This is a genomic window from Stenotrophomonas sp. 1278 (genome assembly GCF_029892765.1).
Lineage (GTDB): Bacteria > Pseudomonadota > Gammaproteobacteria > Xanthomonadales > Xanthomonadaceae > Stenotrophomonas > Stenotrophomonas indicatrix.
Genome location: NZ_JARXWD010000014.1, coordinates 1 through 57,671, shown reverse-complemented (window position 1 = coordinate 57,671; position 57,671 = coordinate 1). Strand labels below are relative to the sequence as shown.

General features: G+C 66.3%; 44 protein-coding genes (1 of these 44 running past the window's edge). 17 read left to right on the top strand and 27 right to left on the bottom strand.

What is annotated here, in order from left to right:
* From M2299_RS13250 to map, 5 genes are all read left to right on the top strand, one after another.
* Positions 1-536 carry the 3' portion of a GNAT family N-acetyltransferase gene (locus tag M2299_RS13250; protein ID WP_280884505.1) on the top strand. The gene continues 529 nt to the left of window position 1, outside the view, so 536 of the gene's 1,065 nt are visible here — the last part of the coding sequence; the start codon falls outside the window, past its left edge; its stop codon occupies positions 534-536.
* Between the two features lie 3 nt (positions 537-539).
* Positions 540-1,424 (top strand): arginase family protein, encoded by an 885-nt coding sequence (locus tag M2299_RS13245; protein ID WP_280884504.1) that lies wholly within the window; start codon positions 540-542, stop codon positions 1,422-1,424.
* A 189-nt stretch (positions 1,425-1,613) separates the two neighbouring features.
* Complete coding sequence (locus M2299_RS13240; RefSeq protein WP_025873787.1) at positions 1,614-1,973, top strand: VOC family protein; 360 nt, start codon at positions 1,614-1,616, stop codon at positions 1,971-1,973.
* Positions 1,974-2,040: 67 nt separating this feature from the next.
* Positions 2,041-2,253, top strand: a complete 213-nt coding sequence (locus tag M2299_RS13235) for a ParD-like family protein (protein WP_025873788.1) — start codon at positions 2,041-2,043, stop codon at positions 2,251-2,253.
* A gap of 10 nt (positions 2,254-2,263) precedes the next feature.
* The gene (gene map / locus M2299_RS13230) at positions 2,264-3,046 is read left to right on the top strand and encodes a type I methionyl aminopeptidase (protein WP_280884503.1); all 783 of its coding nucleotides are present in this window, start codon (positions 2,264-2,266) and stop codon (positions 3,044-3,046) included.
* Here the strand turns inward: map and M2299_RS13225 are convergent.
* A complete protein-coding gene (locus M2299_RS13225) occupies positions 3,043-3,657 on the bottom strand; it encodes a LysE/ArgO family amino acid transporter (RefSeq protein ID WP_099842158.1) in 615 nt (204 codons plus the stop codon). The genes map and M2299_RS13225 overlap by 4 nt on opposite strands.
* A 104-nt stretch (positions 3,658-3,761) precedes the next feature.
* Here M2299_RS13225 and M2299_RS13220 point away from each other — a divergent pair, with 104 nt between their 5' ends.
* From M2299_RS13220 to M2299_RS13200, 5 genes are all read left to right on the top strand, one after another.
* Entirely contained in the window at positions 3,762-4,655 is an 894-nt protein-coding gene (locus tag M2299_RS13220; RefSeq protein WP_280884502.1) for a LysR family transcriptional regulator ArgP, read from the top strand.
* Positions 4,656-4,766: 111 nt separating this feature from the next.
* A complete protein-coding gene (locus tag M2299_RS13215; protein ID WP_180831414.1) occupies positions 4,767-6,143 on the top strand; it encodes a TolC family protein in 1,377 nt (458 codons plus the stop codon).
* The gene (locus tag M2299_RS13210) at positions 6,136-7,149 is read left to right on the top strand and encodes an efflux RND transporter periplasmic adaptor subunit (protein ID WP_025873793.1); all 1,014 of its coding nucleotides are present in this window, start codon (positions 6,136-6,138) and stop codon (positions 7,147-7,149) included. Before M2299_RS13215 ends, M2299_RS13210 begins: the two co-directional genes overlap by 8 nt.
* On the top strand, positions 7,134-8,321 hold the full coding sequence (locus tag M2299_RS13205) for an ABC transporter permease (RefSeq protein ID WP_280884501.1): 1,188 nt from the start codon (positions 7,134-7,136) through the stop codon (positions 8,319-8,321). The genes M2299_RS13210 and M2299_RS13205 overlap by 16 nt, the downstream gene beginning before the upstream one ends.
* Entirely contained in the window at positions 8,318-9,445 is a 1,128-nt protein-coding gene (locus M2299_RS13200) for an ABC transporter permease (protein ID WP_280884500.1), read from the top strand. The genes M2299_RS13205 and M2299_RS13200 overlap by 4 nt, the downstream gene beginning before the upstream one ends.
* 44 nt (positions 9,446-9,489) lie before the next feature.
* Here M2299_RS13200 and M2299_RS13195 read toward each other — a convergent pair whose 3' ends face one another.
* The 8 genes from M2299_RS13195 to M2299_RS13160 all read right to left on the bottom strand — a co-directional run bounded on the left by M2299_RS13195 (position 9,490) and on the right by M2299_RS13160 (position 30,631).
* Positions 9,490-10,776, bottom strand: coding sequence for a hypothetical protein (locus M2299_RS13195; RefSeq protein ID WP_181950733.1), 1,287 nt, complete (start codon positions 10,774-10,776; stop codon positions 9,490-9,492).
* Positions 10,777-10,995: 219 nt separating this feature from the next.
* Positions 10,996-11,364 carry a glycine zipper 2TM domain-containing protein gene (locus tag M2299_RS13190; protein WP_025873797.1) on the bottom strand — a complete coding sequence of 123 codons (369 nt, stop codon included), beginning with the start codon at positions 11,362-11,364 and terminating at the stop codon, positions 10,996-10,998.
* Positions 11,365-11,518: 154 nt separating this feature from the next.
* A complete protein-coding gene (locus tag M2299_RS13185) occupies positions 11,519-13,741 on the bottom strand; it encodes a methyl-accepting chemotaxis protein (RefSeq protein WP_280884499.1) in 2,223 nt (740 codons plus the stop codon).
* A 167-nt stretch (positions 13,742-13,908) separates the two neighbouring features.
* Positions 13,909-14,781 (bottom strand): DUF2628 domain-containing protein, encoded by an 873-nt coding sequence (locus M2299_RS13180; protein WP_280884498.1) that lies wholly within the window; start codon positions 14,779-14,781, stop codon positions 13,909-13,911.
* Between the two features lie 62 nt (positions 14,782-14,843).
* Positions 14,844-15,485 (bottom strand): hypothetical protein, encoded by a 642-nt coding sequence (locus tag M2299_RS13175; RefSeq protein WP_280884497.1) that lies wholly within the window; start codon positions 15,483-15,485, stop codon positions 14,844-14,846.
* Positions 15,486-15,926: 441 nt separating this feature from the next.
* The gene (locus M2299_RS13170) at positions 15,927-16,412 is read right to left on the bottom strand and encodes a hypothetical protein (RefSeq protein WP_099783295.1); all 486 of its coding nucleotides are present in this window, start codon (positions 16,410-16,412) and stop codon (positions 15,927-15,929) included.
* Positions 16,412-28,933 carry a hemagglutinin repeat-containing protein gene (locus tag M2299_RS13165; RefSeq protein WP_280884496.1) on the bottom strand — a complete coding sequence of 4,174 codons (12,522 nt, stop codon included), beginning with the start codon at positions 28,931-28,933 and terminating at the stop codon, positions 16,412-16,414. The genes M2299_RS13170 and M2299_RS13165 overlap by 1 nt, the downstream gene beginning before the upstream one ends.
* A 21-nt stretch (positions 28,934-28,954) precedes the next feature.
* The gene (locus M2299_RS13160) at positions 28,955-30,631 is read right to left on the bottom strand and encodes a ShlB/FhaC/HecB family hemolysin secretion/activation protein (RefSeq protein WP_280884523.1); all 1,677 of its coding nucleotides are present in this window, start codon (positions 30,629-30,631) and stop codon (positions 28,955-28,957) included.
* Between the two features lie 369 nt (positions 30,632-31,000).
* On the opposite strand from M2299_RS13160, the gene M2299_RS13155 reads away from it, so the two are divergent.
* Positions 31,001-31,393 carry a barstar family protein gene (locus tag M2299_RS13155; RefSeq protein WP_280884495.1) on the top strand — a complete coding sequence of 131 codons (393 nt, stop codon included), beginning with the start codon at positions 31,001-31,003 and terminating at the stop codon, positions 31,391-31,393.
* A 56-nt stretch (positions 31,394-31,449) separates the two neighbouring features.
* Here M2299_RS13155 and M2299_RS13150 read toward each other — a convergent pair whose 3' ends face one another.
* Entirely contained in the window at positions 31,450-31,908 is a 459-nt protein-coding gene (locus tag M2299_RS13150) for a hypothetical protein (RefSeq protein WP_280884494.1), read from the bottom strand.
* Between the two features lie 196 nt (positions 31,909-32,104).
* On the opposite strand from M2299_RS13150, the gene mutS reads away from it, so the two are divergent.
* The 3 genes from mutS to katG all read left to right on the top strand — a co-directional run bounded on the left by mutS (position 32,105) and on the right by katG (position 37,824).
* On the top strand, positions 32,105-34,696 hold the full coding sequence (gene mutS, locus M2299_RS13145) for a DNA mismatch repair protein MutS (protein WP_117309834.1): 2,592 nt from the start codon (positions 32,105-32,107) through the stop codon (positions 34,694-34,696).
* 119 nt (positions 34,697-34,815) lie between these two features.
* Positions 34,816-35,439: a DUF937 domain-containing protein gene (locus M2299_RS13140; RefSeq protein ID WP_280884492.1), complete on the top strand. Its 624-nt coding sequence runs from the start codon at positions 34,816-34,818 to the stop codon at positions 35,437-35,439.
* 144 nt (positions 35,440-35,583) lie between these two features.
* Positions 35,584-37,824, top strand: coding sequence for a catalase/peroxidase HPI (gene katG / locus M2299_RS13135; protein ID WP_099783277.1), 2,241 nt, complete (start codon positions 35,584-35,586; stop codon positions 37,822-37,824).
* A gap of 333 nt (positions 37,825-38,157) precedes the next feature.
* On the opposite strand, the gene M2299_RS13130 is transcribed toward katG, so the two are convergent.
* Both M2299_RS13130 and M2299_RS13125 read right to left on the bottom strand, forming a co-directional pair.
* A complete protein-coding gene (locus M2299_RS13130) occupies positions 38,158-38,565 on the bottom strand; it encodes an RNA-binding S4 domain-containing protein (RefSeq protein WP_025873812.1) in 408 nt (135 codons plus the stop codon).
* Between the two features lie 9 nt (positions 38,566-38,574).
* Positions 38,575-38,814, bottom strand: a complete 240-nt coding sequence (locus tag M2299_RS13125) for a hypothetical protein (protein ID WP_099842143.1) — start codon at positions 38,812-38,814, stop codon at positions 38,575-38,577.
* A gap of 62 nt (positions 38,815-38,876) precedes the next feature.
* Here M2299_RS13125 and M2299_RS13120 point away from each other — a divergent pair, with 62 nt between their 5' ends.
* On the top strand, positions 38,877-40,349 hold the full coding sequence (locus M2299_RS13120; RefSeq protein ID WP_280884491.1) for an MATE family efflux transporter: 1,473 nt from the start codon (positions 38,877-38,879) through the stop codon (positions 40,347-40,349).
* Between the two features lie 82 nt (positions 40,350-40,431).
* Here M2299_RS13120 and M2299_RS13115 read toward each other — a convergent pair whose 3' ends face one another.
* From M2299_RS13115 to ffh, 11 genes are all read right to left on the bottom strand, one after another.
* Entirely contained in the window at positions 40,432-40,839 is a 408-nt protein-coding gene (locus M2299_RS13115) for a DUF1801 domain-containing protein (RefSeq protein WP_032976004.1), read from the bottom strand.
* A 34-nt stretch (positions 40,840-40,873) separates the two neighbouring features.
* On the bottom strand, positions 40,874-41,308 hold the full coding sequence (locus M2299_RS13110; RefSeq protein ID WP_099783273.1) for a DUF1801 domain-containing protein: 435 nt from the start codon (positions 41,306-41,308) through the stop codon (positions 40,874-40,876).
* A gap of 76 nt (positions 41,309-41,384) precedes the next feature.
* Complete coding sequence (locus tag M2299_RS13105; RefSeq protein ID WP_032976001.1) at positions 41,385-41,759, bottom strand: DUF6404 family protein; 375 nt, start codon at positions 41,757-41,759, stop codon at positions 41,385-41,387.
* 81 nt (positions 41,760-41,840) lie between these two features.
* Positions 41,841-42,242, bottom strand: coding sequence for a 50S ribosomal protein L19 (gene rplS, locus M2299_RS13100; RefSeq protein ID WP_025873818.1), 402 nt, complete (start codon positions 42,240-42,242; stop codon positions 41,841-41,843).
* A gap of 151 nt (positions 42,243-42,393) precedes the next feature.
* The gene (gene trmD / locus M2299_RS13095) at positions 42,394-43,152 is read right to left on the bottom strand and encodes a tRNA (guanosine(37)-N1)-methyltransferase TrmD (protein WP_099783269.1); all 759 of its coding nucleotides are present in this window, start codon (positions 43,150-43,152) and stop codon (positions 42,394-42,396) included.
* Between the two features lie 8 nt (positions 43,153-43,160).
* Positions 43,161-43,673, bottom strand: a complete 513-nt coding sequence (gene rimM / locus M2299_RS13090) for a ribosome maturation factor RimM (protein ID WP_025873820.1) — start codon at positions 43,671-43,673, stop codon at positions 43,161-43,163.
* Positions 43,674-43,718: 45 nt separating this feature from the next.
* On the bottom strand, positions 43,719-43,979 hold the full coding sequence (gene rpsP, locus M2299_RS13085) for a 30S ribosomal protein S16 (RefSeq protein ID WP_025873821.1): 261 nt from the start codon (positions 43,977-43,979) through the stop codon (positions 43,719-43,721).
* A gap of 148 nt (positions 43,980-44,127) precedes the next feature.
* Positions 44,128-44,910, bottom strand: a complete 783-nt coding sequence (locus M2299_RS13080; RefSeq protein ID WP_280884490.1) for an aminotransferase class IV family protein — start codon at positions 44,908-44,910, stop codon at positions 44,128-44,130.
* Positions 44,907-45,983 carry a nitronate monooxygenase gene (locus M2299_RS13075; protein ID WP_099842140.1) on the bottom strand — a complete coding sequence of 359 codons (1,077 nt, stop codon included), beginning with the start codon at positions 45,981-45,983 and terminating at the stop codon, positions 44,907-44,909. Before M2299_RS13075 ends, M2299_RS13080 begins: the two co-directional genes overlap by 4 nt.
* Before the next feature lie 88 nt (positions 45,984-46,071).
* Entirely contained in the window at positions 46,072-46,506 is a 435-nt protein-coding gene (locus M2299_RS13070) for a hypothetical protein (protein ID WP_025873823.1), read from the bottom strand.
* 55 nt (positions 46,507-46,561) lie between these two features.
* Positions 46,562-47,938 carry a signal recognition particle protein gene (gene ffh, locus M2299_RS13065; RefSeq protein WP_100435978.1) on the bottom strand — a complete coding sequence of 459 codons (1,377 nt, stop codon included), beginning with the start codon at positions 47,936-47,938 and terminating at the stop codon, positions 46,562-46,564.
* 122 nt (positions 47,939-48,060) lie between these two features.
* Here ffh and ccsA point away from each other — a divergent pair, with 122 nt between their 5' ends.
* Positions 48,061-48,855 carry a cytochrome c biogenesis protein CcsA gene (gene ccsA, locus M2299_RS13060; RefSeq protein ID WP_099842139.1) on the top strand — a complete coding sequence of 265 codons (795 nt, stop codon included), beginning with the start codon at positions 48,061-48,063 and terminating at the stop codon, positions 48,853-48,855.
* Positions 48,856-48,924: 69 nt separating this feature from the next.
* On the opposite strand, the gene M2299_RS13055 is transcribed toward ccsA, so the two are convergent.
* The 4 genes from M2299_RS13055 to radA all read right to left on the bottom strand — a co-directional run bounded on the left by M2299_RS13055 (position 48,925) and on the right by radA (position 55,219).
* Complete coding sequence (locus tag M2299_RS13055) at positions 48,925-49,389, bottom strand: hypothetical protein (protein WP_059063500.1); 465 nt, start codon at positions 49,387-49,389, stop codon at positions 48,925-48,927.
* Between the two features lie 106 nt (positions 49,390-49,495).
* Positions 49,496-51,802: a tetratricopeptide repeat protein gene (locus M2299_RS13050; protein WP_280884489.1), complete on the bottom strand. Its 2,307-nt coding sequence runs from the start codon at positions 51,800-51,802 to the stop codon at positions 49,496-49,498.
* Positions 51,803-51,853: 51 nt separating this feature from the next.
* Positions 51,854-53,710: an ATP-binding protein gene (locus tag M2299_RS13045; protein WP_218788960.1), complete on the bottom strand. Its 1,857-nt coding sequence runs from the start codon at positions 53,708-53,710 to the stop codon at positions 51,854-51,856.
* A gap of 132 nt (positions 53,711-53,842) precedes the next feature.
* Positions 53,843-55,219 carry a DNA repair protein RadA gene (radA, locus tag M2299_RS13040; RefSeq protein ID WP_025873829.1) on the bottom strand — a complete coding sequence of 459 codons (1,377 nt, stop codon included), beginning with the start codon at positions 55,217-55,219 and terminating at the stop codon, positions 53,843-53,845.
* A 148-nt stretch (positions 55,220-55,367) separates the two neighbouring features.
* Between radA and M2299_RS13035 the strand changes: the two genes are divergently transcribed.
* Positions 55,368-57,425, top strand: a complete 2,058-nt coding sequence (locus tag M2299_RS13035; RefSeq protein WP_025873830.1) for a bifunctional diguanylate cyclase/phosphodiesterase — start codon at positions 55,368-55,370, stop codon at positions 57,423-57,425.
* Positions 57,426-57,671: the final 246 nt, after the last annotated feature.

The following is a 57,671-nucleotide window of genomic DNA, read 5'->3' as shown; positions in this document are numbered from 1 at the left end:
ACATCCGGCGCAAGCTGCGCTCACGCAGCAACCTGCAGATCGACTGCATCGCCACCGGTGACCCTGCCCTTGCCGAACCGCGGCTGCAGGCCGAACTGCATGCGCTGTACCTGCAGGTGTATGCACAGAGCACCGTGCATTTCGACCGGCTCGAGCTACCCTTCTTCCAGCACCTGCTGGCAGACACGCAGGGACAGGGGCGCTTGTTCCTTTACCGCCACAACGGCGAGCTGATCGGCTGGAACCTGTGCTACGTGCATGCCGGCAAGCTGGTGGACAAGTACATCGGCCTGTCCTACCCGCAGTCGCGCGACCACAACCTGTACTCGGTCAGCTGGATGCACAACCTGGAATACGCGTTGCAGCACGGCCTCAGCCACTACGTTGCCGGCTGTACCGATTCACGCATCAAGGCCGAACTGGGTGCCCGCTTCACCTCCACCGTACACGCGGTGCATGCGCGTTCGCCGCTGCTGCGCGCCGTCCTGCGCAGGCTGGCCCCTCACCTGCAGGCTGAGCCGGATGGAGGAGGCTGACCGATGCAACTGCGTCCGCCGCTGATCCTCGACCTCGATGGTGGCGTACTGCCATTGCCACAGGCACGCACGCTTGCGCTGCAGCACTGGCATGACCCGCTGCGCTTTGCCTGCCGCAACGCCACGCTGTCACGCTTCGCCACTGAAGTTCTTCGGCCGCTGCCGGCACAGCTCGGCACGGTCATGCTCGGCAGCGGCGACTTCCACCATCTCAGCCTGCCGCTGCTGCAGCACCTGCACACGCGTGCCCCGTTCCAGCTGGTGGTGCTGGACAACCATCCGGACAACATGCGCTTTCCCTTCGGCATGCACTGCGGTTCCTGGGTCAATGCTGCCGCCGCACTGCCACAGGTATCGCAGGTGCATGTGCTGGGCATCACCTCCGCCGATATCGGCCTGGGCCATGCGTGGGAGAACCACTGGCGGCCGCTGCTGGGGCGGCGGCTGACCTACTGGTGCATGGATGTGGATGTGGGCTGGGCCAGCCGCGTGGGCATGGCAGCTGCCTTCCGCCGCTTCGACCATCCCGAGGCCCTGGTCGCCGCGTTCGCCGCCGAACAGGCGCAGGCCCCTCAACCGACCTACCTGTCGATCGACAAGGACGTGTTCGCTGAAGATGTCGCGCGCAGCAACTGGGACCAGGGCCGCTTCCAGCTTGAACACGCGCTGATGGTGATCGAGGCCCTGCGCACCGGTGGACTGGTGGGCAGCGACATCACCGGCGAGGTGTCACTTGCCAACTACCAGAGCCGTTTCAAGCGCTGGTTGTCATCGCTGGATGGGCAGCCCGACGTCAGCGCCGATGATCTTCCGGCTTGGCAGCAGCAGCACCAGCAGGTGAACCGCGAACTGCTGGCGGCGATGGCCGCCGTTCCGACGGCCTGCTGACCCCGCCCTGTAGTGCCGGCCGCTGGCCGGTAGCTGTACCACGATGTGCCAACCAAGGTTGGCACCTGCCAGACCCAGGCAGAGTCGGTAGTGCCGGCCGCTGGCCGGCAACCTCATTGTTCCCGGGCTCACGAGGATGCCGGCCAGCGGCCGGCACTACACTGGACGTCTGCCCCCGGAGCCGCCGCCATGCCCCAGACCGTCATCCCGCAGCTGCGCATGCGCCATGCCGATACCAGCCTGCCCTTCTACGTGCAGGGCCTGGGCTTCATCGTCGACTGGGAGCACCGCTTCGAACCCGGCTTCCCGCTGTTCGCCCAGCTCACCCGCGAAGGCCAGACGATCTTCCTGACCGAACACACCGGCGACTGCGAGGTGGGCGGTGCGGTGTATTTCATCGTCACCGACGTCGATGGCCTGCACCGCGCGTTCAGCGCTGCGGGAGTACCCATCGAGCAGCCGCCACACGATACCGACTGGGGAAGCCGCGAGATGCTGATCGTCGACCCGGATGGCAACCGCCTGCGCTTCGCCACCGACGCTGGCTGAATGCCACGCGCTTGAACGGGAATATACGCTTCGTATACTCTTCATATATTCCCAATCGAGAACGCCCATGGGCATCGTCAACATCGATGACACCCTGCACGACCAGCTGCGCCGTGCCTGCACCGTCTCCAACCGCTCGATCAACGCCCAGGCCACGTTCTGGATCCGGGTCGGCATGCTGTGCGAGATGAACCCGACCCTGAGCTTCCAGGACGTCGTCGCCAGTGAACTGCGCGCCGCCGGTGTGCAGCCGCAGCTGCTTGCCCCCGGGCGGGCCTGAGCCAATGGCCATGATCAAGCGCCCCGACGAGATCGACCGCCTGGCCGAGTCCGGGCGCCTGCTGGCTCAGGTCTTCGCCATGCTCGACGCCCTGCCCCTGCAGGGCCGCAGCACGCTGGAGATCAACGACATCGTCGAGCGGATGATCGTCGACGAGCTGCAGGCGCGGCCCGCCAGCAAGGGGCAGTACGGGTTCCCGTACGTGCTCAATGCCTCGATCGACAACGTCGTCTGCCACGGCATGCCGTCGGCCGATGACGTGCTGCGCAATGGCCAGATCGTCAACCTCGACATCACGCTGGAGAAGAACGGCTACATTGCCGATTCCAGCACCACGTATGTTGTGGGTGATGCCGACTACGCCGCGCGCAAGCTGGTGCAGGTGACCTACCAGGCCATGTGGAAAGGCATCGCCGCCGTGCGGCCCGGCGCGCGCCTGGGCGATATCGGCCACGCCATCGCCCGCCACGCCCGCAGCCACGGCTACAGCGTGGTCAAGGAGTACTGCGGCCACGGTATCGGCCAGGAGATGCACGAGGAGCCGCAGATCCTGCATTACGGCCATGCCGGCACCGGCATGGAGCTGCAGGAAGGCATGGTGTTCACCATCGAGCCGATGCTCAACCAGGGCAAGCCGGCGATCCGCCAGCAGCCGGACGAATGGCCGGTGTACACCCGCGACGGCAAGCTGTCGGCGCAGTTCGAGCACACGGTGGCAGTAACCGGCAACGGCGTGCGCGTGCTGACCCTGCGCCCTGGTGAAACCCCGTTGTGCGCGGTGGATGCGGCCTAGAGCGGGCGCAGCAGCAACAGCAGCGCAAGGCACAGCATGAAGGCCGCCACGCCAGCATCCAGCAACCGCCATGCTGCCGCGTTGCGGAACACCGGCTGCAGCAACCGAGCGCCGAACCCCAGCCCGCAGAACCAGAGCACGCTGGCCACGCAGGCGCCCGCTGCGAACACCCAACGCAGGTCACCCGGGTAGCGCGTGGACAGGCTGCCCAGCAGCACCATCGTATCCAGGTACACGTGCGGGTTGAGCAGGGTGAACGCCAGGCAGGCCAGCAGCACCTGCCGCCGGCTGCCACCACTGGCATCGGCCGCGGCCAGCGCGCTGCCACCGCGCCACGCGCGCAGCCCGGCCTGCAGCCCATAGCACAGCAGGAAAGCGGCCCCGCCGAAGCGCAGCACCTGCAACAGCAACGGCCACTGCAGCACCAGCGCCCCCATGCCGCCCACCCCGGCCAGGATCAGCGCGATGTCCGCGCCCATGCAGGCCAGCACCACCATGCCCACGTAGCGGCGCTGCAGCCCCTGCCGCAGCACGAAGGCGTTCTGCGCGCCGATGGCGATGATCAGGCCGGCACCTGAAAACAGGCCGGCCAATGCCGCAGCAATCCACATCCGACGCTCTCCACCTTGAAAAGAGGCGCAGGGTGCGACCAACGGGCTCGTTAAGGCCAGCTGGTTTTTCTTTATCCTGTGCAGAAAAACTGAAGAGGCACCGCGTGGACCTGGTACATCCGCAGTTGAGCGCCTTCACCGCCGTGCTCGAAGAAGGCAGCTTCGAGGCCGCCGCATGCCGCCTGTCGATCAGCCCGTCTGCGTTGTCGCAACGGATCAAGGCGCTTGAGGACCGGCTGGGCCAAGTGCTGGTGGTGCGTCAGGCCCCGTGCCGCCCTACCGCTGCCGGCGAAGTGCTGCTGCGGCGGGTGCGGCCGATGCAGGCACTGCAAGCCGAAGCGCTTGCCGAACTGCTGCCGGAACGCGGCAGCGATGCCACCCGTACGCCGATTCCGCTGGCGGTCAACGACGATTCGCTGGACACCTGGTTCGTCGCCGCCATCGCCGAGCTGCACCAGCGCCACGGCTACCTGTTCGACCTGCGCATGGACGACCAGGACCACACCCTGGAACTGCTGCGCACTGGCAGCGTGCTTGGCGCGGTCACCGCCGAACGCAGGCCGCTGAAGGGCTGCAACGTGCATCCGCTGGGCGCGATGCGCTACCGCGCCATCGCCTCACCGGCATTTGCGCGCCGCCACTTCAGCGCGGGCATGCAGGCCGAAGCATTGGCCTCGGCGCCGATGATCGTGTTCAACCGCAAGGATGAACTGCAATGGCGTTTCCTGCGCAGGCTCACCCGCGCGCGAATGCAACCGCCCGTACACTACCTGCCCTCCTCCACCGGCTTCGTCGATGCTGCCGCGCGTGGGCTTGGCTGGTGCCTGGCACCGGAGGCCCTGGTCACGCCAGCGGCAGAGGCCGGACAGATAGTGGTGCTGGAACCGCGTCGCTGGCTCGACGTACCCTTGTTCTGGCAGCATGCCGCCGTGCGTTCGAGCACGTTGCAACACATCACCCACGCGCTGCGTACCGCCGCGGGCAATACCCTACGTTGAAAAGAGCATGATCCAGACCACCGCAGACCCCGGCTTCACGCGCGGACCACTACCGTTTGCCCACTTCTTCACTACAGGAACGGCATGCGCCTGAGCTGCCCACGGACAAGGATGCATCGCGCGCTCGGCGCTGCCGGCCTGGCCTTGCTGGCCAGCCTGCCGCTGGCTGCAGCGGCACAGACCAGCGCGCCTCCTGCACTGGAATGGGAACAGGCGCGGCAGCGTCTGGAACAGGTCTCCGACGCGCTGGCCGCTGCTGATGCCGGCGTGCGCAACAAGGAAGACCTGCACGAGGCCACCCGCCTGCTGCGCCTGCCGGAGATCACCGGCGAAGTGCGGCGGCTGCAGTTCCAGAAGACACTGACCCTGCCGCTGGGCTCGCTGGCGCCGGTGGCCGAAGCCTTTGGCATCGACTCACCGCTGTCGTTCACCGAGCGCGACTGGCGCACACGGCCGGTGGTCACTGCGGTGCTGCCGCTGTACACCGGCGGCCTGATCCCGGCCGCGCAGCGTGCTGCCGGCGCGGCCAGCGAACAGGCCAGCGCCGAGCGCGAAGCGCAGCGGCAGTCGCTGACCGTGCAACTGGCCCAGGCCTACTTCGGTCAGCGCTTGGCCGAACAGGCAGTGGTCGTGCGCCGCGACGTGCGCGATGGCTTGAACCGCCACCTGTCCGATGCCGAGAAACTGGAACGCGAAGGCTTCGCCACGCGTGCGCAGCGCCTGCAGGCCACCGTCGCCCGCGACAAGGCCGAGCGCGAGTATCAGAAGACGCTCAATGATCTGGCCACGCTGAAGGCTGCGCTGGCCACGCTGTTGCGCAGTGGCGGCGATGTGCAGCCGCTGTCGCCGCTGTTCGTTCAGCGCGCGCCGCTGGAACCGGTCGCCACCTTCGAGCGTACCGCGCAGGCACGGCAGCCGCAGATCGCCCGCCTGCGGGCGATCGTGGCGCAGGCCGAACAGGGCGTGCGCGTGCAGCAGGCCAAGCTGAAGCCAACGGTATTCCTGTTCGGCCAGTACGACTTCCGCCGCCGCGACGAAATGCTGACCGATCCGGACTGGGCGTTCGGCATCGGCCTGAAGTACACCTTCCTGTCGCCGAACTCACGGCCGGCACAGATAAGTGCGGCACGCGCGCAGCAGGAACAGGCTGAGGCCGGCCTGCGCGAGGCCGAGAACCAGGTCGCGCTGGGTGTGCGCAAGGCCTGGAACGAGCTGGAAACCGCACGCCAGCAGTTCGTGCTGCTGGACAGCAGCATCGCCCAGGCCGACGAGAACCTGCGCCTGCAGGAGCTGGCCTTCCGCGAAGGCCAGGCCACCTCGCTGGACGTGATCGACGCACGGCTCGGTCTTGGCGGTGCCCGCGTCGAACGTGCGCAGGCCGCCTACCAATACGATATCGCCTTGGCACAACTGCTCGAGGTGAGTGGACAGATGGACCGCTTCGAAGACCATCGGCGGCGTGCAGACGAGGTAATTGATCATGAGTGATGTGTTGCACGACGAAGCAACGACGCCCCCGGGCAAGCGCCGGCTGGGGCCGATTCTGCTGGTGGTGCTGCTGGTGGCGGTGGTACTGGGCCTGTGGCTGGCCTGGCGCAGCCCCGCCGACCAGATCCAGGGCATGGCCGACGCCGACACCCTCAACGTGTCCGCCAAGATCACCGCGCGCGTGGCCGAACTGAAGGTCCGCGAGGGCGATCGCGTGCAGGCCGGGCAGGTGCTGTTCCTGCTCGACAGCCCCGAAGTGGCAGCCAAGGAACAGCAGGCACATGGCGCACTGGCTGCGGCGCAGGCGGTGGCCGACAAGGCTGCCGAAGGCGCACGCAGCGAAGACATCCGCGCAGCCGAAGCCAACTGGAAGCGCGCCGAGGCCGGTGCGACCCTTGCCGATGCCACCTACCGGCGCGTGCAGAACCTGTTCAACGAAGGGGTGATGACCCGGCAGAAGCGCGATGAAGCGGCGGCCCAGGCCACCAGCTCGCGCGAACTGGCCCGCGCCGCACGCGCCCAGTACGACATGGCGTTGACCGGCGCGCGCGAACAGGACAAGCGTGCCGCGCAGGGCCAGGTGCAGCAGGCCCAGGGCGCGGTGGCGGAAGTCAACGCCGCGCGCGTTGAAGTGGAAGGCCGCGCGCCGGTGGCCGGCGAGATCAACAAGCGCATGGCCGACCCGGGCGAACTGGTACCAGCCGGCTACCCGGTGTTCACCCTGGTCGACATCGACCGCATGTGGGTGTCGATGAACCTGCGCGAATCGCAGATGCAGGGCCTGAAGGTCGGCAGCAAGCTGCAGGGCAGCGTGCCGGCACTCGGCAAGGACGGTGAGTTCGAGGTCTACTTCATCAATCCCGCGGGCGACTACGCCACCTGGCGCACGACCCGCCAGTCGTCGGGCTATGACGTGCGCAGCTTCGAAGTGCGGGTGCGCCCGGTACGCCGCATCGAGGGCTTCCGCCCCGGCATGAGCGTGCTGTTCGCATGGCCGCAGCACTGAACACCAGCCGCAGCAGCTTCGGCAGCTCATGGCAGCGCGAACTGCGCCGGTTGCGCAGCAGCCGTGCGGACCTGGCGCTGGTCACCGTGCTGCCACTGTTGATGCTGGTGGTGATGGCCTGGATGTTTTCCGCATCGGTGATGCGCGATGTGCCGATTGCCGTGGTCGACCTTGACCACAGCAGCGACAGCCGCCTGCTGCTGCGCATGCTCGACGCCAGCCCCGGCGTGCGCATCGCCCGCCAACCGGTCGATATGGATGAGGCGCGCGCGCAGCTGCGTCGGCTGGAGGTGTTCGCGGTGGTACTGGTGCCGCGCGATGTGACCCGCCAGGCGCTGCGCGGCCGGCAGGGCACGGTGTTTTCCTATTACAACGCCACCTACATGACCACCGGCCAGTCCGCCGCGCGGGATATCGGCGACGCGGTCTCTGCGTGGAACGCGCGGTTGCTGCGCGAACGCATCGGCCTGCAGGTCGGGCCGGGCAAGCTGCGTGCCGCGCCCATCGCGGTGCAGTCGGACATCCTTTTCAATCCGGCGCGCAGCTACGAGCTGTTCCTGCTGCCACTGATCTTCCCGGCGGTACTGTCGCTGGTACTGGCGCTGGCCGTGGCCGGCAGCCTCGGCCGTGAGATCCGCGACGGTACCCTGCCCGCCTGGCTGGGCCATGCACCATGGTCGGCCATTGCCGGCAAGGTGCTGCCCTACGTGCTGCTGTTCTCGTTGTACGGCGCGCTGGGCGCGGCCTACCTGGCCTGGCTGCGTGGCGACGGCATCGCTGGCAGCGTGCTTCTGCTGCTGCTCGCACAGCCGCTGTTCTACCTGGCCACCGCGGCCTATGCCCTGTTCTTCGTTGGCGTTACCCGCGACATGGGCACCGCCCTGTCCGCGGTGGGCTTGAGCATCGGCACCGCGCTGGCGTTCTCCAGCGCCACGTTCCCGGTGATCGACGCACCGTTGTTCACCCGCGTCTGGCACCTGCTGCTGCCGCTCAGCGCCTACATCAAGCTGCAGACCCAGCAGCAGTTCATCGGCTCGCCACTAGCGGTATCGCTATGGCCGCTGGCCACGCTGCTGCTGATGATCGCGGTTGCTGGCGGCATCGGCGGCTGGCGCCTGCTGGCGTTCGCGCGCACGCCGCAGGCCGCGCAACCGGCTGGGGCAAGCACATGAGCCGGATCTGGCACAGCCTGCGACAGACCCTGTTGGCCGTGCTCTGCGACCGCTACGCGATCGTGGTGATGGTCGGCGCGGTGATTCTGTACTCGTTCTTCTACCCCGCCGCCTATCGCCATCAGGTGGCCGGCAAGCTGCCCGTGCTGGTGGTCGATGAAGACCACAGCGCGACCAGCCGCGAGCTGCTGCGCAAGCTCGATTCGCTGCGCGTGGCCCATGTGGTCGGGCAACCGGCCGACCTGCAGGAAGCGCGCGCACAGCTGGAGGCGGGCCAGGCCGAAGGTATCGTGCTGATCCCGGCCAACCTGGAACGCGACATCCTGCGCGGGCATCCGGCCAAACTGGTGCTGCTCGGCAACGGCGCCTACCTCGGCCGCGCCAGCTGGGTGCTGGGCAGCGTGGCCGATGCACTGGGTGCGTTCGGCCGTGAGGCGGCGGTCACCCAAGCCGCGTTCATGGGCGCGCCACAGGCACCACCGGTCACCCTCGTGCAGCGGCCCTTGTTCAACACGCAGGAAGGCTATGGCAGCGCGATCGTGCCCGGCGTGGCCGAACTGATCGTGCACCAGACGCTGCTGATGGGCATCGGCGTGCTGCTCGGCGGTCGCCGTCTGGTGCTGGGCCGGCGCCTGCAGTTCGACCTGCCCACCCTGACCGGCATGGCCCTTGGCTTCGGCCTGATCGGGCTGTTCGGGCTGTTCTGGTACGCCGGCTTCACCGCCTGGGTGCAGGACTATCCGCGTGGCGGCAACCCGCTCGGCCAGCTGCTCGGCGGCACCCTGTTCATCGCTGCCACGGTGGCGTTCGGCCTGTTCGTCGGCAGCTTCTTCCGCACGCGCGAACGCGCCTTCCAGTACATCATCGCCACCTCGATCCCGCTGTTCTTCCTGGCCAGCCTGTCGTGGCCGGCGGTGATGACCCCGCGCCCGCTGGTGTGGCTGGCGCAGCTGCTGCCGACCACCTCCGGCATCAACCTGATGGTGCGCCTTAACCAGATGGACGCCAGCCTGGCCGAGGTCAGCCACGAACTGATCACCCTGGCCGTGCTGCTGGCGCTGTACGGCGCCCTCGCCCTCTGGCGCCTGCACAGCCCAAAGGGGACGGAGGGGATTAAGTCGTAATCGGCGCGAAGGGGAGAAACCGACTTGATCCCCTCCGTCCCCTTTTACGGTTCCGGTGCGTACCAGAACGGGATGCTGTATTCGCGACGGCGGCTGGGCCCACGTTCGCCGCCGTCGGCGTTCCAGACCAGTCGCAGGTCATGCCGGCCCGGCTTCAGATCCGCCATCGGCAAGTAGCCCACCAGCCCGCGCATATCCAGGTCCCGGCGCTCCATCGGCACGAAATCATGCAGGTCGACCTTGCCGCCATCGAGCTGCACCGTCCACAGCAGCGCCATGCAGTTCACCGCTGCCGTCGCCGCCTGTGCACCCTGCGCTTCGTTGCGGGCACCGCCCGCACAGCGCTGCCGTGCCACCGGATTGTCACGCTGCGGACGGTGCGGAATGAACAGCCGCAACCGCGATGCACTAATGGTATCGGCCGGAATCATCGGATAGGGCAGCAGCTGGTCATGCGCCGAGCGCAGCGATTCGTAGTGCGCGCCAAGCATGCCGTGGTCCACCGCTTCTTCGGTCATCACGCTGTAGCGGTTGAACAGCGAGAACTTCATCGAGCCGTACACCTGCAGCGCGGCGAGCACCATCGCCAGCATTACCGCCGATATATAGATCACGGTGAACGAGCGACCGCGCAGGTTGCTCTGCAGGGTCCACTGCATGGTCTGCAGCAGGCGCAGCATCGGTACCCGCTGCAGGCCAGCCAGCACCGACTGCAGCCGCTTCTCCTGCCGTGCGGTGTCCAGGCCCCGCGCGTGGCGCCGCGCGATCGATTTTTCCAGCAGCATCGGCACCATCGCCAGGCCAAGCAGGCCAACCATCAGCACCGCAACGATCGCCAGCGTGATGCGATCGACATCGCCGAAGGCGGCACCGATGGCCATCGCCACGCCCAGCGAGACAATCGCCACCACCAGCGTGCCGGCCAGGGTCTGCACGCACAGCAGCGTGCTCGAGAACAGCATGGTGGCAAGCCGGTCTGCGCGTTCGATGGTGCCGTCGAGCCCACCGTCGCGCTGCTTCAGGAACGCACGTGAGAACGGCCCCAACATTGTCAGTCGATCCCAGTCGATGCCTTTGGGGAAGTGCGATTTCAGGCCGATCAGGCCGATCCAGTAGCCACGCACCGCCAAGTGGATGATCAAGGCCACCGCCAGCACGTAGCACATGCCGACGCCGATACTGAAGGCGAACCACAGCGCCTGGAAATAGACCCCTTCGGTATGCAGGCTGCTGCGCGCCCAGGCATCGAACAGGTAGCCCGGCACGGCCAGCAGCGCGAAGGCAAGCAGGCCGGAAATGAACAGCTCCAGCTCGTCTGTGCGGTCGCGCACGCGGGAGTAGCTGGCTGTCGTGCGAGGCACTGCATCGGCAACATCGGACGGTTCCCGGCGGTCTACAGCACTCGACTCGTTCACTGGCGATTCATCCCTGGAGGTCGGCGCAGTATAGGCATGCACCCTGCTTCACGGAACGGGACCGGAAACGGAGAACGCCGGCACAGGGCCGGCGTTCGGGGTACAGCAGTGTGGAAGGGGTTATCGCATGGGGGATCAGCGGTAGACGCGCTCACAACGGCGCTCGACCACACGATCGCCGGTCTTCTGCTGATGGTTGCCCTGGATCTGCCGTCCGGCTGCGCCGCCTGCCACGGCACCGGCAACCGTCGCCAGCTTCTTGCCGTTGCCGCCGCCTACCTGGTTGCCCAGCAGACCACCGACCACGGCGCCGGTAGCGGTGCCGGTGATGCGGTTGGGATCGCGGGTATTGCGCTGCACTTCCACGTTCTTGCAGACCACGCGGCTGCCATCGTTGAACTTGCGCCCTTCATCACGCGGGCCGTAATTCTGTGCGCCAGCGACGGACGAGGCCGCCAGCAAGGTGCCCAGCACCATCAATCGGGTCGAGGTCTTCATGGCCATCTCCTGTGCTCCGGTATGGCGCAAGTGTCTGCCTGCGGGTGGCAACTGCAGGTGAAATCCACGTCGCCGAGGGTTGAGCGGCCATCATCGGTTCAGGAAACAAAAATGCGCCCATCGCGACCAGCATCGCGATGGGCGCCGTCTCCCACCCGGCTTAGAACTCTTCCCACCCACCCGTGTTGGCAGCAAGCGACGGGGCGATGCGCGGCGGCACGCCGGTCACGCGACGCACCGGCGGCACGCTTGCGGCGACCGCGGCCAGCATCGGCCGGACCGCTGCCGCCGCCACCGAAGCCCCGGTGCGGAACACCGACACCGCCTCGGCCAGCAGCTTGGCCTGTTCTTCCATCGACCGCGCAGCAGCGCTGGCCTCTTCCACCAGCGCAGCGTTCTGCTGGGTGGTCTCGTCCATCTGCATCACGGTCTGGTTGACCTGCTCGATGCCCGAGCTCTGCTCCTGCGAGGCTGCAGAGATCTCCGCCATGATGTCGGTCACCCGCTGCACCGAGGCGACAATCTCGCCCATCGTCGTGCCGGCCTGACGCACCAGCGCCGAGCCGTCGGACACCTTGCCCACCGACTCCTCGATCAGGCCCTTGATCTCCTTGGCCGCACCGGCCGAGCGCTGTGCCAAGGTGCGCACCTCGCTGGCCACCACAGCAAAGCCCCTGCCCTGCTCACCCGCACGCGCGGCTTCCACGGCGGCATTGAGCGCCAGGATGTTGGTCTGGAAAGCGATGCCATCGATCACGCTGATGATCTCGGCGATCTTCTTCGACGACGCTTCGATGGCGCTCATGGTGGTCACCACCTGGCCGACCACCTCGCCGCCCTGCGAGGCCACCCCATGTGCACCGATCGCCAGCTGGTTGGCCTGGCGCGCGTGTTCGGCGTTCTGCTTCACCGTGGAGGTCAGCTCCTCCATCGACGCTGCCGTTTCTTCCAGGTTGGCCGCCTGCTGCTCGGTACGCCGCGACAGATCGGTATTGCCGGAGGCAATCTCCCCCGCCGCCAGATTGATGCTGGATGCACTGGCCTGGATGCGGCCGACGATCTGGGTCAGCTGCTCGACGGTCGCGTTGCAGTCGTCGCGCATGCGGGCGAACACGCCGTGGAAGTCGCCCTGCATGCGTACGGTCAGATCGCCACGTGAGATCGCCTGCAGCAGGCTCGACACCTGCTCCAGGTTCCCATCGGTGGTCTGCATCAGCCGGTTCAGCCCGGTCACCATCTCGCCGAAATCATGCTCGAAGCGTGCTTCGTCACCGCGCAGGCTGAAGTCGCCGGCAGCAGCGGCTGTGGCCAGCCGGCGGATCTCGCCGTTGATGGCCGACAGACTCGATTTGGTCTCGTCCATGGCCTGGGTGATCGCCGCCTTCTCGCCCGGCAGGCGATCCATGTCCACCGACAGGTCGCCGCGCGCGTAGTGCTTCATCACCTCGATCAGGCGGTTCTGCACCTGCACGTGCGAGCCCACCAGCGCGTTGGTGTCATGCACCATGCGCCCGTAGTCGCCGGGGAAGGCGCTCTCGTCCATGCGATAACCCAGGCTGCCATCATCGTGCTGCCGCGCCATCTCGCCCTGCGCGGCCATCACCGCCTGCAGCTGCCCCTGCATGCGCTGCATGGACTTCAGCAACTGGGTCACCTCGTCGTTGCCCGAGGCATCGATGACGTTGTCCAAGCGACCGTTGGCGATGCCATCGGCCAGCTTCACCGCGCCCGCCAAGGGGCGGGTCAGGCTGCGGGTGATCGCCCACGCGGCCAGTGCGCCGAGAATCAGGCTGAGCACACCGAAGGCGATGGACAGGGTTCCCGTCCACGCTTCCGTGGCGCGGTATTCCTCACGGCTGCGTTCGGTCAGGGTTTCCTGGTGCCGCAGCAGGCTGGAAATCGCTCCATTCCAGGCCGTGGCCAGACCGTGCTCGGCCAGCAGCTCGGTGGCTGCACCGTCGTAGTCGCCCGCCTTCATCCGCTCGTGCAATTGTTGAGTGGAGACGTCGGTGGCCTTGCGCGCCGCCGCGATCTGCGCCACCAGCGTATCGCCGGTGGCATCGCGGGGAATTTTGACGTACTTGTCCCAGATGCTGTCGTAGGTGCGGCTCAGTTCCTGCGCCCGCTGGTAATCCTTGTCGAACTCCTCGCCGCGCTTGATCACCATCAGGCGACGATGCATCAGCACCGCATTGTTGGTATCGAGCATGTCGTTCAACAACCGCATCTTGACCATGTTCACGCCCACCACTTTCTCGAACTGGGCGGACTTCAGATGGTTTCCGTACAACACCAGGCCGACAATGGCCAGGATGAACAGCAACAGCAGACCGAAGCCGGCAGAAAGCCGGGATCCTACACGGAGGTTGCGTAAGGCGAGCATCTCAATTCCCTTGATCGTGGCCCTATATCGGTGGCGGCACGACCCGGGGAAACTTTAAGCACATTTATTGAAACAACGCTGCATTAACATAAATGCGTTCAAGCAGAATCCCAACCCTGAGGACGACCGTCCCTTCCCCACGGTCCAGTCAGGCCCGTGGCAGGGAATCAGCCACGCAAGCCGATAACGGTATGGCGGGTAAAGAACCGCATTTTTCCCTCGACCGTGAAATCGGTACGTCTGATTTCGACCAGCAGTCGTTCGCGCTGCGCTTCGTCCAACGTGCAAGGCTCCAGAACATTGGCATCCAGCACCTTACCCGGTGGCGTCAGACGTAGCTCGACAATGCAGACGTTGCCGTCCGCTGCAACACCCGCGGGCCACGCCGTCATCGCGATCGCACGCAGCTCCTCCTCGTACGCCTCCCTCTCCGCATATTCGAGATCCGGGTCCGGCCGGTTCGCTGGCAGGTGCACTGAAGACTGCATGGGGTTCTCCTTCGGCATCGAACGAACCGCCAGATTGATAAGGGTGTTCTGTGAGGCCGTTACAGCCAAGGCGATCACCAGAGCGGTGTAGCTGACACCACCGGCCTTCTGCAGTTCCGCGTGCCGCCTATGCGCGCCTCCATGCCCAGCAATAACCTTGCGAACAATCCTCCGGCAATGAGACAGATACAGGGAATTCGCCAGGATTCCAGCAAGCACGCGGCAGACCACGAAGACGACTGCCGCCAACAATGGCAGACCCATCAGGGTGAACGTGGTCATCGCCAAAGGCGGAACGATGAACCAGATCGTGCCCCATACAGGCATGCGTCGGAAGAAGAACCACAACGATGAAAACAGGAACGCCGGCCAATGCCACCGTCTCGGTGCCCTGGCGGCAGCGTCGTCCAGCCTCCATAACCGGCAATAGGTAGAGAACCGGTCCCCAACGACAGTCACCAGTGCACTCTTTTCACATGGCTCGTGGGCGACCGAGACAGCGTCTCGCTCCGCACCACCCTCGGCTCTACCGAAAGTGGGCTCGATCTTCATCTGCACTGATTCTTCATCCAAAAACAAGACACATTGATAATCGCTCGAAACGCTGCAGAAGGTCAGCGAGCTTCCGGCACTTGGGTTTTCGGCGCGTAGACGACACTGAGGTAGTACTGCTGACCGCGAGCCTCGGAGACAATCGTCTCAGTGAGGGTGATCGTCGTATCACCACTCACCCATTCGGTCAGCAGCACCGCAGGCTTGTCGCGCGGACGCGCAGACGTCTCGCTCACCCTTTCAGGCCGGCCATGCCGTTCTGCCAGCACCTTCTTGACCCGGTTGTACCTGAACTCCGCACCTTTACCAGCCTTGATCTGCTCGTTGGTTACCGTCGCGGCGCGATCGAGATAGATAGCGCTCAGCGGCCCCTCGATTCCGCGAAGACCGAAGAACGCCACGAAGGAGATTCCGTCGATGGTGTAATCCTCGATGTAAGGGCCGCAGGCTCTCGCGTATCGCTTCAGTTCCGGCTCTTCCTGCTGTTCCTCGGGGCAGGCTCGCGTAGCCAAGCGCTCGCCCAGTCCTTCTTTCAGCCGGGCCTGGGTTGCGCCCCAGGCGACGCCCTCGAAGCCGGATTCGGCAGCCAGCGAGGGATGTGAAGTGAGTGCCAGACTCGCTATGGCGAGAGTTGTCGCCAGCGTCAAGTTACTGCAGAAAGCACGCCGAGCATGGCCGCGATGGTTGAGCGCGTTACTGGACACTTGAACCCTCCACTGGCAAACAATTCAGACACACCCTTTGACATACATCATTGAAAGCACTTGATCAGCAGATTCAGGATTCCCCTCAACATACCTGGAGAACGCCATAGACAAATATGTGGAAAAATCTTCATCGCTGACAATAACCACGTCGGGTTCGCACAGAATTCCATATGAAAACCCTACGCCACAGAAATGATCATCCGCGTAAAAGCTGTTCAAATTCGGGAAACTACAGTCAACATCATCAGGCCCAAATCCATAACGTTTCGTCAGACACTTCAGCATCTGCACGAACACACCAGCCCATAGATCCAATCCAAACATGTAAATACGACCCAATCAGGATCATTCCGATCCGCCACAACCGATCACTCACGACTGCATTCAACCCACTTTACTGCCACCTGGCAGGAAAGCGCTCAGGCAAGCAGAATTCAGCTACTCACATCTAAGCAAGCGACTCCGAACTACTTCGAGCCCTGGTAAAGAAGCAATAGCATCTTCATCGACGGCATGAAAACCATCATCCCATCGATATATTATTCCACTACCCCAAAAAACCATCACAAGCCGAAGCAGAAGATTTTCATCCAAATCGTTACCGCCATCATCCAACTCAAAAACAAGCAGCAGCTCACCAGACCCCTTTATCAGCGGAAAGACCCCTTGACCCTTTAAATACTCCTCGAGAGGAGCGCCCCGCAATATTTCAACCCTGATCCAAGGCGCGTCCCCTTGCACCAAACTCCACTCGCTATTAATTTCCCACTTATTAACTTTAAGATCAAGAAAATTACATTCATCAAGACTCTCATCATCCTGAAAGTAGGACACGGGAAAATCACCCCATGCCTGATCAATCAAGAACTTTCTCTCGGGCAACTTCATGCCACCCTTCAAAACAACAATAAATTTGGTTCCCATCACATATTTCCTGTTTCTTGCAGGCGTCTTAGCCCCTTCTCAGCGTTTCTGACAAGCTGATCCCTTGCAGATTTTGGCAATCGCCTGAACGCCTTGTCTATCTGAGGAGCCAAGGGCAATGATAGATCCGGACGGAAGTCTACGAACGAGTCCTTTCCGCCTCCTGACTGGATCTGAAGCTTACCATTCGGCTCGATATCGACCCGAAGCATCCTTTTACGACCGTTTATGACAGCCTCTACAGGCTGACCGATCGTTTCGCTGGCCTTGATTGTTCCACTATTGGTGGAGACGGAAACACTATCGCTTCTAGGCGACTCCCCCACGCGCCTTCTGCTCGAAGCGCTGCTCTTCTGGCCGCCCTCACCAACTGGGTTAATTCCCAAGCGGCCCGTCACAGGCAGCAAACCCGTCTTTCCCGCAGCCGTTGCCCCGGCAATCAGCGCGATGTTCCCCGCAGTCATGGTGAGCGCATATCGATCATCGTCGCTCAGCCCTACAAGGCTGCCGAACAGGTAGCTTCCGCTCGCCAGAGGGCTACCGACCAAGGCATCCATCAGCGCAAAATCACGCCGCTGCCTCATCACCGTTGGCAGGAGATCTTCAGAGCGCCATACCTCCAAGCCGGACCTGATGACAGCCTTGTTGAAGATTGCCTCGTTTTCGCTATCAGCTCTCCAAATGTTCTTTTCGAAGAACGAAAAGTTCTCATCAGTGAACTTCTGCTTATCACGCGAAAGTCCCGAGTAAGGGAATTCGCTTGCCTCGCGAATACCCCCACTGACGAGGGCAATCGCCGCATCCGTGCCGTTCTGCTGGGCATATGCCCCCAGATAAAGCTCCAGATTGTGCTGCTGCACGACAGAAAGAGGCTGGCCGCCGGCAAGCATATTCAGCAGACCATCACTCATATGATCCCCACCGTCGAGATAAATAAGCTCTGCGGATTCCTGTGGCGTCAGTTTTCCCTTCTTAGACTTCTCACGTAGATCTGCCAGCCGCTGCTGATCGTTCTTCCCGAGGAAATTATTCTCAACAGAATTCTTGGCAATCCCAGCATTCAATGCGATTCCGGCCAGATCCTGTCCCGACAACCCACCCGCCAGTGCACCCACCGCCTGCGACAGCGCCAGAACTGCTTCCCTTTCCTGTGGGCTCAGGTTCGAAGGATCCCCGCCGAACAACTTGTCCGTCAGGAACTTGGCAGCAAGCTCACCCCCACCCGCCGCCAGCGCCCCACTCCCCGCTGAACCACCATTGGCCTCCGCCAACAACGCTCCCAGCAGTGCGTGCGACAGCATCTGCATGGCCTCGCTGGGCACAGCACTCTGCTTGTTCGGGTCGAACGTCTTGCCAATCAGTTCAGCCGCATACGGTGCCAGCGCATTGGAACCCAGCTGACCTAGTCCCTGCCCGGACATGCCTCCGACCAGTGCGGTGGTGACAGCCCCCAATGCGCGGCCATAGACACCATCAGGGGCCCACTTTTGCTGGGTCACCAGCGCATCCGCGTAGGATGCATCGAACGCCAGCAGGCGCTTGAACTGCTCGTCCGAAGGAAGGTCATCAAATGCCCGCCTTTCTTCGACGCTCATCCCTTCCCGATACTTGTCGGTGATCCTGTTCGCTCCAGCACTGCCAATGTCGTTGGCGATCTGCTGGCTCGTGGAAACCACCGTCCCTATCGCTCCCGCCATCGCCTGCTGGTCCGCCAGCAGCTTGGTGGCATCAGGCATCGCCTCCAGCGCACGATGCGCCGCACTGGCATCGGTGTTGATACCCAGCTCCGCCGCCGTGGTCTGCTTGCCACCGATGGTGATGTTGCCTTCGGTCAGCGTCGCAAGCGTTGAACTGCTGTCGCTGCCGTTCTCCGTCATCGACATGCCTGGGCCACCGCGGGGGGCGGTAGTGCCCGCCTTCGGGTCCCAACCCTTCATCTGCCCGCCCGCACCACCGCTGATGCTGCCGGAGCTGGCCGAGTAGTCCATCTGGTTCTGCAGGTCGCTGAAGGTCAGCGTCTGTGCGGTCAGTTCACTGTTGGCCGCGTTGGTGCTGGCAATCGCGCCGCCAATCAGGTTCACGTGTCCAGCATCCACGTGATAGCCACCGTTGCCGGCAAACAAGCCACTCTGCTGGCCCACGCCCTGGTAGCTGCCCTCGGCCTTGCCTGCACTGACATAGCCATCGGCGTTCCACGCGTTGCCGAAGGCCACCTGCACGCGCCCACCCACCTGGCTGTTCCTGGACATGCTCTCGGCAATGTCCTGCAGCGATTCGATCGTCAGCGTGCCGCCGGTCTTGACGTCGATGCGGTCAGCCGTCGCGGTCGCGCCGCGCAAGGTGGTGTCACCCTCGGCCTTCAGCGAGATGTTCTGGCCGGTCAGCGTGGTGTTCTGCCAGGTATTGCTGTCCGAGTTCGCCTTGCTGCTGCCCACGCTGGCTTCGGCATACACATACACGCCCGTCTGCGCGCCCACGACAACGCCAACGCCCACTTCGGCGCCGGCATTGCTGCTCTTGCTGCGGTCTGCCACGTGTGCCTTGCCCGCTTCCAGCAGGATGTCGCCGGCCGAATCCAGGCTGAGCGTGTTGCCCGCGCTCAGGTTGCCCTGCACCACGTGGATGTCGCCCGTGGTGCTGGTCAGGTTGACGTTGCCGCCGCCCTGGATGGTCGAGCCGCGCGAGACCGTGCTGCTGCCATCGGCACTGCTGTTGGCCGTCTTGAAGCCGATGCCGGCTTCAGCACTGAACAGGTCGCCGCTGCCGGCACCGCCGGACAGCGCCGAGATCGCACTGGCCGCTTGATACGCGTTGGCGCCGGCGGCCATGCCCTGCATCTTCTGCAGGCGGTCATCGGACTGACGGGCCGCGTCCACGTTGTTGATCAGGTCGATCAGCGGCGACTTCACCCGTGCGAACACGCCGATCTTCAGGTCCTTGTCGCTCTGCGAGTAGTGACCGCTTTCGTCGGCGGTCAGCAGCTCGATCTCGGCGGCAGTGATGTTCACGTCCTTGGCGGCCACCACGTTGCTGGCCGTCTGCGTGTACTTGCCGCCAGCCGTCAGGTTCACGTTGCCGCCCAGGCTGCCGATGCTGCTGGCCACCTGTGACACCTGCGCGCTGTCGTCCTGGTGCTGCTCGCGGTGCCAGCCGGAGAACTTTTCGGTATCAGAAATCTGCACCGAGCCGATCGCCTTGCTGTCCGACGTATTGGCATTGCTGACCGTGTCCTGCCCACTGCGCACCAGCAGATCACCGGCAGCACGGATGTTCACGTCCTTCTCGGCGGCGATGTTGGCCGCGGTCAGGCTGATGTCGCCCTCGGTGGTGGCCATGCGCACGCCACCTCCCACCGACAACTGAGTGCCGGTGATGGTATCGCTGCTGCCGCTGCCGTCGCTCTGCGAGTTGTTGGTGCCAAACGGCAGGCCACTGGTGTTGTTGGCCAGGCCCCAGCCCTTGCCCCGGCTGCTGCTGTCGCTGCGCTCGGTGTTGTGGGCAACGTCGAACACGATGTCCTTGGTGGCCAGCAGCACGGCATTGCCCTCGGCCGACATCTGCGTGCCCTGGCTGAGGATCGAGCCTCGGTTGGCAATCAGCGTAAGATCGCCTCCGGCAGCCAGCTGGCTGACACGCGCGTCACTGGTCGAATGGCTCTGCTCGCTGTTGGACCGCTGGCTGCCGGCGGTCACCACGGTCGACGTGGTGGCTGCACGCAGGCCGGAGGCCGCACCTTCAGCGGTGCGGGTGATCCGCCCCATCGCCGAGCCACTGTCGGCCATGCCGTCGGTGGTCGAGTCGCGGGCGCTGCGGTAGGCCTTGGTCGGGTCGTAGGTCACGCCCACCGAGAAGCCGCTGGACTTGCTCGCCTGGCTGGATTGGCTGTCCGTGGTGTCCTGCCGCGCCAGCAGCGCGATGTCCTTGCCCACCAGCGTCAGGTTCTCGCCAGCGGCGACGTCCGAAGCGGCAATGGTCAGCTGGTTGCCGGCATTGATCAGCACATTACCTTCGCGTGAGGCGATGGCCGAGCCGACCTGAGTGGTGGACTGCTCGGCGTTGGTGCTGCTGTTCTTCGCGCTGCTGTAGCCCACCGACGCCACGCCGTTGCCAAAACCTCCGGTAATGCCGGATTTCTTTTTGCTCTCGCTGGACTCACTGCTGTGATGGTCCTCTGCGGCGGTGATCAGTACATTGTTGCCCGCTCCAAGAATAACGTTGCCAGTGGCATCGACCACCGCACCGACTGCGGTCAGATCGCGACCGGCAGTGATGTTGATGCTCTCGCCCTGGATCGCCGTGCCGATGGCATAGCTGTCGCTGTTGTCGACGCTGCGCGTGGTGGTGGTGCTGGAGAGCGTCTTCTTTTTCTTCTCGTAGCTGTCCAGACTGTAGTCGTGCGTCTCGTTGGCCGAGAGCAGATTCACGTCGCGGCCAGCGACTACGCTGACTGCGCCATCGCTGCTGTCGACCAGTGCGGCGGTCAGGTTCACGTCGCGGCCAGCGCTCAGCAGTAGATTGTCCCCTGCCTGCAGCGTGCTGCCCCGCACCGTTTCATCACTCTGACTGACCTGCAGCGAGCTGCGCTTGCCCGCATTGGCGAAGTCGCGGCTCTCACTGTCCACCAATGCCTGGCTGTTGATGTCACCACCGGCCTGCAGCGCCAGTCCACCACCGGCCTTGATCTGCGCGGCGGCCAGGTTGATGTCCTTGCCAGCAGCCAGCACTACATCGCCACCACCCTGTACCGACGTGGTAGCGTGCGTTGTCTTGTTGCTGCGCTGGTGGTTGCGGTCATCGAAGGTGGCATCGCGGCGCTCGTCCAGCGCAATAGCGCCGACATCCAGATTCCCCCCTGCCGCCAACTGGGTAAGACCATCGATGCCGGCATTGCGGATCTGCGCGGCCTGCAGGCTGATGTCACCGCCGGCCACCACCGACAACATGCCGTCGCCGCTGGGGTTGGTCACATACAGGCCGGCGACGCGATCGATGCGGTTGGTCTCGTATTGGTAGGTACCACCGCCCCGCTGTGTTTCCACCGTGGAGGCCACCGTGACATTTCCCGCCGCCTGCACCGACAGCGCATCGGTCGCCGTCACGGATGCACCGGCAATGCGGATGTCCTTGTCCGACGCCAACCCGACGTATTGGCCGGAGATGCTGCCGCCCAGGTGTTCGATGTTGCCGGCATCGATGGTCACCAGCTTGCGGCCAGCGATGTCACCGGTGTTGACCAGGCCATTGGCCAGTTTGATATCGACATTGGCACCGGCCAGCAGTGCGCCCTGCCCATCCAGGTCACCGGGACGCAGGCGCAGGTAGACCTGCGGCACCAGTGCGGTGGTGGTGCTGCCGTCGGCCAAGGTCACGGTCTGCTCGACGAGCCAGACAATGTCACTGGTCAGCTGCGCCATCTGCGCCTCGGTCAGCGCCACGCCCGGGCGCAGGCCCCATTCGCTGGCCACGGTAGCGCCGGCTTCCAGCAGCGCGCGGTACTGCGCCTCATCGCTGGCGTAACCATCAAGGAAGCGGCGGCCGGTCAGCTCGCCGATCTGCTCGCGCACCAGCTTCTGTTCGTAGTAGCCGTCACCCAGCCGCTTCTGCACGGTATCGGGCGAGTAGCCCATCTGCCCCAGCAGGTGGTCCGAGCTCAGCCACGTCTTGTGGTCGGTGAAGCGCGGATCGGTTTCAACCAGATAGTTGCCACCGTTGCGGTTGACGTTGAACAGGCTGGCCGTGGGTGCGCGGGTGTCCGGCGCGCCCATCGCGATGCGGTCCGGCGAGCCGCCGGCGGCGGCGACCACACGCGCCCCGGATGCGGCGCCATTGCCGGCGATGCCCCCGACCGTGCCGCCCTGCTGCACGCCAGCGGCATCGGCCGCCTGTGCCAACGCGCGTTCCGCCCCCGTCCCTCCGCTGTGGCCCGGTCCCTGCGCACCGTTGTGGCCAGGGCCGTCCGGCAGCGTCTTCGGCCCCTGCACGTTGAGGTTGGCCATTGCCGCGCCATCCTGCACGTTGGGTGCGTTGCGCCCCTGGTTGAGGTTGCTGAGATCGCCAACGTCGATGGTCAGGGTGCCGCCGCTGGTGATGCTGCCGCCGATCTTCCCGGTCACTTCGGAGATCGCCGGGTTGCTCCAGGTGACGAGGTCGCCGGAGAAGGTATGCCCCACGTTGTTGAAAGCATGGGTGCGATACAGCGTCGCAGCCAGGTTCTCCACCTTGGCGGTGCCACCCAGGCCAACGATGTCGAGATTGCCGCCGGCGGCGATGCTGCCGTAGTGATTGCGCAGATCATCGGTACGCAATCGCATTGCACCACCGGAGCGGATGACCGCATCGGCGCCTACGCCTGGCCCCAGAATATCCTCGGTCACCGTCTGCGTGGCGATGCGGTACTGCTCGTTGCTGCTGACGTTGTTGCCGCCGGAACCGCGCGGATTGGTCAGGTGCTGATCCGGGGCATAGTCCTTGTAGGTCCACAGCTGCACGCAGTTGGTGGTGCAGGTGCCATAGGCCGGTGAATAGGTCAGCTTGTCATCGACATAGCGGAATGCCGGCGAATCCGGGTGCAGATGGGTCAGCTCGGCAAAGGGATCGTCGGCGCCACTGCCGGCCTGGTCCGGGTTGGCCTGGTTGTCCTGGCGCCCAACGTAGTACAGCACTACGGTGCCATCCTGCAGGTTGAGGCGCGAACGCTCACCCAGCGCGGCATACAGGCCACCACGTCCAAAGAAGTACGCGCTGGTCTGCGCGGTAAGGCGCACCACCGCCCGGTGTACGGTGAAGCCGTCGGGGGTGATGTGCGGCGTATCTTCCAGGATATCGGCCGGGTTGAGGTAATAGACCTCCTGGGCGATGTAGTGGCTGGTACTGCGGATGTTCTCGGTGCCGTTCTTGCCGTTGCGCCACCATGCAGGACGATCCATGCGCACCGGCGCGTTCACCGTGGTGGTCTGGGTAATGACCACGTTCTCTCGGATGTTGTTGATCGCGCCCGCATCGATCGCCAGGTTGCCGCTCACATCAATGATCGAACCGATGTTGTCGATTCTGCCGGCCGTGCCCGCGGCAATGCGATCAGCCCCCAGCGATCCGCCGATGGCCGCATCGCCGCCGCTGTAGATCAGGCCCTTGCCGGTGTTCTGCAGTTCGCGCACGCCCAGGTCCAGGCGCTCGCGCGCGGCCACGGTGCCGACGCGGGTGGCACCGTTGGCATCCTCGGCATGGTTCTTCAGCACGCCGGCCGAGATCGCCACGTGGTCGCCATAGATGCGGCCGGTGCCAAGGTTGTCCAGCACGTCGGCTTCGAGGTGGGTCACCTTGCCGTCGATCAGGCCGCGATTGGTCAGCTGGCCGCGTGCATTGAGATGGGTGATGCCTTCGCTGGAGATCTCGCCGTTGGCCGCGTTGGTGATGTTCTGCGCGTTGAGATCGAGGTTGCCGCCACGCAGTACGCCCTGGTTGTCCAGGTCGCCGGACAGATGCAGGGCCAGCGTGCCGTTGGCCACCCATTCGCCGCGGTTGCTCAGGCCCTGCTGCAGGGTCAGGCTCAAGTCGCGCTGGGCGTGTACCTGGCCGTCCTCGCTGAGCGCGCGCGCCACCAGGGTCTGGCTGCCATCGGCCCGCAGCAGGCCGCCACTGTTGGCAACGCTGTCGGCACTGCTGTCGAGGTTGCCGCCGGTGGTGATGACACCCCCGTAGTTCTGCAGCTGGCCGTTGACCTGCAACCGCGCGCCGCCATCGGTGACGATCTGTCCCTGGCTGTTGTCCAGCCACTGCGTTCCGAATTGCAGCTGGCCTGCCTGCAGGCCGCGGGTGCCATCGCCGCCGCGGGTGTTGCGGTTGTCGACGCTGGCTGCGGTGAGGGTCAGCAACTGGCCGGCGGCGATCGCGCCGGCAGTGTTGTCCAGGTGCCCGCTCAGGGTCAGGTCGAGATTGCGCCCGGCCTGCACGCGCCCGGCGCCGTTGGCCAGCGTCGCCGTCTGCAGCGACAGGCCCGCCGCGCTGGCAAGCGTACCGCCGGCGCTGTTGTCGGCACTGGCGAGCAGCAGCCGCGCATCGCCCTGTGCGTTCAGCGTGCCACCTCGGTTGTCCAGCGCACCAGCGTCCAGCTGCAGTGTGCCCGCCGCCAACAGGCCACCACTGCTGGCGGTGTCCCGGTTGTCGATGGTCTGTCCTGCGGTATCGATGCGCAGATCGGCGGCCGACTGCACCCGGCCGCCCTGGTTGAGCAGCGCGCCACTGTGCACCGTCAGCGCACCCTTCTGCGTACCCAGCGTACCTGCGCTGTTGTCCAGCCGCTGGCCGCGGGTATCGAGGGTCAGCTGCCCACCCAGCACCGTGCCGCGCTGGTTGTCGAGGCCAGTGGCCTGCAGCTGCAGCAGCTCGCCGGCCTGCATCGCGCCATCGCTGTTGTCCACGCCTGCAACCGTGGTCAGCAGCAGATCCTTGCCTGCCACCACCGTGCCATGCCGGTTGTCGAGGCTGGCGGCGCCCAGGGTCATCGCACCGGCGCTGGACAGCAGGCCCTGGCTGCCGTTGTCGAGGCGACCGTCGATGCCCAGTACCAGCTCGCTGCCACCGGCGTGGACGGTACCGCCGAGGTTGTCGAGGCTGGCGGCATTGATCGTGCCCGCGCCACCCAGCAGGATGCGCCCGCTCTGATTGTCCAGTGCCTCGCCGATGGCCAGGGTGGAACGGCCGCTGCCGGCGCCCTGCAGGGTGCCCTGCGCATTGATCAGCTGCTGCGCGGAAACGTCGAGCACACCATTGCTGGCCAGCGAGCCGCCGCGGTTGTCCAGCAGCCCCTGCACCCGCAGGCGTAGTGCTTCTTCGCCGGTGGCAGTGAGCGCACCGCCGGCGGTGGTCAGGCTATCGGCGTTGATATCGATGCGGCGCGCCGAGGTGGTCGCCTTCGTCAGATCGAGGGTCTTGCCCTCCAGCACCAACGTGCCATTGCTGAGCACGCTGCCACCCGCACCCAGCAGGGTCTGTGCGAGCACCTGCAACTGGCCGCTGCCGGCGTGCTGGATCTTGCCTGCGCTGTTGTCCAGCGTCTGCGCCTGCAGCGTCAGGTCAGCATTGCTGGCCAGCGTACCGCCGGCATTGCCCAGCGTGGTGGCATGGATGCGGCTGGCACCCTCGCCACTTGCGATGATGCGGCCGCCGGCGTTGTCCAGCGTTCCGGCCTCGAGGTCGAAGCGGTCAGCCCCCAGCGTTGCGTCGCGATGGTCTACCTCATCCGCGCGCAGGGTCAGCGTAGCCGCAGAGACCAACGTGCCCTTGCTGCCATCCAGGCGGGCCGTGGTGATATCCAGGCCCTGGTTGCCGGCCTGGCGGATGGCACCGGCGGTATTGTCCAGCTGTGCGGCAGTGAGGGTCAGCCGGTCGGCATTGCTGGCGATGGTGCCTTCATGGTTGTCCAGCGTACCGTCGACCTGCAACGTGCTGTCGGCTGCACCGGCAGCACTGAGCGTACCCTTGCGGTTGAGCAGTTCACCGGCCTGCACATCCAGGGCGCCGTTGCCTGCGATCGTGCCGCCGCTGTTGTCCACGGCTTGCGCCACGCGCAGCTGCAGTGCATCGCTGCCGGTGGCGCTCAGGTTGCCGCCGGCGTTGTCCAGGCGTTCGGCATTGATCGCGACGCGCTCGGCCTGGGTGGTGCTGCCGGCACCCAGCACCAGCTCGCCGCCGTCAAGCATCAGCGACGACTGGCTGAGAATCCGCCCGGCTGCGCCCTGCAACGCATCGGCACGGATCTGCAGCGAGCCGCTGCCGGCGTGCTCGATTGCACCGCTACGGTTGTCCAGCCGCGCCGCCTGCAGCAGCACGTCGCCCGTGCCGGCCAGGCGGCCGCCGTTGCGGTTGTCCAGCAATTCGCGGGCCTGCACCTGCAACAGGCTGTTACCCGCCGCAAGCACCTTGCCGCCCTGGTTGAGCAGGCTGCCGACGTGCAGCTGCAACTGGCCGTTGCCAGAGATCGCACCGGCGCTGTTGTCCAGTTCGTCGCGCACAGTCAGTATCGCGCCCTGGCTACCGGCCGACTGCAGCGTGCCCTTCTGGTTGTCGATGCGGCCCGCATCGATGCGCAGGCCCGCGTTGCCAAGCACCTGCCCGCCTTGGTTGTCGAAGGTGCCACGTACCTCCAGCGCCAACTCGGAATTCCCGAGCGACACGATCTGGCCACCGGCGTTGCGCAGGCCGTCGGCCTGGATCTGCACGCTCTGCGCCGAGGTGGTGCCGCCACTCACATCCAGCTGGCCACCGGTCAGCGACAGGTCGCCGTTGCTGAGCAGGCGGCCTTCGCTGCCACGCAGCGTATCGGCATGTACACGCAACGCGCCGTTGCCGGCCTGCTGCAGCAGGCCCTTGCTGTTGTCCAGCGTGGTCGCTGTCAGGTGCAGCTCGCCATTGCCGGCCACGGTGCCACCGGCACTGTTGTCCAGCGTACCGGCCCGCAGCGTGCTGTCCTGGTTGCCCAGCGACAGCAGGCTGCCGCCGCGGTTGTCCAGCGTGCCGGCGGCGATCTGGAACTGCGCTGCAGTGAGCGTGCCATTGCGCACGTCCGCATTGCCCACCGTCCAGTCCAGGCGACCGAGCGTGCTCAGGCGACCGCCGGCACCGGTCCAGTCGCCCGTGGTCAGCAACAGGCCGCCGTTACCGGCATGCTCGATGCGGCCACCGGCGTTGAAGGCCCGACCTGCCCCCAGCGTCAGGCGCTCGGCATTGGTCGCCAGCAGGCCGCCCTCGTTGTTGAACGCGCCTTGCACTGTCCAGGCCGACTCGGCACTGCCGGCATGGCGCAGCTCGCCTGCCCGGTTGTCCAGCGACTGTGTCTGCAGCTGCAGCGCACCGGCCACACTCAGCGCGCCCTTCTGGTTGGACAGCGTGCCCAGCTGCAGCGCAGCGTCACCGTGCACCTGCAGTGTGCCGCCATCGTTGTCCAGATCGCCCGTGGCGCGCAGTGAGGCCACACCAAGGCGACCTCCGCTGTTGTCCAGGCCATTGCCCGCAACCAGCGATACATGACCGCCGTTGCTGATGCTGCCGCCGTCGTTGTCGAGCGTGCCGGCGATGTCCAGCACACCGGCTGCCAACGGAACAGCCGGCGTCACCGGCGTACCGCCGCCAGTGCCGGTACCCGGTGTACCCGGAGTACCCGTACCGGGCGTGCCGGTTCCGGGCGCACCGGTACCTGGCGTTCCGCCGCTTCCCGGCGAGGTGCCACTGGGGGTACCGCCGGAGCCGCCCGACGCCACCGCATCCAGCGCACCGATCAGGCCTTCGCTGCGATTGCTCACGCTGCCTGCGGTGAGGATCAACGCCTGCACGCCGGTCTGCTCGATGGCACCGCCACGGTTGCGCAGGGCCTGTGCCTGCAGCTGCAGGCGCTGTGCATTGAGCTTGCCGCCGCTGTTGTCCAGCGTGCCACCGGAGATGATCGCAGCTTCATGCGTGGCAGCGATGGTGCCGGCATTGGCCAGATCTCCGCTCGCCTGCACGCGCACGTTCTGCAGTGACTGCAGCGCGCCGGTGTTCTCCAGCCGGCCATCCACCGTGACCACGAGTTCGCCGGCCTGGGCACCGATGCTGCCGGCATTGCGCACGCCCACGCCGTGTTCATTACCGACCAGCCAGATCTTGTTGGCGAACATGCCGCCCAGCGCGCCCACGTCCAGCGCGAAGGTCGGCGCTTCACCGCTGGCCGCCGCAGCGTTGACCTGGCTGTGGTCGGCACTGACCACGTTGTTGCCGAGGGTCGCCTGCAGCTGGTTGGCCCAGATGCCGGCGTTGACCTTCAACGATCGGGTGATCAGGTCGGTGTAGTCGGCGCGGCTGGCATCGAGGCCATCGCCGTTGACCTCGATTGCCCCACCACTGACCCGATAACCTTCCAGCGAACCGCTGCCGCTGAACACCGGCGTGCCGGTGGTGAGCGTGACGCGGCTGGCATTGAGGAAACCGCCACCGTTGACCTGGATGCCGGCAGGATTGGCGATGATAACCTCGGCGCGCTGTCCGGCCACTTCCACGTAGCCATTGAGCCGGCTGGCCGGGCCGTTGACCTCGTTGAGGATGACCCGGGCGCTGCCGGTGGCCAGCCACGGATTGCCCTGCACCCAGCCACCCAGCTGCGTCTGCACCTGGCCACGCGCGTTGTTGAGGATCACGCCCTCGCGGCCGACATCGAACTGCGAGTAACGGTTGCGCGAAACACCACCGGCCGATGGCGTGGTGATGTTGACCATCGGCACACCGTTCGGCGCGGTGACCACGGTGGGGCGCTCACGGCCGGGCGCGTTGGGATCGGACACGATGTGGCCGACCGATTGCGCTGCAGCCACGGGCGCTAGGCTGACCCATCCCAACGCGCACATCAGCGCGAAGCCGAGCGGCGACACGGCTGCCGTCTGCCGGCCGGCGACCTGGCCGACCAGGCCGCCACCGCCTTTCACCAGTTCCGAAGCGACCTGCCACACGCGCAGCGCGCGGTTGAAAACCAGGCGATAGATGCTGTTCATTTCACGAATCCTTGTGCCAGATCAGTAGCGCCACGCCAGGCTGAAGCCGAAGGTGGTGTAGTCAGTCGGGAAGTTGGAGGGCTTATGCAGGGCCGAGCCCACGAAGCCGTCCCAGGAAAGCTGCTGCCAGCCGCCGCGCAGGCCCAATGCCATGCCGGCCAGATCCCGGCCGGATTGCCATTGCGCCGATGGCCCGCCGATGCGGCCGTAGTCGGCGGCGACGTAGAACTCCTGGCCGCCGCCGATACCCAGCGACAGATCGTTGCGCAGCGACCAGCCACGCTCGCCGCTGAGCGAGCTTTCGCCATCGAAGCCACGCACCGTGTAGCGGCCGCCGATCGCAAAGCGATCCTGGGGCGACAATGGTGTGCGGTTCCACTGCGCGCGCCAGGCAGCGGTGTAGCGCAGGCGCTGCTTGCCCAGCTGGAACGGCACGCTGAACTGCGCGTCAGCCGTGATCAGCTTCATCCGCGAGGTGCCTTCCAACGGCAGCGTCGGATCCCACGCCTGGGCCATCTCTTCCGGGGAGCGCAGTGCATGGAAGGCGCCGGTGCCGCGCCGGTATGCCAGCGTGGCATCAAGCGTAGCCGCGCCGATGAACTGCTTGTGGGTCAGGCCGAGCTCCCAGCCCGAGGTACGGCGACGCTGTACCTCGATCTCGGTATCGTCGATGTAGTTCTTCGACGTGCGCTGCCAGCCGCGGCCGTAGATGCCCAGCTTGGTCTTGGCATTGCGCAGCAGCAGGCGATCCACGCGTGCCTCGGCGTTGCCGCTGCGGCCGCTGTAGTCATAGCTTTCGTACGCGCCCACCACGGTCTGGCTGTAGTCGTAGGCACTGGCCGTGGCGCCGAACAGCCAGTAGCCGTAGGGCACGTCGTAGTGCGCGGTCCAGCTGTTGGTGTCCTTGCCTTTGCCATTGAACACGCCGCGCCCCGCGCTGACGTAGAACAGCTCGTTCAGACCCAGCGGGTTGTCCAACGACAGCGTGGCGTTGGCCTGCAGCTTGCCGGTGCCCTGGCTGCCTGCATCGTCCAGGGTCAGGCTGGCACGCACCGGCGAACGCTGTTTCCAGTCGATGTTCAGGTCGCTCTGCCCGGGCGCGGCTCCTTCGCCGTCCGCAGGTGCGATCTTGATGTCAGCAGTGACGGTGGGCACGCGCTGCAGGTTCTCCAGCCCCTGCTCGATGTCGCGCAGGTTCAACAGGCCGCCACTGCGGATCGGCAGCGCATTGGCGATGGCCGGATGCCGCCCATCCGACTCGGTGAACACCGCCTCGCGGAATCGCCCGGGCACCACCGACAGTGTCAGCGTGCCGGTATTCAGATCCTGCGGGGCCGACAGCACGCGGGTGGTGACATAGCCGCGCGCGATGATCGCGTTCTGTACGCGCTTCATCACCACGTTGATGCCTTCAGTGCCCAGGCAGCGGCCGCTGGCGGGATCTTCGCGCGGATCGGCTGCAGCCAATGCCCACTGGAAGCCCTTGGCACCCTCGCCGTCCAGCACGATGCGATCAATACGCACGCAGGGCTGCTCCTGCGTCGGCAGGCGCTCCCCCTGTTCACCCTGGCTGCTCTCCAGCCGTACATCGGGCCGGCTCTCCTGCTGCTCGCGCAGCACGCGTTCTCGTTCCTGCTGGCGCAGCAGCTCCTGCGCGCCCGGGTCACCCACCTGCTGGGCAGCAACACTGAAGGCCATGCCCAGAAGCACCAACCCTCCACCACTGCGGCGCGCACCGCGCACAGACATCTTCCTTGCTTGCACAATCAATTCCACGTGTTGATGCCACGCGTCAGCGGTCCTGCTCCCGGAAAGGAGAAGGGCCAACCCAATGGCTTGAATCGAGGTTCGCCGGGGGTATGCAACGGCATGCCACCGCGCCCGACGCGAAGTGGCGCATAGGCTATCGGCCGCCCGAAGGATTTCTATAGGGAAATTTTCAAATGCCCAGGACTACGGGACAGAACACCGCAGGCAGAGATCCAGAGTATGCGTGGGCGCGCGCCACGTCGCAAAGCAACGGCGTTCAGCACAACGCCTTTCGCCGGCCCACGCTACAGTCGGCGCATGACCGTATTCCTGCAGATCGAAGGCACCGCCATCGTTGACATCTCCAGCCTCTATGCGGAGATCAACCGGATATTCATGGCCGGCGAAGCCTGGCAGCTCGGGCCCAGTCTCGATGGGCTGGACGATCTGCTGTACGGCGGTTATGGCGCGCTGGCCGGGCACGAAACCGCCACGCTGGTCTGGCGCGACATCGACCGCAGCCGAGAGGCACTGGGATTGGAGGCCACGCGCGCGTGGCTGGAAGACAAGCTGCGGCAGCCGGGTACGTTCAATGCCGAAACCATCGGCCGCCAGCTGGACGCCCTGCAACGTGGCGAGGGGCAGACCTACTTCGACATCGTGATGGAGATCTTCGCCAGCCACCCGAACGTTGCACTGGTGTGCGCCTGAAGTGGCGGCGCGCGCCCTTCCACTGCGGCATCCGCCTCCGGAATACTCCAACCGCTTCAGCGCCACCGGTTGCGGAAGTAACGGTCTGCCGGATCGCGGTACAACAGGAATGCGACATACAGTGAAACGCAGAAGATGGCCCCCACGGTCAGAAATTCGAAGGGGCCTGCCATCTTCATGTCGACCAACTGCAACACGGTCGTCTCCACAAGCATCACCACAAACAGCGGGCGAACCCACGCCCAGCGCGCGAAGACGCCCACCCCGATGACGATGCCAGCCAACGCGTTGAGCAGACCGGCAGTGACCAGCACCGCATACGGCAGAGAGTGGTGGAGGCTCATCCGGGCCAGCAGTTGATACTCGGGCACACCCGGCCCATAGACCTTGAGCATGCCGTAAAGGGCGAAGGCGCCCCCCACCAACTGGTACAGCGCGACGAGATAGAGCGAAGGCGGTGCTTCAACCGCTGCCTTGGCCTGCTGGTCTTCTTGGGGTGCAGATTGTTGCGTCATCGTTCATTCCTTGGCTGATGTGCTGCCAGCATGGCTGCAGGCCAGAGCCTACACCCGCACCGCGGGGCGTGACAGCCGCCCTGCCCGCCGGCTCCAGCAGCGGCCAGCCCACTCTACCCGTTACCATGGACAGCCCTGTACCGGCTCCGCCCCGCTGCCCTCCGGCGCGAGCGGACGCCCCTGATCCACGAGTCCCATGTCCAAAGACAAGTCCGCCGAACACACCCCGCTGATGAAGCAGTTCTTCGCAGCCAAGTCCGACTACCCGGACCTGCTGCTGTTCTTCCGCATGGGCGACTTCTACGAGCTGTTCTACGACGACGCGCGCAAGGCCGCGCGCCTGCTCGACATCACCCTGACCCAGCGCGGCAGCTCCGGTGGTGCACCGATTCCGATGGCCGGCGTGCCGGTGCACGCCTACGAGGGCTACCTGGCACGACTGGTCGCGCTGGGCGAATCGGTGGCGATCTGTGAACAGATCGGCGACCCGGCACTGGCCAAGGGGCTGGTCGAACGCAAGGTGGTGCGCATCGTCACCCCCGGCACGGTCACCGACGAAGCGCTGCTGGACGAGCGTCGCGACACCCTGCTGATGGCCCTGTCGCGCAACAAGAGCGGCTATGGCCTGGCCTGGGCCGACCTGGCCGGCGGCCGTTTCCTGGTCAACGAAGTGGACACCGATGACGCGCTGGAAGCCGAACTCGCGCGCCTGGAGCCGGCCGAACTGCTGGTGCCGGATGAGGAGAACTGGCCGGAGTTCCTGCGCCAGCGCAGCGGCGTGCGTCGCCGCGCACCATGGCTGTTCGACGCCGACAGTGGTCGCCGCCAGCTGCTGAACTTCTTCAAGCTGCATGACCTGAGCGGCTTCGGCATCGACGACAAGCCGCGCGCCACGGCCGCTGCCGGCGCCCTGCTCGGCTACGTCGAGGAAACCCAGAAGCAGCGCCTGCCGCACCTTACGTCCATCTCGATGGAAACCGCCGGCGAAGCGATCGCGATGAACGCGGCAACGCGGCGCCATCTGGAGCTGGACACCCGCGTCGACGGCGATACCCGCAATACCCTGCTCGGCGTGCTCGACAGCACGGTGACGCCGATGGGCGGCCGCCTGCTGCGCCGCTGGCTGCATCGGCCGCTGCGCCTGCGCGAGGTGCTGGTGCAGCGCCACCACGCGGTGGAAACACTGATCGACCGTGGCGCGGACGCAGATATCCGCGAACAGTTCCGCCGCCTCGGCGACCTTGAACGCATCCTCACCCGCGTTGCCCTGCGCTCGGCACGGCCGCGCGACTTCTCCACCCTGCGCGATGGCCTCGGCCTGCTGCCGGCCGTACGCGAGGTGCTGGCACCGCTGGATTCACCGCGCCTGCAGACCCTGCACGCCGCGCTCGGCGAACACGACGAATGCGCCCACCTGCTGGCCAGCGCGATCGCCGACATGCCGCCGCTCAAGCTCAGCGATGGTGGCGTGCTGGCCGATGGCTTCGACGCCGAGCTGGATGAGCTGCGCCGACTGTCGACCCACGCCGACCAGTTCCTGGTCGACCTGGAGCAGCGCGAGCGCGAGAGCAGCGGCATCGCCACCCTGAAGGTCGGCTACAACCGTGTGCATGGCTACTACATCGAAATCAGCAAGGGCCAGTCCGACCGTGCGCCGGTGCATTACACCCGCCGGCAGACACTGACCAACGCCGAGCGCTACATCACCGAAGAACTGAAGGCGTTCGAAGACAAGGTGCTGTCCGCCCGCGACCGTTCGCTGTCGCGCGAAAAGTACCTGTACGAGCAGCTGCTGGACACGCTGGGCACCCAACTGGAGCCGCTCAAGCAGTGTGCTGCCGCACTCAGCGAACTGGACGTGCTGGCAGCCTTCGCCGAACGTGCGCAGGCGCTGGACTGGGCGCGCCCGGAGCTGCAGGCCGAGCCGTGCCTGAAGATCGAGCGCGGCCGCCATCCGGTAGTGGAAGCGGTGCGTGACCAGCCGTTCGAGCCCAACGACCTGGACCTGCACCCGGACCGTCGCATGCTGGTCATCACCGGCCCGAACATGGGCGGTAAATCGACCTACATGCGGCAGAACGCGCTGATCGTGCTGCTGGCCCACATCGGCAGCTTCGTGCCGGCCAGCCGTGCGCTGATCGGCCCGATCGACCGCATCCTGACCCGCATCGGCGCAGGCGACGACCTTGCCCGCGGGCAGTCGACCTTCATGGTCGAGATGGCCGAAACCAGCTACATCCTGCATCACGCCACCGCGCATTCACTGGTGCTGATGGACGAGATCGGCCGCGGCACGTCCACCTACGACGGCCTGGCCCTGGCCGACGCGGTAGCGCGCCACCTCGCCTACGAAAACCGCTGTTACACGCTGTTTGCGACCCATTACTTCGAACTGACCGCGTTGGCCGACGAACAGCACGAGGGCGGCCGCAGCGGCATCGCCAACGTGCATCTGGATGCCGTCGAGCACGGCGAAGCACTGGTGTTCATGCATGCAGTGAAGGACGGTCCGGCCAACCGCAGCTTCGGCCTGCAGGTGGCCGCCCTGGCCGGCCTGCCGCGTGCCACCGTGGCACAGGCGCGCCGACGCCTGGCCGAGCTGGAACAACGCGGTGGCGAAAGCCATGCCGCCGAACTCGCCCCGCAGGCGCTGGATGCCCCGCAGCAGTTCGGGCTGTTTGCCGCCCCGCCGAACAAGGCGCAGGAGGCGCTGGCCGCGATCGACCCGGACGAGCTGACCCCGAAGCAGGCACTGGAAGCGCTGTACCGGTTGAAGGCGCTGCTGTAAGGCAGGCCGCAGGTTCCGCCGGCCCTGCCCGGCGGACGCCCGCCATGAAGCCTTCGCATTGCCGTCGTGTACACGGCGTTATGCTCGGGCGGTTCGTCCTTCACAGACCGGAGACCGCCATGAACACCGAATCCCTTGCTGCATCCCTTTTCCAGCAGCTGCAGCAGGGCCAGGGCCTGCAGCAGGTCTCGCAGCAGCTCGGCCTGGACAGCAGCCAGGCTACCCAGGCCGTCGGCAGCGCGCTGCCGCTGCTGCTCGGCGCGATGGGCCAGAACGCCAGCGAGCCGCAGGGTGCGCAGTCCCTCCTCAATGCCCTGCAGCGCGACCACCTCGGTTCGGGCGGCGGTGGCGGTGCTGGCAGCGGTTTCGACATCGGCAGCATCCTCGGCGCGGTGATGGGCGGTGGCGGCGGCAACGCCACCAACGGTGCCGGCATCCTCGGCTACGTGTTCGGTGGGCAGACCTCGCAGGCGGCCGAAGTGCTGGGCCAGAAGACCGGCCTGGACAGCGGCAGGTCCAGCCAGCTGCTGGCGATCCTGGCCCCCATCGTCATGTCGTTCCTGGCCCAGCGGTTTGCCCAGAGCGGCAACGCCGGCCAGCTCAGCCAGGCCCTGGGGCAGGAAGCACAGCAATCCGGCGGCGGCATCGGCAGCCTGCTCGGCGGTGCGCTCGATCAGGACGGCGATGGCCAGTTCGGCGCCAGCGATCTGTTCAAGCTCGGCGCGGGCCTGCTCAAGCGCTGATCGCGCACAACGATGCAAGCGCCGCCAGCCATAGGCAGCCACTATCGCATCGGTTGAATCAATCGAATTTACCCATCATTAGGCGATGCCTATGGTGGGTAAGCGATCTGATTCCCTCATTCGCCAGCCCACAGGTAGAGACCCATGAAAAGCGAAGCGAAGTGCCCGTTCAACCATGCCGTCGTCGGTGATGCGACGACCAACCGCGACTGGTGGCCGAACCAGCTGCGCGTGGATCTGCTCAACCAGCACTCCACGCGCTCCAATCCCCTTGATGCGGGCTTCGACTACGCCAAGGCCTTCAACGGGCTGGACTACAGCGCCCTGAAGGCCGACCTGAAGGCGTTGATGACCGACTCGCAGGACTGGTGGCCAGCCGACTTCGGCCACTACGGCGGCCTGTTCATCCGCATGGCCTGGCACAGCGCCGGCACCTACCGCATCGATGACGGCCGTGGTGGCGGTGGTCGTGGCCAGCAACGCTTCGCTCCGCTCAACAGCTGGCCGGACAACGTCAGCCTGGACAAGGCGCGGCGCCTGCTGTGGCCGATCAAGCAGAAATATGGCCAAGCCATTTCCTGGGCCGACCTGCTGATCCTGACCGGCAACGTCGCACTGGAGTCGATGGGCTTCAAGACGCTCGGCTTTGCCGGCGGCCGTCCCGATACCTGGGAGCCGGACCAGGACGTGTACTGGGGCCGCGAGACCACCTGGCTCGGTGGCGACGTGCGTTACAAGCACGGCTCGGAGGGCGTGCAAGAGGACCACGGCGTGCTGGTGTCCGATGACGACGCTGATGGCGATGTGCACTCGCGCAAACTGGAAAACCCGCTGGCCGCGGTACAGATGGGCCTGATCTATGTGAACCCGGAAGGCCCGGATGGCAATCCCGATCCGGTGCTGGCCGCGCATGACATCCGCGACACCTTCGGCCGCATGGCGATGGACGATGAGGAAACCGTCGCCCTGATCGCCGGTGGCCACAGTTTCGGCAAGACCCATGGTGCCGGCCCGGCCGACAACGTCGGCAAGGAACCGGAAGCAGCGGGCCTGGAAAGCCAGGGCCTGGGCTGGGCCAACAGCTTCGGCAGTGGCAAGGGCGGCGACACCATCACCAGCGGCCTGGAAGTCACCTGGACCCGCACCCCCGCGCAGTGGAGCCACGACTTCTTCGAGATCCTGTTCGGCAACGAATGGGAGCTGAGCAAGAGCCCGGCCGGCGCGCACCAGTGGGTCGCCAAGAATGCGGACGCAGTGATTCCCGATGCGCACGACCCGTCGAAGAAGCACCGCCCGACCATGCTGACCACCGACCTGTCGCTGCGCATGGACCCGGCCTACGAAAAGATCTCGCGGAAATTCCTTGCTGATCCGCAGGCCTTCGCCGATGCCTTCGCCCGCGCCTGGTTCAAGCTGACCCATCGCGACATGGGCCCACGTGCGCGCTATCTCGGCCCGGAGATTCCGGCCCAGGAATTCATCTGGCAGGATCCGGTGCCGGAAGCCAGGCACCCGTTGATCGATGCCAAGGACATCGCCGCGCTGAAGCAGAAGATCGCAGCGACCGGCCTGAGCGTGGCCGAGCTGGTGTCCACGGCGTGGGCCTCGGCCTCGACCTTCCGCGGTTCGGACAAGCGCGGTGGCGCCAATGGTGCACGCGTGCGCCTGGCACCGCAGAAGGACTGGGCGGTGAACCAGCCGCAGCAGCTGGCCAAGGTGCTGGCCGCGCTGGAAAAGGTCCAGGCCGAGTTCAACGGCGCGGGCAGCAAGCAGGTGTCGCTGGCCGACCTGATCGTGCTGGCCGGTGGCGTCGGCATCGAGCAGGCAGCGAAGGCCGGCGGCCATGACCTGAGCGTGCCGTTCACTCCGGGCCGCACCGATGCCAGCCAGGAACAGACCGACGTCGAATCGTTCGCGGTGCTGGAACCGGCTGCCGATGGTTTCCGCAACTACCTCAAGGGCGCTTACAGCGTGCCGGGTGAGGCGCTGCTGATCGACAAGGCTCAGCTGCTGACCCTCACCGCACCGGAAATGACCGCCCTGGTCGGTGGCCTGCGCGTGCTCGGCGCCAATGCTGACGGCGGCAGGCACGGCGTGTTCACCAGCCGTCCCGGCACGCTGAGCAACGACTTCTTCGTCAACCTGCTGGACATGGGCACCACCTGGAAGGCGACCGGTCGCGAAAGCTATGAAGGCCGCGGCCGCAGCGATGGCGCTGCGCGCTGGACCGGCACCCGTGCCGACCTGGTGTTCGGCTCCAACGCCGTGCTGCGCGCCTTGGCCGAGGTCTACGCCAGCGCCGATGGCGAGAAGAAGTTCGTGCAGGATTTCATCGCCGCCTGGACCCGGGTGATGGAGCTGGATCGCTACGACCTGCACGGTTGACCGGATATGCCATGTGCCAACCTTGGTTGGCACATGGCACTGCGCCCACCAAGGTGGGCGACTACCCGACCCCGCTGCGGGGTCTTTACCCGGTGGATGCCGACCTTGGCCGGCACATGGCACAGCGCCCACCGAGGTGGGCGACTACCAGACTCTGCTGCGGGGTCTTTACCCGGTGGATGCCAACCTTGGTTGGCACATGGCACTGCGCCCACCAAGGTGGGCGACTACCAGACTCTGCTGCGGGGTCTTTACCCGGTGGATGCCGACCTTGGTCGGCACATGGCGCAACGCCCACCAAGGTGGGCGACTACCAGCGCCCGGGCGGCGCCGTCACAGGGCGTCGATATCACCCAATGCGCGGATCAACCGGCGTGCGCGCTTGTCCGGCTTGTGCTCCGGTGCCTGGTAGCCATCACGCGCGGCAATGCGCAGCGCACGCTGTTCGGCACGGCGGGCCTTGGAGGCTTCGCTCTCGGCATACAACTGCTGCGCCACCGGCGCCGGACCGCGCTGGTCGCTCAGGCCCAGCACCTGGATCTCGAAGTGTTCTTCACCGCGATCGACCAGCAGCTGCTCTCCCACGCGTACCGCGCGCGAGGATTTCGGACGCTGCCCGGCCACGGATACCTTGCCGGTCTCGATCGCCTGTTTGGCCAGGCTGCGGGTCTTGAAGAAGCGGGCCGCCCACAACCAGATGTCCAGACGGACGCTGGGCGCCAACGGGGAAAGCTCGGACATCGGTGGGGACTACTCCGTTCGCTTGTTCAGGGGGCGCGGATTGTCGGGGTCGGTGCGGCAGCCGCTGCCCCCGATCAATGCCGGCGTGCCGGCCGCCAGGTCCTGGCGCTGGCTGCCGACCAGGCACTCGGGGCGGTCGGTCGGCCGCACCTGGGTATCGCCCAGCCGGTCACCCGACGAACATGCGGCCAGTGTCGCTGCGATCAAGGCCGCCACGATCATCCGCATCGCCTGTTGTGGTTGATGCATTGCCACATCCTGCAAACCGGCTTGATGCTAGTGTGCGCCTCCCGGGAATCGATCACCACTCCATGGCCAAAGCGCCGCTTGACCTGACCTCCGGCCCGATCGGCCGCAACCTGCTGCTGTTCGCGCTGCCGATCCTGGCAGGCAACATCGCGCAGTCGCTGAACGGCTCGGTGAATGCGGTATGGGTGGGGCGCTTCCTTGGCGAAGCGGCACTGACCGCGACCGCGAACGCCAACAACATCATGTTCTTCCTGATCGGTTCGGTGTTCGGCTTCGGCATGGCCTCGACCATCCTGATCGGCCAGGCCATCGGTGCGCGCGACATCGCCCAGGCACGACGCGTGGTCGGCACCAGCGCCACGTTCTTCATCGGCCTGTCGGTGATCATCGCCATCGCCGGCTGGTTCCTGGCCCACCCGCTGCTGGCGGCGATGGGCACGCCCGCCGCCTCGCTGCCGTTGGCCGAGGCCTACCTGCGCATCATCTTCCTGGCGATGCCAACGCTGTACGCCTTCGCCTTCCTCAGTGCGGCGCTGCGCGGTGCCGGCGATTCGCGCACGCCCTTCCGCTTCCTGCTGGTGTCGGTGGTGCTGGACATCGCCCTGAACCCGGTGCTGATCTTCGGCATGGGGCCGTTCCCGGAACTGGGCATCGCCGGCTCAGCCTGGGCCACGCTGGTGTCGCAGACGCTGTCGCTGGCCGGCCTGCTGCTGTACATGCGGCACAAGCGGCACACGCTGTGGCTGGGTCGCGCCGACATCCACCTGTTCAAGCTGGACATGACCATCCTGCGCGCGCTGGTGGTCAAGGGCGTGCCGATGGGCCTGCAGATGGTGCTGATCTCGCTGTCGGTGATCATGCTGATGACCATGGTCAACCAGTACGGCACTGACACCGGCGCAGCCTACGGTGCATCGCTGCAGCTGTGGAACTACGTGCAGATGCCGGCGATGGCGATCGGTGCGGCGTGTTCGTCGATGGCCGCGCAGAATGTCGGTGCGCAGCGCTGGGATCGCGTGCGCGGTACCGCACGCCAGGGCATCGCGTTCAACTTCCTGCTGACCGGCGCGTTGATCCTGCCGCTGGTGCTGCTGGACCAGTATTCGCTGGCCTTGTTCCTGCCGCAGGGCAGCGAGTCGCTGCAGATCGCGCGGCACCTGAACCACATCGTGATCGGTTCGTTCCTGTTCTTCGGCGTCAGCTTCGTGATCTCCGGCGTGGTGCGCTCCACTGGCGCGGTGCTGCCACCGCTGCTGATCCTGGCCGCGTCGCTGTGGGGCGTGCGCGTGCCGTTCGCCGAATTCCTGCAGCCGTACTGGGGTGCCGATGCGATCTGGTGGAGTTTCCCGGCCGGTTCGCTGGTGTCGATGCTGCTGTCGCTGGCGTATTACCGCTGGGGTGGCTGGCGCAAGGCGAGGATGATCAGTACACCGGTGCATGCCGAAGAACTCGCCACGCCCTCGGAGATTCCCGCCTGCCCGCCTTCGCCGGTGGCCGACCCGGATGCGGCACTGGAAACCATTCCACCGCGTTGAACATGCACCGGCAGTGCCGGCCGCTGGCCGGCAACCGCGCGATACCTGGGAAGTCCATGGGATTGCCGGCCAGCGGCCGGCACTACCGCTTTTTCTTTTCCGCGTTGTGCCTGGCGGCGGCGCGCAGCAGTGCTTTCAGCGCCGCGGCGTTGGGCATGCCGCCTTCGTGGATGTCGATCGCGCGGCGTGTGCCGCCTTCCAGGCTGGCATTGAACAGGCGCTTCGGGTCCGGCAACGCGGCGCCGTGGGCGAAGGTCAGCTTCACCGCCTGCTTGTAGGTTTCGCCGGTGCACAGGATGCCGTTGTGTTCCCACACCGGTGTGCCGCGCCATTTCCAGGTTTCCTCCACGTCCGGCAGCGCCTCGTGGATCAGCGCGCGCACGCGGGCGAGGATGTCGCCGCGCCAATCAGGGAGCTCGGCGATGCGGGCGTCAATCAGGGCGGCAGCGGGGAGAGCGGCATCTGCGGGATCGGACTTCTGCGTGGCCATCGCGTGGTCTCGTTCGGGGAAAGAACCTGGGGGATTACATGCGTTCGCCAGGCAGCTGGCTGGCCTGTCGCACCCAGTCGAGGAACCGCGCCTCGTCCAGCGGCTCGCCCTCAAGGATGTGCAGGTAGCGCGTGTCGGCGCTCTTGGACGGTTCAGGCGGAACAGGCTGCAACAGCGCGCCGCGGAAGAACGCGACCTTGATGTAGCGGGCGAAGCAATGGAAGCTGAGGAACCAGCCCTCGCCGGCAGCAACGCCGTACATCGGCGAGTTCCATTTCACTGCCTTGTGCACGCCGGGTACGGCCTGTTCGATCAGGGCGTCCAGACGCTCACCAACGGCCCGTTTCCAGTCCGGCATGGCAGCGATATAAGCCTGCACGGGCGCATCGCCCTCACCCTTGGCGATCTGCGGGTTACCGCCGGACAGCAGCTTCGGCGCGGCACTGCTGGCAGGTCGCTTGGCGGGCATCGCAGGGGCCATGAGGGGTGAAGGCCCGAGCGTACGCCGCCGCCCGGCAGCGGTCACGGCGCACTGCGCCATGGTCTCAGAGGCTGCTGCGGAACTGCCGCCAGGTGGGCAGCTTGCGGGCCCCGCGCAGGAACCACATCAGGGTGGCCATCACCAGGCCGAACATCACGCCTGCCGCCACCCCGGCAAGCAACAGCAGTTCCAGCGCCGGGGCCCTGCCCTGCCACAACAGCAGCCACATCAGTACCGTCCAGAACACGCCAAACAGCAGGCCCTGCAGCAGCGTATTGGTCAGGAAACCGGCCAGTATCGGCGGCGGAAGCGCGACACCCAGCCGCCACAGCATGCGGTGCAGCAAGGGGGCCGCTTCCCTCCGTGGCACCCCGGAACGGTCCAGGAAGCGCAGCGCCACCTGGATGTCCGCCGGGTATCGATGGTCGCTCTCATCCATCCATTGAAACTAACGAGGCGGCACCACAAACGCAAACGGCCGCCCAAAGGCGGCCGTCGCGGCAACAACCGAAGTTGTTTATCAGCCCTTGGTTGCCAGACGGGCAGCCTTGGCGGCAGCAGCAGCAGCCAGATCTTCCTTGATGCGGGCAGCCTTGCCTTCCAGGCCACGCAGGTAGTACAGCTTGCCGGCGCGGACCTTACCACGGCGCTTCACTTCGACCGAGTCGATGATGGCGCTGTGGGTCTGGAACACGCGCTCGACGCCGTAGCCGTGCGAGATCTTGCGCACGGTGAACGAGGAGTTCAGGCCGCCGTTCTTGGTCGCGATGACAACGCCTTCATAGGCCTGCACGCGCTCGCGGGTACCTTCCTTCACCTTCACGTTGACGACAATGGTGTCGCCCTGGCTGAACTGCGGCAGTTCGCGGGTGATCTGGGCGGATTCGAATTCCGCGACGATGGACTTGTTCAGCTTGCTCATGGGTTACACCGATTCATTGTTCGGGTGGGCGTGTCATTCGACAGCGTGGGCTCATGCAGTCACCGGACTGTGCTGCACGTTTGTTTTGGGTACTGCGCACCGGCCGGGGCCGGCGTAATTGGCCATGATAGCCGATAAAGCAGGGCTGGCGCTAGACCTTGCCCTTTTCCGCCGGGACCTGGCGGGCCAGGGCCAGCAGCTTGCGGTCGGCCTTGCCCAGCGCCTGTTCATCCAGCAGGTCCGGGCGCCGCTGTGCGGTACGGATCAACGACTGCTGCCGGCGCCAGGCGGCGATGGCGGCATGGTTGCCCGAGCGCAGCACGTCCGGCACGTCCCCCAGCGGATGCTGGGCCGGCTGGCTGTAATGCGGGCAGTCGAGCAGGCCGAGGTCGCCCTCGAAACTGTCCTGCGCCGCGGATTCGGCATCATTCAAGGCGCCCTCCTGCAGCCGGGCCACCGCGTCGATGATGACCGCCGCCCCCAGCTCGCCGCCGGACAGCACATAGTCGCCGAGGGAAATCTCCTCATCGACATTGGCGGCCAGGAAGCGCTCGTCGATGCCTTCATAGCGGCCGCAGACCAGGACCATGCGCGGCAATGCCGCCAGTTCCCGCACCTTGGCCTGGGTCAACGGCGCGCCCTGCGGGCTGAGATGGATCACCCGCGCAGGCGTCGGATCGGCCTCACGGATCGCCTGCAGGCACGCCTGCAGCGGCTCGATCAGCATCACCATGCCCGGGCCACCGCCGAACGGACGATCGTCCACCCGGCGGTAGTTGCCCTCGGCGTAATCACGGGGATTCCAGCCATGCAGGCTGAACAATCCCTTTTCCTGCGCACGGCCGACCACACCCAGCCCAGCGGACTGGGCGAGGAAATCGGGGAACAGGGTGATGACGTCGAAACGCATGCTCACACTCAGAACTCGGGGTCCCAGTCGACCACGACCAGATTGGCCTCGAAGTCGACGGATTTGACGAACTCCGGCACGACGAACGGAATCATCCGCTCGCGATCGCCGCGTACGACCACCACATCGTTGGCGCCGGTACTGAACAGGTGCGAGACCTGGCCGAGGGCAACGCCTTCGACGGTCTTCACATCCAGGCCTTCCAGATCGACCCAGTAATACTCGTCGGCATTCGGCGGCGGCAGCGCACTTCGGGCCACGAAGACCTCGGTGCCATGCATCGCCTCGACCGTGTCGCGATCCTCGATGCCCGGGAAACGGGCCACCAGATGCTTGCCGGTATCCCGGCCACGGGCGCCTTCAAGCGTCGATTCCTGCCCGTTGGGGCTGCGCAGGATCCACGGTTGGTAACGGAAAATAGCGGAACGCGGCTCGGTCCAGGACTCGAGCTTTATTTCGCCGCGCACACCAAAAGCGCCGACAATCCTGCCAAGCAGGATGCGGCGCTCGTTATCTTTCATCTGCGTTCAATCAGATGGGCCGCACCAGGGCGCGGCCCGTCAGGATCAGGCCGCAGCGGCCTGGGACTTGCTCGCTTCCTTGATCAGGTTGCGAACTTTCTCGGTCGGCTGGGCGCCGTTCTTGACCCAATGGTCAACGCGGGCCAGGTCCAGCTCGATGCGCTTCTCGCCACCCTGTGCAACCGGGTTGTAGAAGCCAACGCGCTCGATGTTGCGGCCGTCGCGGGCGCTGCGGACGTCGGTGACGATGATGTGGTAGAACGGACGCTTCTTGGCGCCGCCGCGGGTCAGTCGAATCTTGACCATGGTGGTTTTTTCCTATTGCCCAGTCGCCAGGATGGCGCGGTAAGCGGGCGATTATAGCGGCAGAGTCCGGCCGAGCCAACCCCGGGCGTCTACCCCGGGGTCAGATCCCTTTTACCGAGCAAAAGGGTTCTGACTCCAACGGTTCCATTCAGGAAAGCGACTGCCAGGGCACCCGGGCCAACACCGCCCTGCCCTGTTCGGCCAAGGCCTGCGAACCCGGCAGCACCTGACCGTCGATGGCGTCCAGCGCCCACACCCCACTGGCGTTGCAGGCGAAAGCCGCCCGCATGCCGGCCAGCTCATCCAGCCGCAACGGCCGGGTCTGCTGTGGGCCCACCCAGCCCGCCTGCAGCAGCGCTTCAGCGGTTCCCCGCAGCGCAGGCGCCTGTGGCCAGATCAGGTGTTCGCCGTCATGCACGGCCAGGTTCCAGGTGGTGCCCTCGCTGATCTGCCCGTCGGCAGTGACGAACAGCGCATCGTCGAAACCCGCTGCCAACGCGGCACGTCGCTGGGCGAACAGGCCAAACGTACCGACATGCTTGATCTGCGGCAGCTCTCGCTGCCATGTCGCGCTGCGCACGCGTTTCGGCGCGGTCAGCGCGACCGGCGCGGAGACGGCAACCAGTACATCCACCGGCACGCTTGCCAGCGGCGCGCGGAAATCGAAACGGCGCGAGAACACGGTGACCCGCATCGATGCGTCGACCTGGCTGGCCTGTTGCAGCGCCTGCGCCATCCACGCCTGCACCTGCGCGATAGCGAGCGCGCTGCCGAACAGTTCCTGCGTTGCCTTGGCCAGCCGCTGCAGATGCAGATCAAGACCCTGCACCGCGTTGCCGCGCACCTGCAACGAGGTGAAGTGGCCGTAGTTGGTCAGCGCCGGCAGCAGGTCTTCGGCCCGCGCCGTTGCGCCGTTGCAGGTCACCGTCATCGCAGCAGCGCCTGCGCCTGTTCCCACATGCCACGCAGCACGTCAGCGGCCGGCGCTGCCGGTGCCATCCACGCCGACTGCCCGGCCCAGGCCTGCATCGCAGCAAGCCGGTTTTCCTGCGTGGCCTGCTTGCGCATCGGTCCAGTCAGGCCACGCTGCACCGGGTACGGGCGCGGCGCGGGTGCGCCCTCGGCAGCAGCTGCACGCACGTAGGCAGTCGCCAGGCCGCGGCCAAGGCGCCCACTGAACGCGCGCGTCGGCCAGGTGTCTTCGGGTTCGCTGCGGGCCAACGCATCGGCCCATGCCGGCGCCACCGCTGCTTCGGGTGTGCGCAGGAAGGCCGTGCCGATCTGCACGGCACTGGCCCCGAGCATCAAGGCAGCAGCAATGCCGCGACCGTCGCCGATTCCGCCCGCAGCGATCACCGGAATATCCAGGTTGTCCGCCAGCCGCGGCAGCAGTGCGAACAGGCCGACCAGCTGCTGCTCTGCACGCATCGGATCGAAGGCGCCGCGATGGCCGCCGGCTTCGGCGCCCTGTGCGACCACCGCGTCAGCACCTGCGTCCTGCGCAGCACGCGCTTCGGCCAGCGTCGTAGCGCAGGCGATCCAGGCGATGCCCGCATCCTTCAACTGCTGCACATGACGCGGCGACAGCACGCCCATGATGGTCGAGGCCACCGCCGGCCGTGCCGCCAGCAGCGCACTGAACTGCTCCTCGAAATCGGCAGGCGTGGCATCCGCTGCGCTGGCCGCAACCTCCGGCCCCCACTGGCCCAGGAACGCACGCGTGGCGGCCTCGGCGGCCACATCGCGCACCGGCGCGGGATCGGGCAGCCACAGGTTCACCTGCGCCGGCCCGCTGGACGCTGCACGGAAGTCCTGCATCCAGCGACCGATATCCGCCGCCGGCGACAACACGGCCCCCATCGCGCCCATGCTGCCGGCGTTGGCCAGCGCGGCGGAAAGCGGAACCGGACAGGCACCGGCCATCGGTGCCAGCAGGATCGGCAGCTGCAATGAAAAACGCCGACAGAAATCGTCGGCGCGTTCGAGAATCGGCGAAAGGCTCACGCGACGCACCTGTGGGAGGAGTCGCTGCCAGCATACGCCAGACACTGTGGACGGGAGCGTCGCCCCGGGCGATCCGCTCCCGCCCGGCTCAGCGTGCAGACACCGCGTAGGTGCGGACCAGCTGGCTGTCCATTTCTTCGTTGAACTTGAACGTCACGTAGCGCGCGTCATCAGCGGCAAACTCTTCCTCGGCGCTGGCGCGACCGATCTCGGTGCCCTCGGCATCCAGCGCACGCGCCACCAGCTTGCCCTTGAAGGCCTTGTCGGCCACCACGTACACCGCCGCGTCCTTGGAGCCCATGCCACGGCTCTTGCCGAGGGTGACGGTGAGGCCCTGCGCGGCCAGGCCCGGATCGGCCTGCAGCGTCACGTTCATGCGCTTGTCCACGCCCTCGCCCAGCCCGGCGACGAAATCGGCAGCGGTACCACTGATGGCACTACCGGCCTTCTGCGACACGGAGGTGTCGTCCTTGCAGGCAACCAGGCCCAGGGCCAGCGCCATCACCACGATCGACTTGTTCATGCACATTCCTTTGATTGATTCCGTGGGTTGTTCAAGCGTCCGATACAGCGCGCGCTCAGCGGAACGGCATGCCACGGCCGCCCATGGCGCCCATCATGCCCTTCATGCTGCGCATCATGCCCTTCATGCCGCCACCGGCCATCTTGCTCATCATCTTTTCCATCTGCATGTACTGCTTCATGAGCTTGTTGACGTCGGCCGGGGTCACGCCCGAGCCCTTGGCGATGCGGGCGCGACGCGAGCCATTGAGCAGGTTCGGGTTGCGCCGTTCCTTCTTGGTCATCGAGCCGATGATGGCGATCATGCGCGGCACTTCCTTGCCCTGGCTGACCTGCTGCTTGAGGTGCTCGGGAATCTGGCCCAGGCCCGGCAGCTTGTCCATCAGGCCGCCGATGCCGCCCATGTTCTGCATCTGCTCGAGCTGGTCGCGCATGTCGTTCAGATCGAACTTCTTGCCCTTGGCGACCTTCTCGGCCAGCTTCTGCGCCTTGTCCTTGTCGACCTGCTGCTCGACCTGCTCGACCAGCGACAGCACGTCGCCCATGTCGAGGATGCGGCTGGCAATACGGTCCGGGTGGAACACGTCCAGGCCGTCCGGCTTTTCGCTGACACCGACGAACTTGATCGGCTTGCCGGTGATGTAGCGCACGCTCAGCGCGGCGCCGCCACGGGCGTCACCGTCGGTCTTGGTCAGGACCACGCCGGTCAGCGGCAGCGCATCACCGAAGGCCTTGGCGGTATTGGCCGCGTCCTGGCCGGTCATGGCATCGACCACGAACAGCGTTTCAGCCGGGTTGACCGCAGCGTGCAGGGCCTTGATCTCGGCCATCATCGCTTCGTCGATGGCCAGGCGGCCGGCGGTATCGACCAGCAGCACGTCGACGAACGACTTGCGCGCGTCATCGATGGCGGCGCGGACGATGGCTTCCGGCTTCTGCTCGGCGCTGGACGGGAAGAACAGCACGCCCACCTGGTCGGCCAGCGTCTTCAGCTGCTCGATCGCCGCCGGACGGTAGACGTCGGCCGAGACCACCATCACCTTCTTCTTGCGCTTTTCCTTCAGGTGCTTGGCCAGCTTGCCGACCGTGGTGGTCTTGCCGGCGCCCTGCAGGCCCGCCATCAGGATGATGGCCGGCGCGGGAACGTTGAGGTTCAGGTCGCTGGCTTCGGCGCCCATCACCGCGGTCAGCTCGTCGCGCACGACCTTGATCAGGGCCTGGCCCGGGGTCAGCGACTTCAGCACTTCCTGGCCGACAGCACGCACCTTGATGCGTTCGATCAGGGCCTGCACCACCGGCAGCGCGACGTCGGCTTCAAGCAGGGCGATGCGGACCTCGCGGGTCGCCTCGCGGATGTTCTCTTCGGTCAGGCGGCCACGGCCGCGCAGGCGCTCGATGGTGCCGGAAAGGCGCTGGGTCAGGGACTCGAACATGCGGCGCAACCTGTCTGAAAGCGGGGGACAATAAGGCCCACAGTATAACGGGTCCACCGCGCTCGCCGGACTGCGACGCCACGCCCGTCGCCAGCACCGCGGGGGTATGCGAAACTTCAACGATGACAATCGTTCTCATCGCCGTCCTGCTCTACCTGGCCGCCAGCGCCCTGCTGGTGCGCGCCCTTGGTCGCAACGACGGGGTGACCTCGCCCGCGTGGCTGTGGCCTGCGCTGCCGGCGATGCTGCTGCATGGCGGTTACCACGTGCTGGTGGCGATGCGCACGACCGGCGGCCCGGACATGCACTTCTTCGCCGCGTTGTCGCTGGTCGGCCTGGGAATGGCCTGGCTGACCTCGCTGGTGGGCGCGCGCGGGCGCATGTCCACTCTGGGCGTAGTGGTGTTCCCCCTAGCCGCGCTGCTGCTGGTGGTCTACCACGGCTACGGCCATGAACCGAGCAAGGTGCTGGGCTGGCGCCTGGCCAGCCACGCCTGGCTGGCACTGCTGGCCTACGCCACGCTGAGCGTCGCCGCGCTGCTGGCGATCATGCTGTGGCTGCAGGAGCGTGCGCTGCGGCGCCGTGAATTCCGTCCGTGGCTGCGTGCGCTGCCGCCGATGGCCGATCTGGAATCGCTGCTGTTCAGGGTGATCACCGTCGGCTTCGCCCTGCTGACCCTGACCCTGGTTACCGGCGTGCTGTTCGTCGACGACCTGCTGGCGCAGAAGCTGGTGCACAAGACGGTGCTGAGCGTGCTGTCGTGGATCGTGTTCGGCGTGCTGCTGATCGGCCGCCGCCGCTATGGCTGGCGCGGCACGAAGGCCGTGCATTGGACGCTGACGGCGATGCTGTTGCTGCTGCTGGCGTTCTTCGGCAGCCAGTTCGTGATCGAGCTGGTGTTCGGGCATTCGCGCTAGAGGCGTGCCGGCCAGCGGCCGGCAATCGGAGCACGGTAGATCCACGCCGTGCGTGGATGCCCCGGATGCTCAAGGCAGCGGTTGGGCCAGGATCCTGCGCACCGAGCGACCGCTGTTGGTGAGGATGTCGTCGACCTGCCAGCAGCCCTCCCCTTTGCGCACCATCGGCACGCGGGTCACGTAGGCCTTGCCCCAGACCGGATAGCGCATTTCGACCTGGCCGGCCGTGGCCGAGGCCTGCTTCCAGCTGTAGCGCACCGGGCTGTCGATCTCCCCGTCCTGCGCGTCCAGCCACGGATCGGAATCGAGCGTGCAGATGCCCTCTTCGCGCACCTGGCAGGCACGCTCGCCATGCAGCGCCTTGGCAAACGCCGCACTGACCAGTGCCTGCGGCGGCTCCAGCAGGTCGCCCTTGCCGGTGGTCGCTTCGAAGAAGGCCCGCGCCACGTCAGCCGGTTGCTGGCAGGCCGGCGCGGCCTGCACGGTGGGGGCCAGCAGCAGGCCGATGATCACCCACATCCCTGTCTTTCGCATATCCAGTTCCTTGGTGGTGGAAGGACGCCGGGCATGGCCGGCGCTACCCATGTGTGTTGCCCAGTAGCGCCGGGCCATGCCCGGCGAACGCGCAGCGCGGCAGGGATTACAACCCGTACCGTTCGATCGCGTCCAGATGCGGCCGGCGGTCCTGGTCGCAGGCCTCGGCCAGGCGCAGCCAGCAGTGTGGATGTGCCCAATCCGCCGTGGCCTGCTGCAGGAAGCGGTGCAGCGCCAGCGGCGCATGGTCCTGCGGCTGGGCGACGGTGAACAACAGGCCCGGCAACGTCCCGTCTTCCGCGTCCGGATCGGTCACGGTGTAGTCCGCACGGCTGTGCGACCACACCTTCCAGCCCTGTGCCTCGGCTGCCTCCACGAAAGCGTTCCATGCCTCCTCGCCCGGGTGCGCGCCGTCGACCAGCCAGCTGCGCGCGAAACCACCCCGCTCCAGCACATGCACCTGCGCATAGGTCGGAATGAAGTGCTCGCGCTCCGCTTCGTCCTCTGGTGCGGGGTGTACCAGGCCGGCGTCGAATACCACCCAGTCCCCCACCTGCTGCGCGCGGTTGGCCGGTGCGTTCTCGACGATGCGCGCGGTCACCGGGCCGCTGCGGCGGGCGTAGTACTCCATCGGCTCGCCGCCTTCTTCGCTGCGGATGATCACCCAGCCCCAGGGCTCTTCGACCACGCCCTGCTGGCTGGACAGTTCCATGCCGATTGCTGCCGCCGAGCGGCGCACCGCATCCCAGTCGCGCGCCGCACTGGCCGCACTCATATGATCCCAATGCGCGGCACTGGGCTCTTCCAGCAGTTCCACCAGCTGCGCATAGCAGGCCTGCGCTTCGCTGAAGCGGCCGGTCTCCATGTACATGCGGGCAAGCGTCCCGCGTGCGCCGTTCGAGCCTGGCGACAACGCCAGCAACGCCTGCGCGGCCTGTTCCAGTGCAGGCCAGTCGGACGCGCGCCGTGCACGCTGCACCTCGCACCAGTGCGCGAACACCGGCACGCTGTCGCGGTAGGTCGCGGCCAGCCTGCGCAGGCCATCATCATCGCCCTGCTCGGCCAGCCAACGCATCAGCGTGTAGGCCGCCGCGCCGTCTTCCTGCGCGTGGCCGCGCACGAAGCCCCACAGCAGCGCCTGCGCTTCCGTCTTCGCGCCACATGCGTGCAGCGCCGAGGCGGCGACCTCGGCCAGCGCGCCGTCGTCCGGCCGCTCGGCGTGCGCCTGCAGCAGCCACTGCGCTTCGCGCTCGGGATCGCGCGACTGATTCTGTTCGCCCTGCGCTTCCAGCCACGCCAGCAGCTCAGCGGCAGGCACCGGCAGCGGCGCCATCTGCGGCAGCGCTTCGATGCGTGCCGCCAGACCGGCCACCAGCGCGGCAGCGCCGCGGTCCTGGCGCAGCTGCGCCAGATGGGTGCGGGCCAGACCCAGCTGGCGCTGCGCCACCCAGCGTGCACCGCGCTGCAGGGCCAGCTCCAGGCTCAACGCGGCGATCTCGATCACCAGGCGATGCGCGCCGACGGCGGCGAAGTGCTCGATGATCGTGTTGAAGCGCGTTCCCAGATCCCAGGTGTTGCGGGTGGCATCACGGCTGCAGAGTGTCGAAGCGGTATTGGCCCACAACCGCCAGTGATTCGGCGTCAGCTCGCTCCATGGCACCAGCTGCTGCAGCGCCTCTTCATCGCGCCCCAGCTGGGCCAGTGCCCAGGCCTTGGACAGCCGGCGCGGCACCGTGCAGTTGGCTGGCTCGTATTCGCCCGCAGCGGCCACTTCGGCTTCGCGCTTCTCGATCAGCGCCAGCGCTTCCTGCGCACGGCCGCTGGCCAGCAGGATCTTGATCTGCATTTCAGGGAAGCTGTCGAACACTTCCTTGCCGCGCGCCTGGATCGCCGCCGCCTGCACCTGCAGGTAATCCAGCGCGTCCTGGCCGCGGCCGTCGTCCAGCAGCGCGTCGGCCTTCTCGCAGCTCAGGCACTGGAAGCAGGCCCAGCTCGGGTCGATGCGGCCCAGCGTCTCGTCGCAGACCTCGATGCGTTCGGGCACCCAGCCCGGACCATCGATGTTGCCGTAGCAGGCGGCAAGATCCTGGGTGACGCAGATCGACTGCGGGCAGTCCAGGGTATCGGCACGGTGTGCGCGCTCGAACAGCGCCACCGACTCGCCCAGCGCGCTTTCGCCTTCCACGCGGTTGCCGACGCGGTTGCGCAGCGCCCAATGGCCGACATAGACGTCGACCCAGGGGTTGTCCAGCGCCTTGCCCAGCGCGCGCGCTTCGGGCAGCAGTGCATCGACGCGGTCGACCTGCAGTTCACTGACTTCATCGGCAAGGCGGGTCAGCAGGTGGGCGTTCTGCGCCTGGCCTGCCTGGCGCAGGTCTTCCTGCAGTTTTTCGACCCAGTTCCAGATATCCATGGGGGTAATGCTCCTGTCTAGCGAAGGCTGGATGAGAGGGAGTAGCGGTGCTCAGCGCAGCATCTGCTGCAGGGCACCGGCAATGTCGGTAAATGCACCATTGAGATCGGGGCCCGGCGTCGCCGCGCTCTGCTGCAGCGGCCGGCCCTGTGCGGACACGATGATCTTCAGCGATCGCAGCAGGCGCGCGGCCGCCCCGGCCTGCGGGTGGCCCTCGCGCTGGGCCTGCAGCAACGCCTGCACCGCTGGATTGTCCAGGTTGAGGTACAGCCGCGACGGCGCACGCGCCTCGATGCGCGCGGTGAACTGGCGCGCCAGCCGCAGTGCCGCCATCGATACGCGCTTGTCGTTCTCGTCGTCTTCCAGGCGCTGTTTCAGTTCGGCTTCGCGGTCGGGCACCACCACCACCGGCAACGCCTCGGGGCTGAACCGCGCGGGCAGCAGCTGTTCGCCGTCGCCCAGGTGTTCGCGCAGCCAGGCCAACTGCGTATCGTCAAGGCTGTCGTCGGTGCGGAACAGTGCGCGGTTGCCCTGCTCGGTACCCAGTTCGACCAGGCGCAGGCCCTTGGCCTGGGCCCAGCGCCGCAGGAACGGCACCACCGCGTAGCGATGACCATGCGCGACCGGCACGCCCATCGCGCGGAACAGCATTTCCTCGAAGCCACCACCGTTGTCGAGGATCACATGCACTGCGCCGCGCGCCGGCAACGCGCTGGCCGGCAGGTCACCCTGCGAAGTCGGCACCCGCACGTGTTCCAGCAGCAGGTCGAACAGGCGCTCATCGCACAGCGCCGCGCCGAGCAGGGCTTCGTTGTGGCGGCTGAGCACGCGGCGCCAGGCTTCGGGCTGCTGCCGCGCGACGTCAGCCAGGCCATCGATCAGCGCTTCCAGCAGGGCGTGCTGCACGGCGCGATAGTGGTCATCGCGCTGCAGGTCCTCGCGGCTGGCGGTCGGGGTCAGCTTCGACGATTCGATCACCCCGCCGATGAAACCGGCCCAAGGCGGCAGCAGGTCGCGTGCATCGTCGTCCAGCAGCATGCCGCGCACGAACACCGACAGGTTGCGGTTGTCGCTGGTGCCGTAGGTGGCACCGTCCTGCACCCAGAGCATGCCAACGGCGTCGCTGCTGCCATCGGGCTGCAGCGGCATCGTCACGATGGGCTCGAAATCGTGTTCGAAACGGGCCGCGAACTGCTGCGCCTGGCGGCGTGCCTGCACCGGATGCAGGGCGACGTCACCCTGCCCGCGCCACGGCGGCGGTTCGGGATTGATCGCGGCCGTCGCCGCACCGATGAAGATCGGCTCGGACAGCAGCGCGCAGTAGCGGCCCAGCACCTCGTGCAGGCGCGCTTCGTTGGCCAGCGGCAGGAAGTCCGGATGCAGCTCCAGCTCGACCTCGGTGCCGATCGCGCGCGCCGGCACTTCGCTGACGGTGTACTGCTCGGCGTTGCTGGACACGTACAGGTGGCCCAGCTGCGGCGCCTGGTACGAGGTGGTGCGCACGCTGACACGGCGCGCCAATACGAAGGCCGACAGGAAACCCAGGCCGAACATGCCGATCAGGCCTTCATTGTCCTCGCCGTCCTGGCGCAGGCCCCGGGTGTAACCGACACCGACCGTGGCCAGGTAATCGTGGATTTCCTGCCGGGTCAGGCCGGCACCGGTATCGGTGATGCGCAGCACGCCGGCGGCGACATCGACCTGCACGTCGATGCGCGACACACTCTGGATGCCGGGCTGCTCGATACGGCGACGGATGATCGAATCGTGCGCGTTCTGCACAAGCTCGCGCAGCGCCACCATCGGCGTGGAATACAGGTGCTTGCCCAGCACCGTCATCAGTCCATTGAGATCGACCCCGGCGCGGCGGATTTCGGCGGCGGGGGTGCTGAACATCGGGTCCTGCATGTAAACGATTACTCCTTGCCACGGAAAGGCGCCAGGGGGCGCCTTCGTCGAGCCGGGAAAACTAGCACAGGCTGGCTGACCGCTGCTGTGCCGTCGGCCGCATCTGCAGGTCCGAGCACGGACCCGCCCCGGTCACGCCGCGTCGATGGCCTCGGACAGGCGTTCGACCGCGATCACTTCCATGCCCTTCACCGAGCCGCCCTTGGGGGCATTGGCCTTGGGCACGATGGCGCGCTTGAAACCGTGGGTCGCCGCCTCGCGCAGGCGATCCTCGCCGTTGGGCACCGGCCGGATCTCACCGGACAGGCCGACTTCGCCGAATGCGATGGTCTTCTCGGCCAGCGGACGGTCCTGCAGCGAGGAAAGAACCGCCAGCAGCACCGGCAGGTCGGCGGCGGTCTCCTGCACGCGGATGCCGCCGACCACGTTGACGAACACGTCCTGGTCGCCGACCAGCACGCCGCCATGCCGATGCAGCACCGCCAGCAGCATGGCCAGGCGGTTCTGCTCCAGCCCCACCGCCACGCGGCGCGGATTGGACAGCGGCGAGGCGTCGACCAGCGCCTGCACTTCCACCAGCAGCGGCCGGGTGCCCTCGCGGGTAACCATCACGCAGCTGCCCGGCTGGTGCGTGCTGGCACCGGAAAGGAAGATCGCCGACGGATTGGAGACCTCCTTCAGGCCCTTGTCGCCCATCGCGAACACGCCCAGTTCGTTGACCGCACCAAAGCGGTTCTTGAACGCGCGCAGCAGGCGGAAGCGGCTGCCGCTCTCGCCTTCGAAATACAGCACGGCATCGACCATGTGCTCCAGCACGCGCGGGCCGGCGATGCCGCCTTCCTTGGTCACATGGCCGACCAGGAACACGGCGGTTCCGGTTTCCTTGGCGAAGCGCACCAGCCGTGCGGCACTCTCGCGCACCTGGCTGACCGAACCGGGCGCGGCGGTCAGCGTCTCGGTCCAGAGCGTCTGTACCGAATCGGCCACGATCAGCCGCGGCCCACTCTTGGTGGCGTGCTGCAGGATGGATTCGACACCGGTCTCGGCCAGCGCGTTGACGCCCTCCAGCGGCAGCTCCAGCCGATGCGCGCGGCCGGCGACCTGGGCCAGTGATTCTTCACCGGTGACGTAGAGCACCGGCAGGACCGCAGCCATCTTCGCCACCGCCTGCAGCAGCAGGGTGGATTTGCCGATGCCCGGATCACCACCGACCAGCACCACCGCGCCCTCGACCAGGCCGCCGCCCAGCACGCGGTCGAATTCGCCGATGCCGGTGCTGACCCGGTTGTGTTCGGTCTGCGCCACGTCCTTCAGTGCGGTGATCTTCGGCGGGTCGATCTTGCCCGCCCAGCCGGCACGGCGCGAGGCGGGCGCCTTGGCCGCCGCAGCGCTCTCAAGGACGATTTCCGACAGCGAGTTCCAGGCATTGCACTCGGTGCACTGGCCTTGCCACTTGCTGTATTCGGCGCCGCATTCATTGCAGACATACGCGGTGCGGGCTTTGGCCATCGGAGATTTCCTGCAGGGGCAACGAGCGTGGCAGGATAGCCGAGCCGGGTCGCAGCTGCTGCGACCACTCAAGTCCCACCCGTCGGTGCCGATAGCGGTGGCGGGCGTGCGCCTTGCGGGCGCCCCTCCCTCCTCCTCTGGATTCAACATGACTGGTAGTTACAGTCAGAGCCTGGTCGCCATCTCGTTGCTGGTGGCCATGCTGGCATCGTATACCGCGCTGGATATGGCCGGCCGCCTGGCCACGGCCCAGGGCCGGGTCGCCCGCTGGTGGCTGGCCGGCGGTGCCGCCGCGATGGGCCTGGGCATCTGGTCGATGCACTTCATCGCGATGCTGGCCTTCAAGCTGCCGGTTCCGGTCGGTTACGACCTGGCGATCACCCTGTATTCGCTGGCGGTGTCGATCGGCGCCTCGGCCTATGCGCTGTGGCTGGTGTCGCGCCCCAGCCTGCCGTTGCAGCGGCTGGCCGCGGGTGCGGTGCTGATGGGACTGGGTATCGCCGCCATGCACTACCTGGGCATGGCCGCCATGCGCATGCAGCCCGGTATCGATTACCACCCCGGCTGGTTTGCCGCGTCGATCGCAGTGGCCATCGCTGCTGCCGGTGCAGCGCTGTGGATTGCCTTCCGGCTGCGCGTGGAACAGCGCAACACGGTGCGCCTGCGGATGCTGGCGTCGCTGGTGATGGGCCTGGCCATCGTCGGTATGCACTACACCGGCATGGCCGCCGCGCGCTTCCCGCCAGGCAGCGTCTGCGGCGCCATCGGCAGCGGCGGCATCGATCCCCGCTGGCTGGCAGTGCTGGTGATCGTGACCACCCTGGCCACGCTCGGCATCGCCCTGGTGGCCTCGCTGTTCGACCGCCAGATGCGCGTGCGCACCGGCCTGCTGGCCGATTCCCTGGCGCACGCCAACGACAAGCTGATCCAGGCCGCACTGCACGACCCGCTGACCCAGCTGCCGAACCGCATGCTGCTGCAGGATCGCATCGAGCAGGCCATCGAGAAGGCGCAACGCCGCCAGCAGTCGGTGGCGGTGATGTTCTGCGACCTGGATGGCTTCAAGGCCGTCAACGATGCCTATGGCCACCAGCTGGGTGACCGACTGCTGGTCGCGGTGGCCCAGCGCCTGGGGGCGCAGCTGCGCCCGCAGGACACCCTCGCCCGCCTCGGCGGCGACGAGTTCGTGATCGTGCTGGCCATCGATGCACCTGATGATGCGGCGGTGGTCGCCGAGCGGGTGATCGCCGCGGCCGGTGAACCGTTCGTGCTGGACGCGGCGGAGCTGCAGGTCACCGCCAGCCTGGGCATTGCCCTGTATCCGGACGATGCCAGCGACGAACGCGAGTTGATGGCACATGCCGATGCGGCGATGTACCACACCAAGGAAACCGGCCGGAACGGCTACACCTTCTTCATTCCCTCGATGCAGCTCAGTGCCAACCGCCAGCTGCGGCTGCTGCAGGACCTGCGCAAGGCGATCGCGCGCAACGAGCTGCTGCTGCACTACCAGCCGAAATTTCCGGCGGCCGATGCACCGGCCACCGGCGCCGAGGCGCTGCTGCGCTGGCAGCACCCCGAACTGGGCCTGCTGGCACCGGACGTGTTCATTCCCATCGCCGAGCGCAGCGGCCTGATCCTGCCGATCGGCGACTGGGTGCTGGACCAGGCGTGCGCGCAGCTGCGCGCCTGGCATGACGGCGGACACAGCCATTGGACGATGGCGGTGAACCTGTCGCCGCTGCAGTTCGCCTCGCCGGCCCTGCTTGAAAGCGTGCGTTCGGTCCTGCAGCGGCACCGCATCGACCCGGCGCGGCTGACCCTGGAGATCACCGAAACCACGGCGATGAAGGATGTCGAGGCCAGCCTGGCGATCCTCAACGACCTGACCGCGATGGGCGTGCACATCGCCATCGATGATTTCGGTACCGGCTATTCCAGCCTGCTGTACCTCAAGCGCATGCCGGCCACCGAGCTGAAGATCGACCGGGCGTTCGTGCATGACCTTGAACGCAATGACGAAGACTCCGCCATCGTGTCCTCGATCATCGCGCTGGGCCGTACCCTGCAGCTGCAGGTGGTGGCCGAGGGCGTGGAGACCCAGGCCCAGCGCGATTACCTGAGCGAGCTGGGCTGCGACCAGCTGCAGGGTTACCACCTGGGGCGGCCGATGGAGGCCGAGGAATTCCTGCGCAAGGTGGGTTAGAGGCAACCGCATCCACGCATGGCGTGGATCTACTGCATCCTCCGGGTGCATTGAACGGCAACTGCATCCACGCATGGCGTGGATCTACTGCATCCTCCGGGTGCATTGAACGGCAACCGCATCCACGCATGGCGTGGATCTACTGCATACCCCGGGTGCATTGAACGGCAACTGCATCCACGCATGGCGTGGATCTACTGCATCCTCCGGGTGCATTGAACGGCAACCGCATCCACGCATGGCGTG

Bases quoted from the DNA above. Each gene is read 5' to 3' on its own strand.
- M2299_RS13245 (WP_280884504.1), top strand. From the start codon at position 540: ATGCAACTGCGTCCGCCGCTGATCCTCGACCTCGATGGTGGCGTACTG.
- M2299_RS13240 (WP_025873787.1), top strand. From the start codon at position 1,614: ATGCCCCAGACCGTCATCCCGCAGCTGCGCATGCGCCATGCCGATACC.
- M2299_RS13235 (WP_025873788.1), top strand. From the start codon at position 2,041: ATGGGCATCGTCAACATCGATGACACCCTGCACGACCAGCTGCGCCGT.
- map (WP_280884503.1), top strand. From the start codon at position 2,264: ATGATCAAGCGCCCCGACGAGATCGACCGCCTGGCCGAGTCCGGGCGC.
- M2299_RS13225 (WP_099842158.1), bottom strand. From the start codon at position 3,657: ATGTGGATTGCTGCGGCATTGGCCGGCCTGTTTTCAGGTGCCGGCCTG.
- M2299_RS13215 (WP_180831414.1), top strand. From the start codon at position 4,767: ATGCATCGCGCGCTCGGCGCTGCCGGCCTGGCCTTGCTGGCCAGCCTG.
- M2299_RS13210 (WP_025873793.1), top strand. From the start codon at position 6,136: ATGAGTGATGTGTTGCACGACGAAGCAACGACGCCCCCGGGCAAGCGC.
- M2299_RS13205 (WP_280884501.1), top strand. From the start codon at position 7,134: ATGGCCGCAGCACTGAACACCAGCCGCAGCAGCTTCGGCAGCTCATGG.
- M2299_RS13200 (WP_280884500.1), top strand. From the start codon at position 8,318: ATGAGCCGGATCTGGCACAGCCTGCGACAGACCCTGTTGGCCGTGCTC.
- M2299_RS13190 (WP_025873797.1), bottom strand. From the start codon at position 11,364: ATGGCCATGAAGACCTCGACCCGATTGATGGTGCTGGGCACCTTGCTG.
- M2299_RS13185 (WP_280884499.1), bottom strand. From the start codon at position 13,741: ATGCTCGCCTTACGCAACCTCCGTGTAGGATCCCGGCTTTCTGCCGGC.
- M2299_RS13180 (WP_280884498.1), bottom strand. From the start codon at position 14,781: ATGAAGATCGAGCCCACTTTCGGTAGAGCCGAGGGTGGTGCGGAGCGA.
- M2299_RS13170 (WP_099783295.1), bottom strand. From the start codon at position 16,412: ATGGGAACCAAATTTATTGTTGTTTTGAAGGGTGGCATGAAGTTGCCC.
- M2299_RS13165 (WP_280884496.1), bottom strand. From the start codon at position 28,933: ATGAACAGCATCTATCGCCTGGTTTTCAACCGCGCGCTGCGCGTGTGG.
- M2299_RS13160 (WP_280884523.1), bottom strand. From the start codon at position 30,631: ATGGCCTTCAGTGTTGCTGCCCAGCAGGTGGGTGACCCGGGCGCGCAG.
- M2299_RS13155 (WP_280884495.1), top strand. From the start codon at position 31,001: ATGACCGTATTCCTGCAGATCGAAGGCACCGCCATCGTTGACATCTCC.
- M2299_RS13150 (WP_280884494.1), bottom strand. From the start codon at position 31,908: ATGACGCAACAATCTGCACCCCAAGAAGACCAGCAGGCCAAGGCAGCG.
- mutS (WP_117309834.1), top strand. From the start codon at position 32,105: ATGTCCAAAGACAAGTCCGCCGAACACACCCCGCTGATGAAGCAGTTC.
- M2299_RS13140 (WP_280884492.1), top strand. From the start codon at position 34,816: ATGAACACCGAATCCCTTGCTGCATCCCTTTTCCAGCAGCTGCAGCAG.
- katG (WP_099783277.1), top strand. From the start codon at position 35,584: ATGAAAAGCGAAGCGAAGTGCCCGTTCAACCATGCCGTCGTCGGTGAT.
- M2299_RS13130 (WP_025873812.1), bottom strand. From the start codon at position 38,565: ATGTCCGAGCTTTCCCCGTTGGCGCCCAGCGTCCGTCTGGACATCTGG.
- M2299_RS13125 (WP_099842143.1), bottom strand. From the start codon at position 38,814: ATGCATCAACCACAACAGGCGATGCGGATGATCGTGGCGGCCTTGATC.
- M2299_RS13120 (WP_280884491.1), top strand. From the start codon at position 38,877: ATGGCCAAAGCGCCGCTTGACCTGACCTCCGGCCCGATCGGCCGCAAC.
- M2299_RS13115 (WP_032976004.1), bottom strand. From the start codon at position 40,839: ATGGCCACGCAGAAGTCCGATCCCGCAGATGCCGCTCTCCCCGCTGCC.
- M2299_RS13110 (WP_099783273.1), bottom strand. From the start codon at position 41,308: ATGCCCGCCAAGCGACCTGCCAGCAGTGCCGCGCCGAAGCTGCTGTCC.
- M2299_RS13105 (WP_032976001.1), bottom strand. From the start codon at position 41,759: ATGGATGAGAGCGACCATCGATACCCGGCGGACATCCAGGTGGCGCTG.
- rplS (WP_025873818.1), bottom strand. From the start codon at position 42,242: ATGAGCAAGCTGAACAAGTCCATCGTCGCGGAATTCGAATCCGCCCAG.
- trmD (WP_099783269.1), bottom strand. From the start codon at position 43,152: ATGCGTTTCGACGTCATCACCCTGTTCCCCGATTTCCTCGCCCAGTCC.
- rimM (WP_025873820.1), bottom strand. From the start codon at position 43,673: ATGAAAGATAACGAGCGCCGCATCCTGCTTGGCAGGATTGTCGGCGCT.
- rpsP (WP_025873821.1), bottom strand. From the start codon at position 43,979: ATGGTCAAGATTCGACTGACCCGCGGCGGCGCCAAGAAGCGTCCGTTC.
- M2299_RS13080 (WP_280884490.1), bottom strand. From the start codon at position 44,910: ATGACGGTGACCTGCAACGGCGCAACGGCGCGGGCCGAAGACCTGCTG.
- M2299_RS13070 (WP_025873823.1), bottom strand. From the start codon at position 46,506: ATGAACAAGTCGATCGTGGTGATGGCGCTGGCCCTGGGCCTGGTTGCC.
- ffh (WP_100435978.1), bottom strand. From the start codon at position 47,938: ATGTTCGAGTCCCTGACCCAGCGCCTTTCCGGCACCATCGAGCGCCTG.
- ccsA (WP_099842139.1), top strand. From the start codon at position 48,061: ATGACAATCGTTCTCATCGCCGTCCTGCTCTACCTGGCCGCCAGCGCC.
- M2299_RS13055 (WP_059063500.1), bottom strand. From the start codon at position 49,389: ATGCGAAAGACAGGGATGTGGGTGATCATCGGCCTGCTGCTGGCCCCC.
- M2299_RS13050 (WP_280884489.1), bottom strand. From the start codon at position 51,802: ATGGATATCTGGAACTGGGTCGAAAAACTGCAGGAAGACCTGCGCCAG.
- M2299_RS13045 (WP_218788960.1), bottom strand. From the start codon at position 53,710: ATGCAGGACCCGATGTTCAGCACCCCCGCCGCCGAAATCCGCCGCGCC.
- radA (WP_025873829.1), bottom strand. From the start codon at position 55,219: ATGGCCAAAGCCCGCACCGCGTATGTCTGCAATGAATGCGGCGCCGAA.
- M2299_RS13035 (WP_025873830.1), top strand. From the start codon at position 55,368: ATGACTGGTAGTTACAGTCAGAGCCTGGTCGCCATCTCGTTGCTGGTG.